Here is a 56,202-nt window from a genome sequence, read left to right as displayed (position 1 = left end):
CGGGTGAGCAGGCCGCCGACCTCAGAGGGAGGGGCCGCCTCGCAACGATGCCCCGGAAAGCGTTCCGCCAGGTCCCGGACGAGTCCGCTGGCCCGGTCCTGGTCGGTGTCCACCACCGACAGGTCCCGAACACCGGCGGTCATCAGGGCGTGGGCCACCGCCGCACCGGCCCCGCCCGCGCCCAGCAGGACCACCCTCTCCCTCGGCACGGTGGGCAGCCCCAGTTCCAGGGAGCGGGCGAAGGCCGACCAGTCCGTGTTGTGCCCGACCGCGCGTTCACCGTCGAACACCACGGTGTTCACCGCTCCCAGCGCGGCGGCGTCGGGGGTGAGTTCGTCCAGGTGGGGCAGGACCAGCTGCTTGCAGGGGTGGGTGATGTTCAGCCCGTCGAACCCGTAACGCGGGGCCGAGCGCACGAGTTCGCCGACCGACGACGCCGGCAGGTCCCAGGCGTCGAGGTCGATCCTGCGGTAGACCAGGCGGCGCCCGAGTTCGGCGGCCTCCGTCTCGTGCATGGCCGGGGTCAGGGAGGGGCCGATCCCCGAACCGATCAGCCCGACCAGGAAGGAGGGGACGTCCTGGGTGGGGGAGAGCGCTCGAACGCTCCCGCCGTCGCTCGTCCGGCCCGTCACGTCCACTGCTCCGAACGCTGCGCGGCCCGGTGCGCGGCCATCCGCACCGCTGTGTTCGCCGCCCCGTACCCCTCGTACCCGTTCACTCGCTGCACGACCTCGAAGAACAACCGGCCGCCCAGCAGGGGTGTGTAGAGGTGCCAGAACTCCCCCGCGCCGTCGGTGTCGTGGAGGATGCCCAGGCCGCGCATGAGCGCGAGCCGGGCCGGTGACAGGTCCGACCTGGCCGCGAGGTCGTCGTAGTGGTTGTCGGGGACCCGGATCGGAGGCTCCCCGGCGGCCACCATCGCACGGGCGACCGCGACGATGTCGTCACAGGCCAGGGCGATGTGCTGCGATCCGCCGGTGGCGTCGGCCTGCGGTCCGCGTCCCAGTACGGACACGTTCAGCGCGATGCGCGGTCCCGACCCCGGGTCCGGCCTGGTCAGGACGCGGCTCCGGACCAGCCCGTCGGGAGAGGACAGGTCGGTGTTCTCCGACGGGGAGAGCCCGAACAGGGTCCGGTAGAACAGCGAGGCCTCGTCGAAGTGGTCGAACGGCTGGTACAGGCCGATGTGGTCGATGCCGGTGAGCGGGGTCGGCGCACCCTCGTTTCGGTCGCCGACCGCGGGCGCGGAGAAGTCCTCCGTCCAGTCCGCCCCGCCGGACGCCTCGGGCGGGCACAGGAAGACGGCGGTCCCGTCGGGCGCGGCGACGGCACGTATCCGCGCCTCCGAGGGGTCACGGCGGCGGGACAGGGCGGGAGCCGAGAGGGCCTCGGCCCTGGCCGCCGCCCGGGCCGGATCGGGGACCTCGACGCCGAGCGCCGTCACGGCGGCGTCGCCGGTCCAGGTGTGTCCGAGCCGGGGGTCGGCGGAGTTGAGCAGGATCCGCGTGTGCCCGTGCTCCCACAGCTCGACGGGTTTGGACCGGTGGTCGCGGGTGTGCGCGAACCCCAGCGCCGACAGCACGGAGCGGGTACGCCCTGCGGCCGGATCAGCGGCCGCGATCTCGACGAACGCCAGGTCCTCGGGTGGCACGAGGTCCGGGAGCCGGGTCAGGTGAACGGCGCCGTCGCGGTGCCGGTCCGTGAGCTGCCCGGGGTCGACGGGCTGCCTTGTCCGGGCCACCGTGTCCTCCAGGGCGGACAGCGAACGCAGGGCGTCCGCTGCCGTCCGGTCCGGGTCGGAAGCGCGGAAGACGTCGTTGAACACCTCCAGGGACAGCGGTCCCCGGTAGCCCGCGGCGATCACGTGGCCGGTGAACGCCGCCAGGTCGAAGCCGCCCTGCCCGGGGAAACAGCGGTGGTGGCGGCTCCACTGGAGCACGTCCATGTCCATGGGCGGAGCGTCGGCCAGCTGGAGGAAGAGGATCTTCTCCGAGGGGATGTCCCGGATGCCCGAGGGGTCGTCACCCCTGGAGAGGATGTGGAAGCTGTCCAGGCACAGGCCGAGTGAGGGGTGGTCGGCCGCCTCGACGATCCGCCACGAGTGCCCGTAGGTCGAGACGCGCCGCCCCCAGGCGAGCGCCTCGTAGGCGACGCGCACCCCGTAGGGCTCGGCGGTCTCGGCCAGGGCACGCAGCTGGGCGGCGGCCAGAGCGTCGTCGTCGATCGCCGAGGCGGTCGCGTTGGAGCAGACCAGCAGGGTGTCCACCCCGAGTTCGACCATCAGCGCGAACTTGGCCTCCGCGCGCCTCAGGTTGGCCGTCAGCTGGGTGTCATCCACGCCCTCGAAGTCGCGGAAGGGCTGGTAGAGGTCGATGGTCAGGCCGAGTTCCCCGGCCAGGGCGCGGATCTCACGGGGGGCCAGGGGGGAGGCGAGGAGGTCGTTCTCGAAGATCTCCACGCCGTCGAAGCCGACCTTGGCGGCCGCGCTCAGTTTCTCTTCCAGGGTTCCGCTGAGGGAGACCGTGGCGATGGATCGCCGCATGTCCTTCAGACTCCGTTTCCGTTCGCGGGGCGGGGTGTGCTCACGCCGCACCGGTGTCGGGCCGGTGCGGAGGTGGAGTGGAACGGGCCGGCGGCGTCGCGCGCCCACCGGCCCGTGCGGTCAGGCGGACTCCCGGAAGGCCTCGTAGAGCTCCAGTGCCTCGCCCTCGAGCGTGGACAGGAAGTGCTCGTGGACCTGGGTGCGGAAGGCCTCCACGTCCACGTCGTCGACGACCTCCATCGCGCCGCTGGCCTCCCACTCGGCGAGGACCTCGGCCTCCGCCTCCTCGATGCAGGCGCGGTTCTCCTCCCGGACCTCGCTGACCGCCTCCTGGAGCACCTCCTGCTGCCCCTCGGAGAGCCGGTCCCAGGTCTGACCGGAGACCACGATCATCTGGGATCCGATCTGGTGCCCGGTGAGGCTGACATGGGACTGCACCTCGGAGTAGTTGTCGGCGGCGACGGTCGCGATCGGGTTCTCCTGGCCGTCCACGGTTCCCTGCTGGAGGGCCATGTAGACCTCCTCGAAGGCGACCGTCGTGGGGCTGGCGCCCATCGCCTCGGCGTTGGCGAGGTAGATGGGGGAGTCGGGGAACCGCATACGCAGCCCGGAGAGGTCGGCGGGGGTGCGGATCGGCTGGTTGGCGGTGAAGTGCCGGTCCCCGAAGTACCAGACGTCGAGGATCTTCGCCCCGGTCGCCTCCTCGAACCCCTGCTTCGTGGCCTCGGCGGCCTCCGAGTCGAAGAAGGAGAACATGTGGTCGGCGTCGTCGAAGGCGTACGCCGCGTCGAAGACCCCGATCGGCTGGTGGGCGGAACCCAGCGCCGCCGAGCCCTGGACGTCCATGTCGATGTCGCCGGACATCACCGACGCGAAGGTCTCGGTGTTGTCGCCGAGCTGGCTCCCCGGGAAGGTGTCCACGCGGAAGCCCGCGTCGGCGTCGGCCACGTGCTCGGCCACCAGGTCGATGCCGCAGCGGGTGTGCGGGTGGTCCTCCGTGTAGCTGTTGGAGAAGGTCAGGACGGGGCCGTCGGTGTCGTCGCCCGCACCGCAGGCGGTGAGGACGAGGGCGGCCGCTGGCAGGAGCGCGGCGAAGCGGAGACCGGTGTTCATGGTGGGACCTTTCGGTGGCACGCGGGGAGTGGGTGGGGTCGGGGAGTCGTGGGCGGCGAGGTCCGGTGGACGGTCGCTACAGGCCGAGCTGGCCGGGGAGGAAGAGGACGAGTTCGGGGGCCACGGTGAGCAGTCCCAGCACCGCCAGAAGCGGGATCAGGAACGGCGCGGTACCGCGGAACACCTCGTGCATGGGGGTTCGGGTTGCCGAACCCAGGACGAAGAGGACGCCGCCGAGTGGTGGCGTGAGCAGGCCGATCATCAGGTTCACGATGGCGATCACACCGAAGTGGACCGGGTCGACGCCGAACTGCACGGCGATCGGCAGGAGGACCGGCACCGTGATGACCAGAGCCGCGATGGGTTCCAGGATGGTGCCGATCAGGATGAGCGCCACGTTCACCAGCAGGAGGAACACGACGGGGCTGTCCGTGAAGCCGAGCAGGAACGAGGCGATGTCCTGCGGCACCCGCTCGCGGGCCAGCACCCAGCCCAGGAGCCCCGACGCGGCGAGGATCAGGGTGATCGACGCCGCCGTGGTGGCGGTCTCGACGGCGATGCTCCACAGGGAGCGCAGGGTCAGGCGCCGGTAGCAGAACCCGAGCACGAGGACGTAGGCGACGCCGACGGCGGCTGCCTCGGTCGGTGTGAACAGGCCGCTGAGGATGCCCCCGAGCAGCAGCACCGGTGCTCCCAGGGGGCCGACGACGCGCAGGGCGGCGGACCGGAACTCGCCGGGTGCCGAGCGCCGTCCGGCGAGCTGGGGCTGCTTGCGGCTCCACACGAAGACGTACAGCGCGAGGCCGCCCGCGATCAGCAGGGCCGGGACCACGGCGGCGGCGAACAGCGCGGCCGTGGAGACCGCCGCCACCGAGGCGTAGACGATCGCGGGGATGCTCGGCGGCATCACCGGGCTGATCAGGCTGGAGGAGGCGGTCAGTCCGAGGGCGAAACGCCGGGGGTACCCCCGGCTGGTCATGGCCGGGACGAGCATCTTGCCCATACCCGCGACGTCGGCCAGGGCGGTGCCGCTGATCCACGAGAAACCGACGCTGACGCCGATGTTCACGTAGCCCAGACTGGCGCGCACCCGGCCGAACAGCACCTGGGCGAAGGCGAAGATGCGGTCTGCGATCCCCGTGTGGTTGGCGACCACTCCCAGCAGGATGAACAACGGGACCGCGAGCAGGGGGAAGCTGTTGACCTCCTGGGCGGCGGTGCGCAGGCTCAGACCCGTCGACTGGTCCGTGACGACCATGTACAGCAGGGTCGGGCCGAGGATCGCGAAGGCCACGGGGACCCGCAGCAGCAGGAGTACGAGAATGCCGGTGACGACCAGCGCGGCGCTCATTCGGCACGCTCCTCGGGGGTGGTCTCCAGGGCCGGGGGCGCGGGAAGCAGGGTGTTGGCCAGGGCGCGCAGCGCGGCCAGGGACAGCCCGACCATGGGGATGACGTAGGTCCAGGACAGGGGGACGTTGAGGGCGGGTGTGGTCTGCGGGGAACCGCCGAAGACGAGTTCGGCGGCCTCGAACACGAACCCGACGGCGACCGCCGCGACGACGAGGTTAGCCAGGACCCACACTCCGCGCAGGACCCGGCCGCGGGCCACGTGGTCGACGAGCTTCAGAGTGATGTGCTCGTCCCGGCCCACCAGGTATCCGACCAGGGAGAAGGTCAGCCACACGAGACCGAACCGGGCCAGTTCGCCGGTCCAGACCCAGCCGGAGACCGGCAGGTGGCGCTGGGTCGCCTGGACGAGCATCAGCGTGAAGATCAGGGTGAGCAGGAGGGCGCCGACGACGAGTTCGGCCCTCTCCAGGCAGCGGACCACCGTCCGCGCGGGACTCGGGGGCCCGGTGTCGTTCGGTTCGGGGGGTTGGGTCATCCCAGTCGGCTCCAGTCGGGAGTACACGGCTTTGCGCTGATCAGCGGCCGTGGACGTGGTGGGTGTCACACTTTTGTGAACTCTAGGTTTCCGTTCACATCAGTGGCAAGCGATTGCCAAAAGTTGTCACAACCCGGTAGGAAGGGGGCGAGATGAAGACTCCCAGGCGCACGACCATCTACGACGTCGCGGCCGAGGCCGGTGTGGCCGCCTCCACGGTCTCCCGGACCTTCGGCAACCCCCGCCGGGTGAACGCGACCACGCGCGACCACGTGCTGCGGGTAGCCGAACGGCTCGGCTACCGGCCCAACCCCCTGGCCACGGCCCTGCAGTCCGGGCACAAGGCGACCATCGCGATGCTGGTCCCCGACATCACCAACCCGCACTTCTTCGGCACGATCCGGGGCGCGGAACGGCGTGCCAGCGAGGCGGGCGTCACCTTCATCCTCGGCAACACCGAGGAGTCGGCGGCCAACGAACGCAACCAGATCGAACGGCTGGACCACTCGGTGGACGGCTTCGTGCTGGCGGCCAGCCGTATGAGCGACGAGACGACCGTGGGGATCTCGCAGAGCCACAACCTGGCACTGGTCAACCGCGAGGTCGACGGCCTTCCCGGCGTGGTGGTCGACAGCGGACCGGGGAGCTGGCAGATCGTCGAGCACCTGGCCTCGCTGGGGCACCGGTCGATCGTCTACCTCTCCGGCCCGCACCAGTCCTGGCTCGCCAACGAACGGTGGAAGGCGCTGAGGGCGGCAGCGGAGCGGCGCGGGCTCGCCGTCGCCCGCCTGGGTCCGTTCCCACCCAGGGTCAGCGGCGGCGGAGCCGCCGCCGACGCCGCCCTGGTGTCCGGGGCGACCGCTCTGGTGGCCCACAACGACCTGCTCGCCATCGGTGTCCTGCGTCGCCTCTCCGAACGCGGGGTCGCGGTTCCCGGAGAGGCCAGCGTGGTCGGCTACGACGACATCTTCGGCGCCGACCTGTGTGTTCCCGCCCTGACCACCCTCGCCGGTCCCGAGGACGAGGCGGGCCGGGTGGCGGTGGAGCTCCTGCTGAGGAAGGGGTCGCTCTCCACCGCGCACCCCGCCCCGCAGCGGGTGGTCCTGCCCACCCATCTCGTGATCCGCGACTCCACGGGCCCCGCCGCCCGCTGAGGCCCCTGGCGGGAAGCCGTCGCCACCACCAACGGACCCCGATCCGAACGTGGAGCCGGGAGACGGGTCGGCCCGGGGGCCCGCGCCGTCACGCGCGGGCCCCCGGGCCTCGGGGGGCTGCCCCCGCCGTGCGACGGGGTGGAGCAACGACCCAGAGCGTGTTCGGCGGACACACGCCCCGCGTCGCCCCAGCGGCACCGGCACGGCGTTCTGGTCAGCCGACAGCCACACCCGGGCCGACCCCCCGCTGTGCGACACCGCGGAGCTCGCGGAGCGGCGCACAGGAGGGGCGCTCCCGCTTCGGGCATGTGCCAGCAGCACCGGATGCACCGCTCGCCACGGCAGCATCCACCGAACAACGCCCTAGTGGGCGACGCCGCTCAGTTCGTTGGGGGCCTCGTCCAGGGTCACCGAGCCGGTGACCTCACCGAAGGCCAGGTCCACCGCGTGCACCTGGTTGGTGGACGGGTCGCTCACGTAGGCGGTGCCACCGCGCACGAACAGCGCGGGCCGGGGGTCCTGCCACTCCAGCGGCTCCTCCCAGGAGTCCATCAGCTCGATGCTCCGGGTGAGCTCGCCCGAGTCGGGGTCGATCTCGTGCAGGGAGCCGTCGGTTCCCAGCACCAATGCCTCACCGGCCGGGCCCCGGCCCAGGGACCGGAAGGTGTAGCTGGAGGGCAGGTCGACCAGCTCCAGGTCGCCCTCGGCGGTGTCGACCAGGGCGATCGACTCGGGGCGCTCCAGTTCGGCGTCCGGGTCGGTCTTGTAGTCGCCCAGGATGACGGGCGACTCCTCGGAACCGGCCTGGTTGCCGATCCGCCCGTAGTCGTCGGGGCTCTCGACCTTGGTGAACGCGCCGTCCTGGTAGATCAGCACGCCGTCCTGGCACCCGATGGCCACGGCCCCGCCCTGGGCCGCGCTCTCCCCGTGCACGCCCGGGCACTCCTCGCTGCGGGCGATCTCCTCCCCGTCGGCGTCCAGGACCAGGGCGCCCACGCGCTCCTCCTCGTTGCCGAGGGTGAGCAGGAGTTCACCCTCGTCCAGCTCGACCGCCACGCCGTGGTGGGCCTCCTCGGCGGTGTGGACGTCGGTCTCCTCGGGCAGACCCGAGCCCAGCGCGTCGGTGTCGAAGGCCGTGACCTCGCCGGTGCCGTCGGCGAACAGGACGGTCCGGCCGCCGTGGCGCACCACGTGACCGGGGGTGTCGGCCGGGAAGAGGGTGTCGGTGAGCTCCGCGCCGGCCGCGTCGAGGACCTGGAAGCCCTCGGAGGTGGAGACGAACACGTGGCGGTCGTCCCCTGCGGGGTTGACGCGGTTGAAGCCCTCCATCTCGATGTCGGCGACCACTTCGAGGGACTCGCCGTCCAGGACGTACAGGCCGCCGTCGTAGGTGGTGACGAGGGGCTCCGTCGCCACGGCCTCGGCCGGGGTCGCCTCCTCGTCGGCGCTCGCGGCGCCGTCGTCGGAGCCGGTTCCGCAGGCGGTCAGGAGGAGACCGGCGGACAGCAGAGCGGGCAGGGCCGCCGCTCGGGTGGTTCGGTTGGGGCGCATGCTTCTTCTCTCTCAGGGATGGGTGTTGGTGCGGGGGGTGACTGGGGGGTGGTCGGAAGGCGGGCTCAGTCGTCGCGGAGCCCGGCGGTGATGGCCTCGGTGTTGGCGCGCATCATCTCCAGGTAGGTTTCGGCGCCCCCGCCCTCGCGGCTCAGGGACTCGGAGTGGAGCGGGATCACCTCGATCTCCACCCCGGCCTCCTCGGCCATGACGGTGGCCAGCCGGTCGGGCTGGGAGGAATCGGCGAAGACGGCGGAGACACCGGCCTCGGCCACGGCGTCGGAGAGGTCCTTGAGGTCGGAGGTGCTGGGCGAGGCCAGGGTGGTCCCACTGGGGATCACGGCTCCGATGACCTCGAAGCCGTAGCGGTCGGCGAGGTAGCCGAAGACGTGGTGGTTGGTCACGAGCCTGCGGCTCTCGGCGGGCAGGGCGGCGAACTCCTCGCCCATCCACGCGTCGAGCTCGTCCACCTCGGCCGCGTAGGCCTCGGCGTTGGCGCGCACAGTGTCGGCGTCGACCCCGTCGACCTCCTCGATCACTCGCTCGGCGATGAGGTCCACGGCCAGGCCGACCCGAGCCGGGTCGGTCCAGAAGTGCGGGTCGGGCTCGCCCTCGCTCTCGTCAGACGTGTACGGCAGCGGATCGACTTCCGCGCCGACCTCCAGGGCGGGTACCCCGGCCTCCTCGGCGGCGGCCACGTTGCGGGCGACCCCCTCCTCCAGGCCGAGGCCGTTGTGCACGACGAGGTCGGCGTTCTCCAGGGTCGCGGCCTCGCGTGCGGAGATCGCGAAGGAGTGCGGGTCGGTGTCGGGCGGCATCAGCACGGTGACCGGTGCCTCGTCGCCGACGATCCGTGCCGTGACGTCGCCGAGGATGTTGGTGGTCACCACGATCCCCGTGCCCTCCTCCTCCGAGGAACAGGAGGCCAGGGTCAGGGTGAGCGTGGCGGCCGCGAGGGCGGCGAGGGGACGTCGGGGGAGCATGGCGTTCACCGTCCGGTCTGGATCATCAGGTGCGGCGCGATCCCCGGTTCGAGGGTGCGGGCCACACGCAGGTCGTCGGCGTAGTCGATCTCGTGCACGACCCCGGCTGCGGGGTCGCTGACGTAGGCGCGGGAGGTGTCCGCCAGGAGGGCTGGCGGCAGCTCGGGATCCACGGTGTCCAGCAGGGCGGTGGACGCCTCCTCCTCCCCGGTCTCCGGGTCGAGGGAGTGCAGGGTCCCGTCATCGGTCAGGACCAGGAGCGGCCCCTCCTCGCCGACCGCCGTCGCCGCCACGGCTCCGGGCCGGTCGTGGGAACGCCACTCGCCCTCGGCCAGATCCAGGACCCACACGGTGTCGTCGGCGGGAAGCGCGGCCAGGACGGCGGAGCCGGAACGGTGGAGGAAGGGGCCGCCGCGTTCCTCACCCGGGTGGGAGAGGGGCGAGGCGGTCAGTTCGCCGTCCTCCTCGGTGACGTGGAGCGTGCCCTCGGCACAGTCGATCACCAGACCTCGGCGGGTGACGGCCGCGCCGTCCGGTTCGGTGCAGGTCGCATCCGGGGTCGCCTGCGGGGCTCCGTCGCGGTCGAGCACGCGGACCGTCCCGTCGTCGTCCACGGTGACCAGTGCCCCCTGGTAGGGGAGGACGATGGCCCCCTCGTCGAGCGCGATGTCGGCGGTGGCGACCGTCCCGTCCTCCAGTTCCGCCCTGTCCAGCAGCAGCGACGCCCCCGGGCCAGCGGTGACCGACGTCAGCGCGGTGTCGGTGACGACCTGAGCGGGGCCGGGGAGGTTCAGGGAACCGACGTGTCCGGAGCCGGTCCGGTAGTAGTGGTTGTGGTCGCCGTGGTCCACGGTCCACACACCGCTGTCGAAGACCTCGGTGGTCCCGTCATCGGACGAACTCAGGTAGGCGAAGCGGCCGTCGCCCACGACGCCGTCCACCTCGGGGACCTCGCCCAACTCCGAGACCTCTTCGGTGAGCAGGTCCAGGAGCCGCACCTGGCCGGTGTCGGTGTCGGCGAGGACCAGCCGGAGCTGTGGCTCGGCGGTCTCCTCGGCCCCCTCGACGTACCCGTGGGGTGTCTCCTCATCGGAGGGCTCGGGTTCGGCGGCGCCGCCGGAGCAGCCACCTGCGAGCAGGGTGACCAGGGCCGCCGCTCCCAGGGCGGCGGTGCGGCGTCGACGGTTCACGGTGTCACCGTTCCTTCCAGGGTGGTGGGCAGGGGCGCGGGGTCGGCGGAGCGCTCCTCGGTCGGGGGGTGTCGCCTGGCGAAGCCGCGTGACCGCAGGGCGGAGGCCAGGGCCGAGACGAAGAAGAAGGCCACCGCCGTGGCCGCGATGCTCGCCCCGGCCGCCGTCTCCCAGTGCCAGGAGACGAGCAGTCCGACGTAGGTGGCGATGCCGCCCAACAGTGCGGCGGTGAGCATGATCCCCGGGATGCTCCTGGCCCAGAGCAGCGCGGTGGCGGGCGGGGCGATGAGCAGCCCGAACACCAGCAGCGTGCCGACCACGTGGAACGAGGCGACCACGGCGAGGGTGACCAGGCCCAACAGGGCGGCGTGCGCGAAGCGCGGCGCCAGACCCAGGGTGTGCGCCTTGCGGTGGTCGAAGGCCAGCGCGACGAACGCCCGGTGGCCGACGACCGCGACCACCAGTGCTGCGGCGAGGGAGAGCCCCAGGTGGAGCAGGTCCCGTTCCCGCACGCCCAGGACGTCGCCGAAGAGGAATGCGGTGAGGTCGACCGCGAACGACGCCGAGTGCGAGACCAGGATCACGCCCACCGAGAGCATCCCCACGAACAACAGGCCGATGCTCGTGTCCTGGGACAACCGGGGAGAGCGGCTCAGCGCGGTGACCCCGGCGGCCATGGCCCCCGCCGCCAGCGCTGCGCCCACGAACAGGCTCTGCCCGAACAGGGCAGCCAGGGCGACCCCGGGCAGCATGCCGTGCGACATCGCGTCCCCGAGGAAGGCCATGCCCCGCAGGACCACCCAGGTGCCGGCGATCGCGCAGACGGCCGAGACCAGGAGGCCCGCCCAGAGCGCACGCTGGACGAAGGTGACCCCGAAGGGTTCGATCAGTGCTTCCATGATGGGACACTCTACAGCGATAACCATTATCGTTTTCACATCGGGTCGGGTCGGGCGAACCCGGACACACGAGAAGCGGGGGTCACCAGCGATGAGGATCGACAACCTGTACGCGGGCTACGGGGGGACGGACGTCCTCCGGGGGGTCACCGCCGAGATCCCCGAAGGGGCGGTCACCGCCCTGGTGGGGGCCAACGGCGCGGGCAAGTCCACCCTGCTCGGGGTGCTGGCGGGCACGGTCCCGCCCCGGAGCGGAACGGTGGTCCCGGCGGACACCCGCCGCCCCGCCTTCGTCGTCCAGCGCAGCGCGGTACCGGACGCCCTGCCGCTCACCGTGCGCGCCACGGTGGCCATGGGGCGCTGGGCGCACCGGGGCTGGTGGCGTCCGCTCACCCGCCACGACCGGGCGGTGGTCGACAGCTGCCTGGAGCGCACCGGGGTCGCGGACCTGGCCCACCGGAGGCTGGGGGAGCTCTCCGGAGGGCAGCGCCAACGCGCCCTGATCGCCCAGGGGCTGGCGCAGGAGGCGGGGCTGTTGTTGCTGGACGAACCCTCGGCCGGGCTGGACCACCGATCCATGGGCCGGGTCCGGGAACTGGTCTCCGAGGTCGCGTCCGAGGGGGTCACCGTGGTGCACGCCACCCACTTCGCCGAGGAGGCGCGGGACGCCGACCACGTCCTCACCCTGGAGGCGGGCCGCGTGGCCCCGACCGGAACCGCGGTGTGACGCGTCCGACAGGGGGCTGAGGCCGGGCAGCCCCTGGTTTGGTCCTCGCGGGGTGGCCCCGCATAACCTGTGTGACGTGGTCAGACAAGACAGGGCGTCGCACCGTGGGGCGGTGCGCGAGCGTGCGGACGCGGTGGAGAACCGCAGCCTTCCCTCCTACGGTGCGGGGGAGATCGACGTCCCCTACGTGGTTCACGGCACCGACGAGGTGATCGCGCGCGACACCTACTGGGAGGAGCACTCGCACCCCACGCACGAGCTGCTCTGGAACCTGCGCGGCGCCTCCACCGCCACCACCGGGACGCGTGTGTGGACCATCACACCGTCGGTCGGCCTGTGGATCCCGGCCGGAACCCCCCACTCCGGGTGGACCCCGGCGGGGACCTGGCACCACGCGGCCCAGTTCAGCGTGCACGCGGTCCCGGCCATCGCGGACACCACCGTCGCGGTGGAGGTCACCCCGCTCCTGCGGCTCCTGCTCGAACGGCTCAACACCGACGGGCTGGGCCCTGGGTCACGTGCCAGGACCGAGGCCGTGGTGCTCGACCTGCTGGCCCCGGCCCCGGTCGAGCTGCTGCTGAAGATCCCCGAGTCCCCGCTGCTGGAGCCCATCGTCGCGGCCGTGCGCGACGACCCCGCCGACGACACGACCCTGGCCTCGTGGGCCGCGCGGCTCGGCGTGAGCACCCGAACCATCACGCGGGCGTTCCGAGCCCAGACCGGGCTCGGGTTCAGCCAGTGGTCGGCAGCCGCGCGCGTGCAGCACGCGATCACCCTGCTCTCCCTGGGGGAGGAGATCGAGGAGGTGGCGGAGAGGGTCGGCTACCACTCGGCGAGCGCGTTCGGCACGGTTTTTCGGAGGGTGACGGGCATGAGTCCCGGGCGGTTCCGCGTCCAGTGACAATGACCCCATGTCCGTTTCGCGAGGTTCCTTGTCCCTTTCGAGCGATTGCGAACCAACTGAGTGCACCCTAAATTCGGTTAGGCAAACCTAACTCCCGGTTTCCGGGGTTGGTCACCACCGGAAGGACACCATGACCCGCGCCCCACGGCTGGCCGCGATCGCCACCGCCGCACTCATCCCCCTCACCATCGCCGCGTGCTCCTCCTCGCCCTCCGGGGAGAGCGACGCCGCCTCCGGCGACTGGACCCCCGTCACCGTCGAGCACGCCCTCGGAACGACCACCATCGACTCCGAGCCGGAACGGGTCGCCACGGTCAATTGGGCCAACCACGAGGTCCCGCTCGCCCTGGGCGTCGTCCCGGTCGGCATGGCCGCCGCCACCTTCGGTGACGACGACGACAACGGCGTGCTCCCGTGGGTCGAGGAGAAGCTCGAGGAACTGGACGCCGAGACCCCCGTCCTCTTCGACGAGACTGACGGCATCGACTTCGAGGCCGTCGCCGACACCCAGCCCGACGTCATCCTCGCCGCGTACTCCGGGCTGACCCAGGAGGACTACGACACCCTCAGCGAGATCGCCCCCGTCGTCGCCTACCCGGAGACCGCCTGGGGCACCTCCTGGCGCGACACCATCGAGCTCAACAGCGCCGCCATCGGCAGGGCCGACGAGGGCACCGAGCTCATCGCCGACCTGGAGGCCGAGATCGACGCCGCGGTCGCGGAGTACCCGCAGATCGAGGGCGCGGCGGCGATGTTCATGACGCACGTCGACACCACCGACCTCAGCGAGGTCAGCTTCTACACCACCCACGACACCCGCGCGCTGTTCTTCGAGGACATCGGGATGGTCACCCCCGAGAGCGTCGCCACCGCCTCCGCCGAGACCGACCAGTTCTCCCTCACGCACAGCGCCGAGCAGGCCGACGCCTTCGACGACGTCGAGGTCATCGTCACCTACGGCGGCGAGGAGCTGGTGGAGGCCCTGGAGGGCGACCCGCTGCTGTCCCAGATGCCCGCCGTCGAGAACTCCGCCGTGGTGAACCTGCCCGGCGACAGCCCGCTCGGCACCGCCGCGAACCCGACCCCGCTGTCGATCTCGTGGATCCTCGACGACTACCTGTCGCTCCTGGCCGAGGCCGCTGACGGGGCGCAGTGATCACCCAACAGTCACCCACCGACGTGGGGACCGCGGTCGCGCGGTCCCCGCGCCGGGGCCGGCCCCTCTGGCTCCTCGTGGTCCTCGCCGTCCTGTTGGGCCTGATGTTCCTCTCGGTCTCGGTCGGCTCCCGCGACGTCCAGTGGGCCGACATCGTGGCGGCCTTCGGCGGATCGGCCGAGGGCTTCAACGAGGCCGCCGTGGCCAAGCGCATCCCGCGAACCCTGCTCGCCGTGCTCGTCGGCGCGGCGCTCGGGGTCTCCGGCGCGGTCATGCAGGGCGTGACCCGCAACCCGCTGGCCGACCCCGGCATCCTCGGCGTGAACATGGGCGCCTCGCTGGCCGTCGTCATCGGCATGGCCTACTTCGGCCTGGCCACGGCCACCGGTTTCATCTGGGCCGGAATCGTCGGCGCCGCCGTCACGGCCCTGTTCGTGCACGTCATCGGCTCCTTGGGCCGGGGAGGCGCGAGCCCGCTGAAGCTGGCGCTGGCCGGTGCGGCCACCTCCGCCGCGCTGTCCTCGTTCATCAGCGCCGTCGTACTGCCCCGCAACGACATCGCCGACGGGGTCCGCTCCTGGCAGATCGGCGGTGTGGGCGGCGGCACGTTCGCGGCCATCTCCCACGTGCTGCCCTTCCTGGTGGTCGGGTTCGTCGTCTGCCTCCTCTCCGCTCGGGGCCTCAACCTCCTGGCACTGGGCGACGACCTCGCCGCGGGCCTGGGCGAACGCGTCGCGATCTCGCGGGTCACCGCTTCGGTCGGCTCCGTCGTGCTGTGCGGCGCCAGCACCGCCGTCACCGGCCCGATCGGGTTCGTCGGCCTCGTGATCCCCCACGTGTGCCGCCTGCTCGTGGGGGTCGACCACCGCTGGCTGCTGCCGTTCTCGGCCCTGACCGGCGCCGCGCTGCTGACCGCCGCCGACGTGGTCGGGCGCGTCGTGGCCCGCCCGGGACAGATCGATGTGGGGATCGTGACCGCGCTGGTCGGTGCCCCCTTCTTCATCTACATCGTCCGACGTCAGAAGGTTCGTTCCCTGTGACCACCTCCACCGTCGAGACCGTCACGCGCGGTCGTGCGCGCCGGGCGCGCCGACGGCACACCGTGATCGTCATCCTCGCCGCCCTGCTCGTGGTCGGCTTCGCCGTCACCCTGATGGTGGGACAGACCTTCTACCCGCCCGGCGACGTCGCCCGAGTGGTCCTCGGACAGGACGTCCCCGGCGCCTCGTTCACGGTCGGGCGGCTTCGCCTGCCACGAGCCGTGCTCGCGATCACCGCCGGGGCGTGCTTCGGGCTCGCCGGAGTCACCTTCCAGACCATGCTGCGCAACCCCCTGGCCAGCCCGGACATCATCGGTATCAGCGCCGGGGCGAGCGCGGCGGCGACCTTCGCGATCGTGGTGCTCTCCCTGGACGGGGCCGGGGTGTCCGTCTTCGCGATCGTCGCCGGACTCGGCGTGGCCATGGTCATCTACCTGCTGTCGTACAAGGACGGGGTCTCGGGCACCCGGCTCATCCTCATCGGCATCGGCGTCGCGGCCATGCTCCACAGCATCACCTCCTACATCCTGGACCGCGCGGCCACCTGGGACCACCAGGAGGCGATGCGCTGGCTCACCGGCAGCCTCAACGGCGCCGGATGGGGAGCGACCGTGCCGGTCGTCATCGCGCTGGTGCTCATCGCCCCGGTGCTCCTGGGACAGGCCGGGAACCTGTCCGCGCTCCAGTTGGGCGACGACACCGCCTCGGCCCTGGGTGTCCGGGTGGACCGGACCCGCCTCCTGGCGGTGGTCGGAGCGGTCGGGCTCATCGCCTTCGCCACCGCCGCGGCCGGACCGATCGCCTTCGTGGCCTTCCTGTCCGGGCCGATCGCCGCCCGGCTGGTGGGCTCGGACGGCTCTCTGCTCGTGCCCTCCGCCCTGGTCGGCGCACTCCTGGTCCTGGTCGCCGACTTCTGCGGCCAGTTCGCCTTCGGGACCCGGTTCCCGGTCGGGGTCGTCACCGGCGTGCTCGGCGCCCCCTACCTCGTCTACCTCATCATTCGCAGCAACCGCGTGGGAGGCTCCCTGTGACCACGGACCACTCGCTCCTCGTCGAGGAACTGACGCTCGGGTACAAGGACCGCGACGTCATCGACTCCCTGGACCTGGCCGTGCCGCCCGGCCGGATCACCGCCATCGTCGGCGCCAACGCGTGTGGCAAGTCCACCCTGCTGCGTTCCATGTCGCGGTTGCTGGCTCCACGTTCGGGCCGTGTCCTGCTCGACGGCCGGGAGGTCCACCGCACGCCGCCCAAGGAGGTCGCGCGGACGCTGGGTCTGCTCCCGCAGTCGCCGGTCGCCCCGGAGGGCATCACCGTGAGCGACCTGGTGGGCCGGGGCCGCCACCCCCACCAGCGCATGTTCACGCGCTGGAGCGGGAAGGACGACGAGGCGGTGGCCGAGGCGCTGGAGGCCACGGGGACCGTGGAACTCGCCGACCGGCCCGTGGACGAGCTCTCCGGCGGGCAGCGCCAGCGGGTGTGGATCGCCATGGCGCTGGCCCAGCGCACGGACCTGCTCCTGTTGGACGAGCCGACCACGTTCCTGGACGTCAGCCACCAGGTGGAGGTCCTGGACCTGCTCACCGACCTCAACGCCTCGCGCGGGACCACCATCGTGCTGGTCCTGCACGACCTCAACCTGGCGGCTCGCTACGCCGACCACCTCATCGCGCTCGCCGAGGGCGGGCTCCACGCGGCGGGCCAGCCGGAGCGAGTGCTCACCCCGGAGACGGTGCGGGCTGTGTTCGGGATGGAGAGCCAGATCATCACCGACCCCACCTCGGGGAAGCCGCTGATGCTCCCCATCGGCAGGCACCACCGGGCGGCCGGGGGAGTGACGGGTGCTGGACGGGTTGACAGAACCGCGATGTGAGTGTGTACTCACACCCATGAGTCCGAAAGAGGGCGGCGGCCGTTCCACGGCGGAGGCGCGCCGGTCCCTGATCCTGGGGCACGCGGTGACCGCCTTCGCCAAGGGCGGCTACCGCGCGACGCCGGTGACCGACATCGCCGACGCCGCCGGGATCTCCCAGGCCTACGTCTTCCGCCTGTTCGGCAGCAAACTGGGGCTGTTCACGGCGACGCTGGAGCTGTGCTTCGAGCGCATCGAGCAGGCCCTGCGCGAAGGGGCGGAGGGTTCCCTCGGGGGTTCGGCCGCCCAGGTCCTGGAGGGGATGGGCGACGCGTATGCCGCGCTGATCGCCGACCGCGACCTGATCATGCTCCAGGTGCACGCCCAGAGCGCCACCGACGTCCCCGAGATCCGCGAGGCCGTCAGGAAGGGGTACGCCTCGGCGGTGACCCTCGCGCACTCGCTTTCCGGGGGGACCCGGGACCAGGTCCAGCACTTCTTCGCCATGGGCCTGATGTGCCACCTGATCACCGCCCTCGACCTGGACGCGGTGGACGCCCCGTGGGCGCGCACCCTGGCCAACGGCATGACCCATCCCCCCCGCCCCGCGGGGTGACGTGGGCCAGAACGGCCCGTCCCCCGGCGCCCTCCTGAACCGTCCCCTCCTCGCTCGTGTCCGCTGTGGGAGCGGGCACTCTTGCGATCCGAGCTTGTGAGTGAGTGCTCACACGGCACCGAGTGAGGCCGTCCCGATAACGGTGCCGGGACGGCCCCGGGGCCGTCGTCCTCAGCCCCCGACGAATTCCGCAAGGTGCTGGCCGGTGAGCGTGGAGCGGTCGGCGACGATCTCCGCCGGGGTGCCCTCGAAGACCACCCGCCCACCGTCCTGGCCCGCACCCGGGCCGAGGTCGATGATCCAGTCGGCGTGCGCCATCACCGACTGGTGGTGCTCGATCACGACCACCGACTTCCCGGACTCCACCAGCCGGTCCAGCAGGGCCAGCAGGTGCTCGACGTCGGCCAGGTGCAGGCCGGTGGTCGGCTCGTCCAGGACGTACACTCCGCCCCGGTCCGCCATGTGGACGGCAAGCTTGAGCCGCTGGCGCTCGCCGCCGGACAGCGTGGTGAGCGGCTGGCCCAGACTCAGGTAGCCCAGCCCCACGTCCGTCAGCCGCTCCAGGATCCGGTGCGCCGCGGGGGTCCGCGCCTCGCCCTCGGCGAAGAACGCCGTCGCCTCCGACACCGACATCGAGAGCACCTCGCTGATGTCGCGCCCGCCCAGGCGGTACTCCAGCACGGAGGTGTCGAACCGTCTGCCGTCGCACTCCTCGCAGGTGGAGGCGATGCTGGCCATGAACCCGAGATCGGTGTAGACCACCCCGATCCCCTTGCAGACCGGGCAGGCGCCCTCGGAGTTGGCGCTGAACAGCGCGGGCTTGACCCCGTTGGCCTTGGCGAACGCCTTGCGCACCGGTTCGAGCAGCCCGGTGTAGGTCGCCGGGTTGCTGCGCCGCGAACCACGGATGGGGCTCTGGTCGACGGCCACCACGCCCGCCTCCACGGCGGAGGCCCCCTCGACCAGCGACCCCTGGACGAGTGAGCTCTTGCCCGAACCGGCCACCCCGGTGACGACGGTGAGCACCCCCAAGGGGACGTCCACGTCCACGTCGCGCAGGTTGTGCGTGGCGGCGCCCCTGATCTCGAAGCGGCCGGTGGGGACGCGCACCCTCTCCTTGAGGGCGGCCCGGTCGTCGAGGTGGCGGCCGGTGGTGGTGTCGCTGGTGCGCAGTCCTCCCACGGTCCCCTCGAAGCACACGGTGCCGCCCGCCGAGCCGGCGCCGGGCCCGAGGTCCACGACGTGGTCGGCGATCGCGATGGTGTCCGGCTCGTGCTCCACGACCAGCACCGTGTTGCCCTTGTCGCGCAGCCGGAGCAGCAGCCGGTTCATCCGCTCGACGTCGTGCGGGTGCAGACCGGCCGTGGGTTCGTCGAAGACGTACGTGGTGTCGGTCAGCGAGGACCCCAGGTGACGGATCATCTTGGTGCGCTGGGCCTCGCCGCCCGACAGCGTTCCGGCCGCGCGGTCCAGGGACAGGTAGCCCAGACCGATCTCCACGAACGAGTCCAGCGTCCGTCGCAGGGCCGACAGCAGGGGAGCGGCGGACGGCTCGTCCAGGTCACGCACCCACTCCGCGAGGTCGCTGATCTGCATCGCGCAGACCTCGGCGATGTTCACGCCCCCGATCCTCGACGACCGGGCCGCCTCACTGAGTCGGGTCCCGCCGCACACGGGGCAGTCGGTGAAGGTCACCGCGCGCTCCACGAACTCCCGGATGTGCGGCTGCATCGCCTCCTTGTCCTTGGACAGGAACGACTTGCGGAGCTTGGGGATCAGACCCTCGAAGGTCAGGTTCGACTTCTCGACCTTCACCTTGACCGGCTCGTGGTACAGGAAGTCCCGCTTCTCCTGCTCCGTGTAGTCGCGGATCGGCTTGTCCGGGTCGAAGAACCCCGACGCCTTGTAGGTCCGTACCGTCCACCAGTCGTCCGACTTCCACCCGGGGATGGTGAACGCCCCCTCCGACAGCGACTTGGAGTCGTCGTAGAGCTCGCGCAGGTCGAAGTCGGTGACCTTGCCCCGGCCCTCGCAGTTGACGCACATACCGCCGGTGCGGGTGAAGGTCTGCTTCACCGTCTTGCGATCGCCGCGCTCCACCGTGATGGCGCCGCTGGCCCTGACCGAGGCGACGTTGAAGGAGAACGCGTGCGGGGAGCCGATGTGCGGCTGCCCCAGGCGGCTGAACAGGATGCGCAGCATCGCGTTGGCGTCGGTGGCCGTGCCCACCGTGGAGCGGGGGTCGGCGCCCAGGCGCTCCTGGTCCACGATGATGGCGGTGGTCAACCCGTCGAGGACGTCCACGTCGGGCCGGGGCATCGACGGCATGAAGCCCTGCGCGAAGCTGCTGTAGGTCTCGTTGATCATCCGCTGTGACTCGGCGGCGATCGTGCTGAAGACCAGAGAGGTCTTGCCCGAACCGGAGACCCCGGTGAACACCGTCAGGCGGCGTTTGGGGATCTCGACGCTGACGTCCCGGAGGTTGTTCTCCCGGGCGCCGTGCACCCGGATCAGTTCGTGTCCGTCGGCCGGGTGCGGGGCGTCCGGGCGCTGCCCGGTCAACGGTCCTCCTTGATCCGCACCAGGTTTCCGGCCGGGTCGCGGAAGGCGCAGTCGCGGACGCCGTACGGCTGGTCGGTGGGCTCCTGGACGACTTCGGCGCCCCGGGCCACCATCTGTTCGAAGGCGGAGTCCAGGTCCGGGGTGGCCAGGTTCAGGAAGGCGTAGGTCCCCTTGGCCATCATCTCGGTGATGACCCGGCGCTCCTCGTCGGTGACGCCGGGATCGGACACCGGCGGCTCCAGGACCACCGAGGTGTCGGGTTGCCCCGCCGGTCCCACGGTGATCCAGCGCATCCCCTCGTACCCGACGTCGAGGCGGACCTCGAAACCGAGGACGTCCCGGTAGAAGGCCAGGGAGGCCTCCGGGTCGGTGTGCGGCAGGAAACTGGCGTTGATCTTGATGTCCATGCTGGTCAGACTACGTCTGGCCGGGGCGCCGCGCTTCTTGATTCCTGATCGGTCTGGTGACCTGCCGGACCACGCACGAGGGCATGCCCTCCGCCTCGCCCACGGCCTGCTTCCGGTAGGCGCTGGGCGGCATACCGACCAGTTCGGTGAAGCGGGTGCTGAAGGTGCCCAGGGACGAACAACCGACCTCGAAGCACACGTCGGTGACGCTGAGGTCGCCGCGCCTCAGCAGAGCCATGGCGCGCTCGATGCGCCGGGTCATGAGGTACGAGTACGGCGAGTCGCCGTAGGCGCGCCTGAACTCGCGGCTGAGGTGTCCCGCGGACATGTGCGCGTCCCTGGCCAGCTGCTCGACGTTCAGCGGGCGCGCGTACTCCCGGTCGATCCGGTCCCGGACGCGGCGCAGGCGGGCGAGATCACTCAGGTGCTGCTCGGAGGTGGATCTACTGGTCACCCGACTCATCGTGCCACGACGGACCGACGGACTCCAGCGACCCGACGGCGACGGCGTTCGGAGCCGCCGAACCCGCCCCGGGAGGCGGCCGAACACGCTATCTTGCGAGTCGTCATCAAAACATCACTCAAAGTCACAGTGGTCGGGCGGGTCCGACCGAAGGAGGCAACCGATGCGAGCGGCCCTGATGTACGGCGCCGGTGACGTACGGGTGGAGGACGTTCCCGACCCGGAGCTCGTCGATCCCACCGACGCCCTCGTGCGCGTGGTGCGCACGTGCGTGTGCGGCAGCGACCTGCACGCCTACCGGGGTATGCCCGCCTCCCATGAGGGTGTCCGGGCCGGGCACGAGTTCGTCGGGGTGGTGGAGGAGACCGGATCAGAGGTGACCTGGGTCAGTCCCGGCGATCTCGTGGTGTCGCCGTTCTCCTACGCCGACCACACGTGCGGGCTGTGCCGGGAGGGCCTGCACACCTCGTGCGTGAACGGGGGGCTGATCAGCGGGGCGCAGGCGGAGGTGGTCCGCGTGCCCCAGGCACAGGGCACGCTCGTCCGGCTGCCGGTACGCGAGGAGTCCGCCCTGCTGCCCTCGCTGCTGACCCTGGCCGACGTCTACCCCACCGGACACCACGCCGCCCTGACCGCCGGGGTCGGTCCCGGCACCTCGGTCACCGTCGTCGGCGACGGCGCGGTGGGCCTGATGTCCGTGCTGGCCGCGCGGGGAAGGGGAGCCGAGAAGATCATCCTCATGGGCCGGCACAAGGACCGCACCGACCTCGGCCGCGAGTTCGGCGCCGTCGAGGTGGTCGCCGAGCGCGGCGCCGAGGGGGTGGAACTGGTCCGGGACCTGACCCGGGGCCAGGGCACCCACGTGGTGATCGAGGCTGTCGGCCACCTGGACGCCTACGAGACGGCGCTGGGCGTGGCCCGCCCCGGAGGAACCGTCAGCCGTGTGGGCCTGCCCCAGTACGAGCAGGGACCGATCGGGATGTCGGCGATGTTCGCCGCCAACGTCACCCTCACCGGAGGACCCGCCCCCGTGCGCTCCTACATCGAGGAACTGCTCCCCGACATCCTGGAGGGCAACGTCCACCCGGGCCTGGTCTTCGATCACCCCACCGATCTCGACGGCGTCCCCGAGGGCTACCGGCTGATGGACCGGCGGGAGGTCCTCAAGGTGCTGGTCCAGCCCTGACGGCGCCCCGGCCCCGGGGAGCGTGTCGAGTCCCCGCGGGCCGCCGACGGGTGTCCGCCCCGGTGGCACACCTCCGGGGCGGACAGCGGAATCCGGGGTCAGGCGTCGACGGAACGCCGACCGCCGATCCGCACCGCCAGGTCGAACGCGTTCTGCATGGACCCGGTGTTGGCCACGCCCTGCCCGACCACGTCGAAGGCGGTGCCGTGGGCGGGCGTGCAGATCGGGACCGGGAGTCCGCCCGCGATGGTGACGCCTCCGTCGAACCCCATCAGCTTCATGGCGATCTGCCCCTGGTCGTGGTACATGGTCAGGATGCCGTCGAACTCGCCGCTCCTGGCGCGCAGGAAGATGGTGTCCGAGGGGAACGGGCCCTTGACGTCCAGACCCTGGTCCGCGAGATCGCCGACGGCCGGACTGATGACGTCGATCTCGTGGCGGCCGAACCTGCCGCTCTCCCCGGCGTGCGGGTTGAGCGCGCACACGCCGATCCTGGGGGAGGCCAGCCCGGAGCCGCGCAGTACCTGGTCGAGGAGGAGACCGGCCTCCACCACGTTGTCGCGTGTGATGCCCGAGTGCACGTCCGCGATGGACACGTGCGAGGTCACGCGCGCGGTCCACAGGCCCGGGAGCACGTTCAGCTCGGAGGTGAAGGAGTCGACCCCCAGCACCTCCTCGAACCAGCGCAGCTCGTCGTTCTCCGCCATCCCGGCCAGGTGCAGGGACGACTTGTTGAGCGGAGCGAACAGGATGGCGTCCACCCGCCCGTCCTTGACCATGTCGAGGGCGACGGCGAGGTTGGCCAGCGCCCATCTGCCACCCGCCTCGGTCGCCTTGCGGCGCTCGAAGCCGGTCTCGCTTCCGACGGGGCGGGCCGCGCTGTTGTCGTGGAGGACCGGGAGCCCGCTTCCGGCGTCGCCGTACTCGATGGGGACCCCCGCGTCCTCGCCCGCGGACCGCAGCTCGTCCGGGTCGGAGATGAGAACGATGTCGGCGGCCTCGGTGTTCTCGGGGCGGGACAGCAGTTTCGCGATCAGTTCGGGTCCGACCCCTGCCGGGTCTCCCAGGGTGATCGCGACGCGGGGGCGGGGCTGGGAAGAGGTGGTCATGACTGCCTTTCTGGCGGTTGGGGCTTGTGACCGGTGTCGGTGCCGTCGTTCGCGGTGTGGCCCTCGGCGGAGCTGGCGGCCTTCGGCTCGGTGGTCCCGGTGGGGTCAGTGGTCGTGGTGTGGGTGGTGTCCTCGTGGCCGTCGGCGTCGCCGTTCCCCCGGAGCTTGGACCGGAGCGCCTTCACGGCGGCGGGGCCGACGATCAGCAGCAGGGCCACCCCGAGGATGGCGAGCGCGGTGCCGCTGGAGGCGAGCAGGGGCAGGACCGAACCCTCGCCCAGTGCCGACGTCTGCACCAGGGCGGTCTCGAAGAGCGGGCCGATGACCAGGCCGAGCACGAGCGGTGCCACGGGCAGGTTGAGTCGCTTCATGGCGTAGCCCACGAAACCGAACACGATGACGATCCACACGCTCAGCATGCTGTTCTTGATCGAGTAGGCGCCGACCAGGCTCGTGACGATGATCAACGGGTAGAGGATCGAGTACCTGATCCGCAGGAGCTGGGCGAAGACCGGCGCCAGCGGCAGGTTCAGCAGGAGCAGGATGGCGTTGCCGACGAAGAACGAGGCCAGGAGGCCCCAGACCAGGGTGGGCTGGTTCTCGAAGAGCAGCGGCCCCGGCTGGATGCCGTACACCAGGAAGGCACCAAGGAGGACGGCGGTGGTGGCGCCGCCGGGGACCCCCAGGACCAGCGTCGGGATGAAGTTGGCGTTGGACCCCGAGCTGGTGGCGGCGTCGGGTGCGACGACGCCCTCGATCGCGCCCGTGCCGAGCTGGGCGCGGTTCCGGGAGAACCGCTTCTCGACCCCGTAGGCCATGAAGGAGGCGAGCGTGGTCCCCGCCCCGGGCAGACAGCCGAGGACGAAGCCGACCAGAGTGCCGCGCGCGGTGGCCGGGGCCGAGCGGCGAAGGTCCTCGCGCGTGAGGAGGAGGTCGCGGAAACGCGCGCGGATGGGGGTGGCCATCCCGCGGTGGAGCTGGTTGAGGAGCTCCCCGATGGCGAAGAGCCCGATCATCACCTCGACGTAGGGCAGGCCGCCGAACAGGCCCACCTGGTCGAAGGTGTAGCGGGGCGTCCCCGATCCGACGTCCACCCCCACGCTGGAGATCAGGACGCCGACCAGGCCGAGGGCGGCGCCCATCAGCAGGTTGCCTCCGGAGAACACCACGATCGTGCAGAGGCCGAGGGCCATGACGGCGAGGATCTCGGGCGGGCCGAAGCCGAGGGCGATGTTGGCGAAGATCGGTGCCAGCGTGGTCAGGGCGATCAGCGCGACGAAGGCCGCCGTGAACGAACCGATCGCGGAGATGGCCAGGGCGGGTCCCGCCCGTCCGGCGCGCGCCATGCGGTAGCCGTCGAAGGTCGAGACCACGGAGGAGGCCTCACCGGGTGTGGCCACCAGGATGGCGGTGGTCGTGGCTCCGAACTGTGAGCCGTGGTAGATGCCCGCGAGCATGATGAGCGCGGTGAGCGGGTCGAAGGTGAGGGTGACCGGGATCAGGATGGCCACGCCCGTGGCTGACCCGAGTCCGGGCAGGATGCCGATGACGGTGCCGAGCAGGACGCCCACGAAGCACCAGAACAGGTTCTCCGGAGTGAGCGCGGCGCTGAAACCCACGACGAGGTTGTCGATCACGGGGCGCTCCACAGGGTCGGATCGAACACGCCGAGGGGAAGCGGAACCCTCAGGAGCACGACGAAGAGCAGGTAGCACACGACCAGGACGCCCACGGAGGCGGTGAGCGCGACAGGCCAGCGCAGGCGTTCGACGCCGATGGTCAGGAACAGGGTCAGGACGGCCAGCGCGGGCAGCATGCCCAGGAAGGGAATGAGCGCGCCGGTGCAGACCAGGGCCGCCGAGACGACGACCAGCTTGCGGCGGATCGCCCGGTGCTCCTCGGCGGAGCGCTCGGAGTCGTCCTCCACGTGGCCGTCGCCCTGGAGGACCGTCCCGGTGCGCGTCTCCCGGTACAGGAGCACGACGCCGATGACGGCCAGGGCCAGTCCGGCCACGCGGGGCAGTGCCCCGGGTCCGACGGTCCCGTCCTCGGCCGTGGTCCAGGGGTAGGCGAACGAGCCCAGGAAGAAGAGCGCGCCGAGGACCGAAAGCGCGGCGTGCGCGGCGAGGACCGAGGGCCGGGCCCGGGGCGCGCCGCCGGTGTCCGCGCCGGTGGGGTGGGGAGTGGAGTCACCGGTCACCGGAACGCCTCCGCCATCTCCTCGTCGTGTTCCGCCAGGTACTCCTCGAACTCCTCGCCCGAGAGGACCGCCGGGATGAGGAGGTCGTCCTTGATGTAGTCGTGGTAGGTGTCGGAGTCCATGGCTTCCAGGATCGAGTCGATCCAGTAGTCCCGCTGTACCGGGGCGATCCCGTCGGGGGCCAGGACACCGCGCCAGATGGTGACCTCGGCGTCCAGACCCTGTTCGACGGCGGTGGGCACGTCGCCCAGCACGGGGTCGTCGTACCGCTCCTCGCTGAGCGTGCACAGGGCCTTGAAGTCGCCGCTCTCCACGTAGGGCTTGGCGGAGGCGGCGCTGGCCGGGGCCACCTCGATCTGGCCGCCGAGCAGTCCGGTGAGGACTTCGCCGGTGGAGCCGTAGGGCACGACGGAGAACTGCCCGCCGTTCCTCTCGAACTCCGCCGTGACCAGGGAGTCGGCGCCGGTCCGGCCGCTCGATCCGGTCTTGACTCTCTGGTCCTGGCTGGCCTCGATCAGTTCGGTGCAGGTCTCGTAGGGGGCGTCGTGGGAGGCGACGACCATCCGCGAGTCCTGGGCGAACATGACCAGGGGGGTGAAGTCGCGGTAGGTGAAGGGCACGTCGTAGACGAGGGGCAGGGTGTTGAGGGCGCTCTCGGCCACGAGCAGGGCGTTGCCGTTACCCTGCTCGGACATGAAGGTGGCCCAGCCGACCGCGCCGGAGCCCCCCTCCCTGTTCTCCACGTTGACGTTGAACCCGGCGTCGAGGTCGTTGAGCGCCTCGGCCATGACGCGGGCGGAGCGGTCACTGCCGCCGCCGGGGGCGAAGGCGACGAGTGCGGAGACCGAACCTCGGGGGGTCCAGTCGTCGGGGGGAGCGGGGCTCGCGTTCAACACCGTGCATCCCGCGAGCAGGATGCAGGCGCTTGGCGCTGCCAGTGCCATGCGCGGTGATGGCTTCATGTCAGGCCCTCTTGCGTCCAGGGGGTGGAGGAGTTCTCTGACGCGCAACCTGAGCGACATCAAAGATCCTATTGGATATCGGACCAAGCTAGGTGTCTGACACAGGATTGACAAGAGGGCGAAACAAAATCGAACGAACAAGAGACGGCGGTGGGCCCTCTCCCGTGCCGGAGAGGGCCCACCGCCGCGCTGACCTGTGAGGGGTCAGCCCTCCACCGAGGCCCGGCGGGCCACCGCCTCCAGATGGGAGCGCATGGTGGCGCGGAGAGCCTCGGGATCGCCGGACTCGAAGGCGGCGAGGATCGCGGTGTGCTCCGCGATCGCCTGGTCCATGTCCATCGTCCCGTGCTGGACGGTCTGTCGGAGCCGGTGGACGTGCGCGCTCAGGGACTCGGCCGACTGCGTCAGGAAACGGTTTCCCGCCGCCCTGATGATCGTCAGGTGGAACTCCCAGTCGGCGGCGAAGTACTCGCGCAGGTCGGCGAAGTCGGGAGGTGTCTCGCCGGCTCCGCGAACCTCCCGCACCTTGTGAGCGGCGAGGACGTGCTGGGCGTGGGCCACGCGCAGCTCCGGCAGCAGGTCGTCGGAGCGCCCCGCCGCGCGCTCGACCGCGGCGACCTCGAGGATCGTGCGCATGTCGAAGAGCTCCTCCAGCTGTTCGGGCGTCATGGGCGGAGCGACCCGGTACCCCTTGAGCGCCACACGCGACACCAGGCCGGTGTGTTCCAGCTGGACCAGGGCCTCGCGTACCGGCGTGGGGGACACGGCCAGTTCGCGGGCGAGCGAGTCGATGCCCAGGGAGCTCCCCGGGGGTGCGGAGCCGTCGAGCAGCTTCTCCAGGATCGCGTCGTACACGCCGTCGCGAAGGGCCCGGCGGGCGACCACGGTGCCCTTCGTGGTTGAACCCCCGGTGGAGGTGGTCTCTCTTTTGTTCATCTCCACCCGATCCTAGCCCGACGGTGGTGTGACTCGTCGGTCAACTCTGTTCGGCATCGGAAAGATCCTATAGGGTCTATGATTCCAAGCCCGCTGGGGCTCCGTCCGTGCTCGGACCGGTGTCCCACGCCGGCTCGCGCAGCCCCCTCAGGACCGACCCCCGGAGACGACTGATGCCCCATACCGCGCAGGACTGGCCGATCGGTGCCGCGCTCCTCCAGTTCCCCGACACCGCACCTGACGGCACACCGGTTCAGGACGCACCGGCCGCGGCGTGGTCCGCGGTACTGAACGAGGTGGCCGCCGAGGGGTTCGCCCACGTGGACCTCACCGACTCCTGGCTGCGGCCGGGGGACCTCTCCCGTGAGCGCCTGCGGGAACTGGCCCGAGTCCTCGGGACCCACGAGCTCGGCGTCTCCGCGATCTCCGTGACCCGCCGCAGCGTGATCGACCCCGAACCGGCCGTCGCCGAGGACAACTTCGACTACCTGCTGCGCACCGTCGACGCCGCCGCCGAGCTGGGCACCACCGTCGTCTGCGCCGGACTGCACCGGCCCCTGACCGAGGCACAGCGGCGGGCCCTCTGGTTCTGGCACGAACCCGGCGGCTCGGACCCGGTGGACGACGAGCGCTCCTGGTCGCTGGCGGTGGAACGCCTGCGCGCCGCGGGTGAACGCGCGGCGCGGCACGGGCTGCGCCTGTCCTTGGAGATGTACGAGGACACCTACCTCGGCATCCCGGAGAGCGCGGTCCGGATGGTCCGCGACATCGGGCTCCCCAACGTGGGGATCAACCCCGACATCGGCAACCTGGTCCGTCTGCACCGCCCGGTGCCGCACTGGGAGGAACTGCTGGTCCCGGTCCTGCCCTACGTCAACTACTGGCACGTGAAGAACTACCACCGCGACTTCGACCCCGCGACCGGCGCCTACTTCACCGTGCCCGCCCCTCTGGAGGGCGGCGTCATCGACTACCGGAGGGCGTTCGAGCTCGCGTTGGGCGCCGGGTTCGACGGCCCGGTCTGCACCGAGCACTACGGGGGCGACGGGCTGGGGGTGTCGGCGCGCAACCGCGACTACGTGCGCCGCGTCCTCGCCGTCAAACTCCCCGTGGCGGCCCGGGCCAGAGGGGAGAAGCAGGCATGACACTCCTGGTCAACGACCCAGCCGACTTCGCCGCCGAGGCGCTCGCCGGATTCGGCGCCGCGCACCCGGACGCGATCCGTGTCGTGCACGGGGGAGTGGTGCGGGCCTCCGCCACCCCGCACGGGCAGGTCGCCACGGTCCTCGGGGGAGGCACCGGCCACTATCCGGCGTTCGCGGGCTGGGTCGGCCCCGGGTTCGCGCACGGGGCCGCCTGCGGCAACATCTTCTCCTCACCCTCCGCCTCCCAGATCTGTTCCGTGGCGCGCGCGGCCGAGAACGGCGGCGGTGTCGTCCTCGGTTTCGGGAACTACGCGGGTGACGTGCTCCACTTCGGGCAGGCGGCCGAACAGCTCAGGGCCGAGGGGCTGGACGTGCGCGTCCTCGCGGTCACCGACGACGTCGCCTCCGGGCCCGCGGACGAGACCGCCCTGCGCAGGGGGATCGCTGGTGACCTGACGGTCCTGAAGATCCTGGGCGCGGCAGCGGAGGCGGGGCTCGGTATCGCGGCGGTCCACCGTGCCGGGACCAGGGCCAACGCCGCCACCCGGTCCCTGGGGCTGGCCTTCGACGGCTGCACGCTCCCGGGCGCGGACCGGCCCCTGTTCACGGTCGGCGCCGGCCGGATGGGCGTGGGGCTGGGCATCCACGGTGAGCCCGGTATCGAGCAGCGCCCCCTGCCGACCGCGGACGAGGTCGCCGACCTGCTGGTGGACGGTGTGCTCGCCGAACGCGGCGCGGCCGCCGGGGCCGTCGGTGGTTCCGAGCGCGTGGCGCTGGTCCTCAACGGCCTCGGCGCCACCAAGTACGAGGAGCTGTACGTCGTCCACCGCCGGGTGAGTGAGCGGCTCGCCGCCGAGGGCCTCACCGTCGTGGCGCCGGTCGTGGACGAACAGATCACCAGTCTGGGCATGGCGGGGCTCTCCCTGACCCTCACCTTCCTCGACTCCGAACTGGAGCGGCTCTGGGCGGCCCCCGCCGTGACACCCGCCTTCCGGCGCGGACACCTCACGCCCCGCCCCCCACGCACCGACGACCTCGCGGCGGCCCGGCGGACGCCGCCGGTGACCCCCGGAGACGAACCCTCAAGGGCTCTTGGCGCACTGATCGCCGAGGCGCTGGGAACCGTGCGCGACACCGTCGCGACCCACGAGCGCAGACTCGGCGAGATCGACGCCGTCGCGGGAGACGGCGACCACGGCATCGGCATGCGGCGCGGGGCCGAGGCCGCGGCCGAGGCGGCGGATCGGGCCGTCGTGCTCGGCGCCGGAGCACGCGCCGTCCTGACGCGCGCCGGGTCCGCGTGGTCGGAGAGCGCAGGCGGCACGTCCGGCGCTCTCTGGGGAGCGGCGCTGACCGCGTTGGGCTCCGTGCTCGGAGACAGCGGGAGGGTGGGACCCGAACGCGCCGTGACGGGTGCCCGAGCCGCGGTCGACGCCGTGGTGCGCCTCGGCGGGGCCAGCCCCGGCGACAAGACACTCGTCGACGCGGCCGTGCCCTTCGTGGACCGGCTGGCGTCGGACCTCGGTGACCTGGGCCCGCATGCGGCCTGGGCGGAGGGCGCCGCGGCCGCGCGCCGCGCGGCCGACGCCACCGCCTCGATCCCGGCCCGACGGGGACGGGCCCGGGCACACGGCGACAACAGCCTCGGCACCCCCGACGCGGGAGCGGTCTCCTTCTCCCTGATCGTCACCGCGCTGACCCCCCGCTTCCAGCAGGAAACACACTCCCGACACGCACCCGACCTCCAAGAGGAGAACCACTGATGCTGATGCGCGTCGCAGTCGGCTCCGACATCGCGGGCTTCGACTACAAGGAGGTCTTCAAGGAGGACCTCGCCGCCCACACCGGCGTGGCGGAGGTGATCGACGTCGGGGTCGCCTCCGACCAGGACACCGACTACCCGCACGTGGCGGTCGAGGCGGCACGCCTGGTCGCCGAGGGCCGGGTCGACCGGGCTGTGCTCGTGTGCGGTACCGGCCTCGGCGTGGCCATCGCCGCCAACAAGGTGCCGGGCGTGCGCGCCGTCACCGCCCACGACTCGTTCTCGGTCGAACGGTCGGTCCTGTCCAACGACGCCCAGGTGCTCTGCCTCGGCCAGCGGGTCGTCGGGATCGAACTGGGCCGCAGGCTCGTCCGCGAGTGGCTGACCTACAGCTTCGACACCTCCTCGCCCTCCGCCGAGAAGGTGGCGGCTCTGTGTGCCTACGAACCGGGCACCGGCTCCCCAGGGACCGGGACACCGGGCCGGTGAGGCGGCCGCAGCTCTGGATCGGCACCAGTTTCAAGATGACGAAGACCCGGGCCCTGGCCGTCGCCTACGCGCGACGCCTGCTCGCGGAGGTCGGCGCGGGCGTGCCGGGGGTCACCGCCTTCGTCATCCCCCCGGCGACCGCCCTGGCGGAGGTGTCGGACGTCCTCGGGGGCGGGCCCGTCCTGACCGGCGTGCAGAACGCCCACTGGGAGGACGCGGGCGCCTGGACCGGAGAGCTGTCGGTACCGCAGGCGGCCGACGCGGGGGCCCGGATCGTCGAGATCGGCCATTCCGAGCGCCGAGCGCACTTCGGCGAGACCGACGAGACCGTGCGCCTCAAGGTCCGCGCCGCCCTACGCCACGGGCTGACCCCGCTGGTGTGCTGCGGCGAGAGCGCGGAGGTCCTCGCCCGGGGAGGCTCCGTCGACCACGTGCTCGGGCAGGTGGAGGCCGCTCTCGGCGGCCTCCCCGCCGGTCCCGACGGCCTCGGACGCGTCCTGGTCGCCTACGAGCCGATCTGGGCCATCGGGGAGCACGGCCGGGCGCCGCGTCCGGAGGAGGTCGCCGCCGTGCACGGGGCCCTCTCCGCGGAGTGGGGCGACCGCGTCGGGGCCTTCCTGTACGGCGGATCGGTCACCACCGACAACGCGGCCGACCTGCTGAGCGTCCCCGGTGTGGGCGGCCTCTTCGTCGGCCGCTCGGCCTGGGAGGTTGAGGGCTACCTCGAACTCCTGAGGATCGGTCGGCGCCATGCCGGCGCGCTGAGCTGAGCCGCACGGCCCGAACCGTCGGCGGGGCCGGGACTGCCCCGCTCCCCGCCGACGGCTGTCCGCCCCTCCTCCCGAGGGACGCCGGCGGGGAGCGGAGGTTCACACGTCCCAGGTGGTCCCGTAGCGGTCGGTCAGCTCACGTACCTCCTCGGGGGAGAGCACCGAGAACGTGCTTCCCCTGAGGGCGACGACGACGCGCGAGGCCTCCTCCAGCTCGACCGCCCCCTCCAGGGCCGCCCCCGGGGACGAGGCCGCGACCAGGGAGCCGTGGTTGGCGAGCAGCGCCGCGTCGAAGCGCCCCGGAAGCTTCGCGAGGTTCTCGGCCAGCTGATGGCTCCCGGGCGCCGCGTAGGGAACCAGGGGAGCCTGGCCCACACGCATGACCAGGTACGGCGTGACGGGCGGCAGCGCCGACGTGGTCGACCACGCGGGCAGGCAGGACGCCGCCGTGGAGTGCGGCGAGTGCAGGTGCACGACGGCGCGCGCCCCAACGGACCTGCGGTACATCTCCAGGTGGAGCGGGAACTCCTTCGACGGGGCGGGACCGGAGAGGTGCGTCCCCTCGTCGTCCAGCACCGCCAGCCCCTCGGGATCCAGATCCCCCAGGGAGACCCCGGTGGGGCTCATCAGGACGGTGCCGCCGACACGCACCGAGACGTTGCCCGAGGACCCCGGGCTCAACCCCAGGTCCACGGCGCGCCGTCCCGCCGCGCACAACTCCTCCGCGGCGCGGAGCGTCTGCTCGTTCACGCGCCCTCCTCCCACGCACGCACGAACAGGTCCTCGGCGCCGAAGTTCCCGGACTTCAGCATGAGGTGGATGTCCTCGCCGTCGCGGAGACCGCGCATCCACGCCACCCCCGGGTCGACCTCGGGTCCCAGGGCGAGGGAGCCGACACCGAGCCGACGCACCACCGCTCCGCTGGTCTCACCACCCGCCACCAGGAGCGCACGGGTTCCGGCGGCCACGAGGCGTTCCGCGATCTCGGCCAGGGCCTGCTCGATGACCGGCGCGTCCGCAGTGTCGACAACGTCCTCCGGCGAGGCGGTCGCGTACACGACGAACGGGACGTCCTCGCTGTCCAGCGCGGCGGTGACGGCGGCGGACACCACGGACTCGAAGTCCGACCGCAGCTCCGCGGCGCGGATCCGGCGTCCGGCGCCCAGGGAGAGGGCGTGCCGCACCTGTCCCTGGGTGGCCCGGGAGGCGCTGCCGGACAGCACCACGCGCGGACCTCCCGGCAGCGTGAACTCCGCGAGGTCGTCGGCCCGGGGGCCGGTGAGGCCCTGGGCGAGGGCGCTGCCACCGGTGAGCAGACGCAGGTCGTCGGTCGCGGCGGCGAGCGTCCTGAGGTCGGCGTCGCGCAGGGCGTCGACGACCACGAACCGGGCACCGGACTCACGGGCCGCGCCGATGGCGGCGCGCACCGCGTCGGCGCCCTCGGCCACCACCGGCCACGGCACTAGGGCCACGTCGTCCGCGCCACGGCTGACCTGGGGTTCGAGTAGGCGGAGCAGGTTCGAGTCGGTCATGGGCGTCAGCGGGTGGTGCCGCATTGGTGACTCGTCCAGCGGCTGGTCGCCGACGAACAGGTGGCCCCGGTAGACGGTGCGCCGGTTCGCGGGGAAGGCCGGGGCGATGACCGTGACCTCCTCGCCCAGGGCCTCCAGGACCGCCTCGGAGACGGGACCGATGTTGCCATCCGAGGTGGAGTCGAAGGTGGAGCAGTACTTGACGTAGAACCGTTCACACCCGGCGCCGCGCAGCCAGGCCAGCGCGTCCAACGACACCTTGACGGCCTCGTCGACGGGCATCGTGCGCGACTTCAGGGCCACGACCACGGCGTCGGCCCCGTCGGTGACGGCGTCGAGCGTGCGCCGCTCGCCGTCCGCGTCCGCTCCCAGGACGACAGTGGTGCGAAAGCCCGCGGACGTGAGTGTGATGGCGAGGTCTGTGGCTCCGGTGAGATCGTCGGCGATCGCGCCGAGAGTCGCCATGGGTTCTCCTGTGGATCGGTGGTGGTGGACGGAACGGGTGAGGCGTTCCGTGGAGGAGGCCCCCACGGAACGCCTTCTGCTAGACGAGACCGGTCGCGATCATGACGTTCAGGACGGCGAACCCGGTGACACCGGAGATGATCGAGGCCACCCCGATGGAGCGGATGCCCTGCCCCACGGTCATGTTCGACAGTGTCGTCGTGACCCAGAAACCGGAGGAGTTCGCGTGCTTCATGATCTGCGCGCCGGTCGCACAGGCCAGGTACACCACCAGCGGTGAGAGGTCGAGGGCGGGCAGGAGCGGCTGCATGATCGCGGCCGAGGTCATGACGCCCAGGATGTTGGAGCCGGTGATGGTGCACACGGCGGCGGCGATGAGGAACGGGATGATGACCGCGGACATCCCCGTGCTCTCGATGGCCGTCGCGACGTTCTCGGCCACCCCGGTCTCCCGGACGATGGTGGCCAGGGCGCCCCCGACACCGGTCAGCGCGAGGGGCATCGCGGCAATGCGCAGCCCGGACTCGAAGAGGTCGTTGAGAGTGGCCTTGTCCCGCCAGCGCCCGCGGAACAGCGGGAGAGCCAGGACGCAGGCGAGGAACAGCGCCACCGTCGGCTCACCGACGAACAGCACGATCGCGGTGAACCAGTTCCCCTCCGTGAGGGCCGGGGCGGTCAGGGAGGCGACCACGATGAGGACGATGGGCGCCAGGATCGGGAGCAGCGAGCCGAAGAGGCCGACCTGGGGCGCTTCGGTGTCGCCGGTGGCGGCGTCGGAGGACGTCCCGGCGGACCCGGTCGACCCCGATTCCCCGCCCCCGGGGCCGTCGGCCAGGTGCGCGACGAACTCGGGCTTGGGCGGAACGTACGTCTTGATCCGCGAGAGGTAGAGGGTGGCCGCCAGGACACCGGGGACGCCCACGGCCAGACCGTAGATGATCGCCTCGCCCATGCTGACGTCCAGCAGGGATGCCGACGCGAGCGGGCCGGGGCCGGGCGGGATGACCGAGGTCATGACGTAGGCGCCGATGTAGAGGATCGGGCCGAGCTTCATCATCGAGATGCCCGTGCGGTAGGCCAGGGCGGAGACGATGGGGATGAGCATGACGACGGCGGTGTCCGCGATGAGCGGGATGCCGAGGACGGTGGAGGCCAGGGCGATAGCCCAGGGCACCTTGTTCTCCGAGAACAGCCGTAGGGCCGTCTCGGTGATCTTCATGGCCGCGCCGCTCAGTTCGAGCATCTTGCCCAGGACGCAGCCGAAGATGACCAGGAGGCCGACGTTGGCCAGGGTGTTCCCGAACCCGTCCTTGACGAGTTCGATGGTTCCGGTGCCGCCCATGCCCAGGACGAGTCCCAGCGCCACGACGACGATGAACAGCGTGGCCACGGGGTGGACCTTGAAGCGTGCGATGAACAGCACGAGCACGGCGATGGCGCCCAGGAACGCCAGCAGTGTGAGGACGTCCGACATGTCACTGCTCTCCGGTGTTCAGAGGCGAGCGCGAGCGCGCCAGGTTCCAGGTGTCGAGGAGGGTGTCCTCGGGGTCGGCGAGGTCGCCGAGGCGCAGCAGCTCTCCGGCCGCCACGTCGCGCTTCAGGGTGGTGTGCGCCGCAAGGTAGAGCGGAGCGACGTCGGCGGGGGCGTCGGCGGAGTCCAGCAGGACGGGAGCCACACCGGTCACGTCGTGGTGGTGTCCGCCCATGTCGAGCCGTGTTCCGGCGGCGAGCGCGGTGCGGGCCCGTCCGGAGAGCACCGCGTGCGGGGCCGGGGGACGGGTGCCCGCGGCCCGGTGCTGGTCGGCGGCGGCCAGGATGCTCAGCGGGGTCTCGACGCCCATGAGGTGGTAGGGCAGGTAGAGGCAGGCGTAGCGTCCCGAACGCGAGACGATGTGGCCCTTCTGTTCCAAGAGTGACCAGGAGACGTCGTCCCCGGTACGCACCACGGCGAAGACGCCGCCCGCGAAGGAGGCCTCCTCCGGCAGGCGCAGGACGCTGAAGACGTCCACGACGCCGGAGCGGGTGAGGACTCCGCCGTCCTCGGCGAGCGAGTAGACGTCGGCGAGCTCGGCCGTGCGGGCGACGGGGTAGTGCAGGGTCTCCACGTCGGGCACCAGGCCCGTGAAGTTGGCGACCACGCCCATCTCGCAGTAGTCGGCGGCGGCCGACCGCTTGATGTCGGACACGGCCCGGGCCCGGGCGGCGAGTGTGGCGGGCACGTCCTCGCCGAGGGTGAGCAGGGAGGCCAGCTCGGGTGCGTCGATCTCCTGGTCGAGCTGGCGTACGCGCCCGGTGGCGGGGTCGAAGACGAGGTCGTACTCGCCGGACTTGCCGATGGCGACGACGTCGAGCCCGAGCAGTCGGGTGCGCTCGTACCACTCGATGAGGTTGGCGGGCTGGTCGCCGATGCCGGGCGTGTAGACGACGCCGTGCTCCTCGGCCAGTTCGGCCAGGGCGACGCCGGAGACGGAGTCGACCTCCTTGGAGACCATCACCACGTGGCGTCCGGTCCCGATGGCCAGTCGTGCGGCGTCGGTGCCCGCCGCAGGGCTGCCGGTGGCCTCGACGAGGACGTCGTAGGCGGCGTGTTCGAGCAGGGCGGCGTCGTCGATCACGGCGATCTCGTCACCGGTGAGCGCGGCCAGCTCGCCCGGGGTCGAACACGCCCTCAGCGCGTCGACCGGGTAACCGAGCTCGGCGCACAGGGCGACGGTTCCCTCGGTGTCCAGGTCGCACAGGACCGAGGGGCGCAGCCGGTCCATGCGCGGCGTCTGGGCGAGCAGTGTGCGGGCGAACCCGCCCCGTGCCCCGGTGATCGCGTAGCGCACGGTCGGCGGGGGCGTGCCCGTGGTGCTGGTGGCTTGCATGGTTCTCCTTCTCTCACGTCACGGTGGACACGTTGTCCTCACCCGTAACGGCAACACGCCCTGTTTAACAGGAGAGGAACATGCGCGTCAACAATTATCACGCCTCGTATCATCTGGTAACACTCGCTAGCATGTATCTGTGAACGCACTCGAAGGAGGACGATGATCCCGGCGCAACGGCGCGAACTGCTCCTGAGAGAACTGCGCGGCACGGGTGTGCTGAGCGTGAAGGAGCTCTGCGACATCCTCGGTGTCTCGCACATGACGGTCCGCCGCGACATCATGACCCTGGAGGAAGAGGGGCGGGTCCGGTCGGTCCCCGGCGGCGTGGAACTCGCCTCACAGGTCCGCTCCGAGCCCTCCTACCTGGACAAGTCCCGTGTGGACCTGGACGAGAAGCGCGCGATGGCCCAGGCCGCCGCCGCCCTGGTCGAGGACGGCCACACAATCTACCTGGACGCCGGAACGACCCTGGGACACCTCGTGCCGTCCCTGTGGGGAGTGACCGGCCTCACCGTCATCACGAACGACCTCACCACGGCGGCCTCCCTGTCCGACCACCCCGACCTGTCCCTGTACTTCGTCGGCGGGCAGATCGACCGTGAGAACCGCTCCGCGGTGGGCGACATGGCCGCCGAGACCGTCGCGGAGTTCAACATCGACGTGGCCTTCATGTCGACCAGCTCGTGGGACATCGGACGCGGTTCGACCACGCCCTCACGGTCCAAAGTGGCCGTCAAGCGCGCGGCCATGGCGGCCGCGTCCTCGTCGGTGCTGGTCGCCGGGGCCGACAAGTACGGCGCGTTCGGAACCTTCAAGGTCGCCGCGTTGGAGAGCTTCTCCATGGTGATCACCGACGACCGCCTGGCCGAGTCGTCCGCGCGCGCCATACAGGAGGTCGGCGTCAGCCTGGAGATCGTGATCCCCCAGAGCGCCTCCGACGAGGCGGCGCGACTCGACCCCACCGTCTGAGCCGTGTGACCGGGGGGCGGCCCCCGGTCACACGGAGTGTTCCACGGGTCGAGGGGCGCACGCCAGGGGTCGCGGTCGGTCCGGTGCTGACACCGGCCCGTGCCCGGCCCGGTGAGCGCGGCCCCCGCGCGCCCCTGGGCCACGCGCCTCGAGGGCCGGGTGGAACCGCTGCGCCGGGCTGGGTCCGGCTCAGTCGCGGGGTGTGCGGAAGTCGCGGGCGCCCGGGGCCAGGGCGGCCAGCGCCGGGGCCAGGACGCACAGGGCGGCGCAGGCGAGCAGCACGTTCTGCGCCCCGAAGGCCTGGGCGGCAGGGGCGATCAGGGCCAGGCCGACCGGGGCCAGACCGTAGGCGAACAGGAAGTCCAGCGACGACACCCGGGCCAGTTTGTCCGGGGCGACCTCGCGCTGGGCGGCGGTGAACCACGGGACGTTGAACAGCTCCACACCCAGGCCCACCACGGCGTAGGCGGCGAACACCCAGAGCCCGCCGACGGGGAACACCAGGCTCAGCGGGGCGAGGGCGTACAGGCCGAGGCCGAACAGGGCCCACCAGCCCTGCGCGCGCGGCTTCCAGCGGGCCACCAGCAGCGCTCCGACCAGCGCCCCGGCCGTGTAGGCCGTCAGCGCCCCGGCCAGGACGGCCTCGGTTCCGTAGTGGTCACGGCTGGCCAGGGGGAGCAGGACGTTGGTCGCCGAGTAGCCCAGGGCGATGACCACCGTCAGCGCGCCCAGACCGGCGAGGAACCAGCTGTGGCGGCGCGCCTCGGTGAGCCCCTCGATGAACTCCGCGTGGAAGGGCGCCCGCGCGGGGCGCTCGACGGGCGCGGTGTCGCCGCCACGGGGCAGCAGCGCGGCGGCCAGCCACAGAGCGGCCGTGACCAGCAGCAGCACCTGGGGGCTGGTGACCGTGGCCAGCAGGGCGGTCAGCCCGGGGGCCAGGAAGGTGACCCCGCGGACGGAGAAGGTCAGGGCCGCGTTGGCCTGCTGGCGGTCCTCCACCGGCACCACCTCGGCGGTCAGGGCCTGGAAGGCGGGTCGGCAGGCCCCCTGGCCGACGCCGACGACCGCGGCGGCCACGGTCATCAGCGCGATCGAACCGCCCAGCCCCGCCGCGAGGACGGGGCTGGCGACGGCTGCGGCGAGCCCGGACCAGAGGACCACCGCCCGGCGTGAGTGGCGGTCGGCGAACAGGCCGCCCAGGGGGACCGCGACCAGGAAGCCGGCGGTGCGGGCGGCCAGGACCAGTCCGAGCCCCACCGCGCTGAGCGAACCGTGCAGGACCGCCAGGCCCAGGATGAACGGCATGGCCCAGGTGGCCAGGCCGGACGCGGTGGTCGCGCACCACAGGCGGACGAAGGTCGGCCGGAGCAGCGGTGCGCCGCGGCGCTCCTGTGGGCGGGTCGTGTTCGGCGTCGTGGACACGAGGAGTACTCATCTCGGTTCGGGGTGGGTAGGGTCTCACTCTACTGAAAACGATTATCAGTTGCGTCGCTCTTCGTGAAACTGGAGTGGTGTGCCGGGGTGGTTTGCCTGCGGCGCGGCGGATGTCCGCTTCTGTGGGGATTGGCGCTCGCGGTAACGGGGCAGCGACCCCGTGGAGTGAAGAGCTTCTGGTGACAACGATTATCGTTTTCGCTATGGTCGTCGGAACCGGTACCCCCCAGGACGTACCGACCGGTGCCCCCTGCCCGCAGACAGCCCCGAAAGGCCCCGCGTGGACCCCCATCAGATCGCCCAGCTGCCCCCGCCACTGCCGCCCGAGCAGATCATCGGCCTCAACCGGCCCAAGGTCGACCTGCACACCCTCCGCTCCTACACCTGGAACGGGTGGGAGTTCGACGTCCCGCCCGAGGTGTTCCTCCCCGGCGCGACCAGCCGCATGATCCACCAGCGCATCCTCGACGACGACATCGACGTGCGCGGACGCGTCTACGCCGCCATGGGCGCCGGGCTCGGCGTGGAGGCCGCCGTGGCCGGACTGCGCGGCGCCGCCCGGATCCTGGCCGCGGACGTCCACCCGGCCAGTGTGCGGGCCACCGAGCACAATTACCGGCGCGTCGTCGGCGCGGGGGAGTCCCGCCAAGGGACCGAGTTCGTCCCGCTGGTCTCCGACCTGTTCGCCGAGTTCCCGCCCGAACCCCGGTTGGACGTCGTCACCTTCAACCCGCCAGCGGTCAGCCAGCCCGTCAGCGACGATCCCGACGTCGTCCGCAACGTCTGCGCCGGGCGCCCCGTCACAGACGCCTTCTTCACCCAGCTCGCCGAACGCGACCTCCTGGCCCCCGGCGGCCAGGTCTACTTCGTCGCCTCCAACACCGCCGACCTGCGCGGGATCATCGGGCACGCCGTCGACAGCGGGTTCACCGCACACGTCCACCACCTGCACGACTGGAACGACGGAGTCCTGACCTACCTGTTCCGCCTCACCCGGGAGAACGCCAAGTGAGCCACCCCCAGCGCACCCTCGACCTCCGGGCCCTCCAGCAGTCGGTGCTCGACACCCCCGACCTCCCCGTCGCCACCAGCGTGTTCTGGGTCCACCACGGAACCCGCCTGGCCGGAGGCGACGTCACCTACCTCAACCAGTACGTCCTGGTGCGAATCGGACGGGCCTTCGGCGCGTGCTCCTTCGAACCGGGCCAGCTGGACCCCGAGATCTGCGCTGACCTGTCCGGCAGACCCCTGGCCGACCTCCTGAGAGCCCCGGCCCCGGTACGGCTGGCCGCTCTGGACGCCTACCTGGGCCATGCCCGACCCCACTCCGAGGACCCCCGTGCCGAGCGGGTCACCCTCCCGTACGGCACCCCCGAGGAGCGCGCCGTCGCCCGCGACCGCGCCATCGCCGGACTCCTCCCCGAACCCGACGGGAGGCGGATCGCCCTGATCGGCGTGGTCAACCCCCTCGTGGCCGCCATCCGGGAGCGGGGCGGCCTGTGCCTGCCCTGCGACCTCAACCTGCGCCGCACCCAGTGGGGCGACCCCGTCAACCCGGACATGGAGGAGGTCCTGGCCGAGGCCGACGCGGTCGTGGCCACCGGCATGACCCTGGGCAACGGCACCTTCGACCGCATCCTGGAGCGCTGCCGCGAACGGGACCTGCCGCTGGTCCTGTACGCCCAGAGCGGGAGCGCGGTCGCACGGGCCTTCCTCGGCTCCGGCGTCACCGCGGTCTCCGCCGAACCCTTCCCGTTCTCACAGTTCAGCGCCGAACCGACCCACCTCTACCGCTACCGAGAAGGAACCCGAGAGTGACCGTAGGAACTGGACAGGCGACCTGCCACCACGGCGAGATCCTCCAGGGCGTATTCCTGGACGAGCGGGGACGTCCCACCCGTGGTCTGGTCACCCTGCCGATGGCCGAGCCCCGCACCCGGGCGGTGTTCACCCCGTTCTCCGTGAGTGCGCCCCGCCACGTCGTCGTCGACCCGCCCGACCGGGCCAAGGCGGCTCGCGCCGCCGAGCTCGCCGTGCAGGAGTGCGCGCGTGTGGCCGGGACCCCGCGGGCGGGCGGCTTCCTCAGTGTCCGGGGCGGGGCCCGGCCGGGCCTCGGCATGGGGTCGTCCACCAGTGACGTGACGGCGGCGGTGCGCGCGGTCGCGGCGGGGCTCGGCGTGGAGTTGACGCCGGAGTCCGTGGCCGGGGTGGCGGTCGCGGCGGAGGGCGCCAGCGACCCGGTCATGTTCGGCGACCGCCCCCTGCTGTTCGCCCAGCGTGAGGGCCGGGTCCTGGAGGAGCTGGGCCCCGCGCTGCCGGAGATGGCGGTCGTGGGCTGCCTGACCGGAAGTGGCCAACCGGTCGACACCCTCTCCCTGGCGGGGAACGCACGACGGGGGGACATCGCCGTCTACGAGAGGTTGCGTGCCGCGCTGCGTACCGCGATCACCGAGGCAGACGTGGCCGGGGTCGGGCACGTCAGCACCGAGAGCGCCATCCTCAACCAGCGTGTGCTGCCCAAGGACGAGCTGGGCACGCTGCGGGAGGTCGCCCGCGAGTGCGGGGCGGCGGGCATCCAGGTGGCGCACAGCGGCAACGTGGCCGGTGTGCTCTTCGACGCGGCCGCTCCCGGTCTCGTGGAAGGCCTCGAGGCGGCCATCGACCGTCTCCAGGCCGCTGGGCTCACTCCTCACCGCGTGTTCTCCACGGCCACGAGGTCCGGCGCCCTGCCCGCCGTGGCGGACCCCTCCGCGCGGCCGGTCCTCACCGGGGTCACCTCGACCCCGACCCCCTCCACACCGGCCCCTCCACCCTCGATCACCTCGGAGCCACCTTGGACGACCACGTTTCCGAAGCCATCGCCAGACCCGACCTGATCGATCTCGGCGGGGGCCTGCTGTGCCTGCGCTTCGAGTCAATGAAGGTGGCCTCCGCGCTCGCGGCCGTGCGCCACCTGCTGGACACCGGGGTGGTCCGCCCCGGTGACACCCTGATGGACAGTTCCAGCGGCATCTACGCCTACGGACTGGCCCTGGCCGCGCACCGGTTCGGCCTGCACTGCCACATCATCGGTTCCACCACCGTCGACCGCCCCCTGCGTCTCCAGCTCGCGGTCCTGGGCGCCACCCTGGAGCAGATGCCGCCCTCGGACGACCTCCGGCTGGACCAGGACCGCCGGGTCCGACGGGTCAGACAGGTGCTCCGCGAGAACCCCGACTACCACTGGATGCGCCAGTACCACGACGTCGTCCACGGCCTCGGCTACCGCTCGGTGGCCGACCAGATCCGCAAGGAGGCCGGAGACGGCCCGCTCACCCTGGTGGGCGGGGTCGGATCCGGGGCCTCCACCGGGGCGCTCGCCCGCTACCTGCGGGAGAGCGCCCCGGACACCCCGCTCGTGGGGGTCCAGCCGTTCGGCAGCGTCACCTTCGGCAGCGACCACGTCACCGACCCGCAGATCATCATCGCGGGGATCGGCAGCTCCATCCCCTTCGGCAACGTCGACCACACCCTGTACGACACGGTGCACTGGACCGGTTTCGACGCGGCCCTGGCCGGAAGCACGGACCTGCTCCGCCGCCACGCGGTCTTCGCGGGGCTCTCCACGGGCGCCGCCTACCTGGTGGCGCGCTGGGAGGCGGCGGCCGCCCCGGACCGGCGGGTGGTGTTCGTGGCCCCCGACACCGGGCACCGGTACGTGGACACCGTCTTCGCCCGTCACGAGGAGGCCGCCGACGTCGCCGACCTCTCCCCCCGGGAGATCGGTGACCTCAAGGAGCTGTCGCCGCCCTGGTGCCGGATGGACTGGGGGCGTCAGCCCGCACCGGATCAGGCCGTCCACCGGGACGACTGAGCTCGGGGCTGCGGAAGGCAGGGGCCGCGCTCACAGCAGGGGAGGGGCCACTGCCTTCCGTGCTCCGTCATCCCCGGGGTTCGTCCCACACCGGGAACATCTCGTCAGTCGTCGACCGCGGGAGGGAGCCGCTCGCAGCGGTGAACACTACCTGTCGGGGCCCGCTCCGGCTTCCCCCGGACCGGAACGGGGACGTCGGTGCTGATGGTCGGCGTCGCCCTGGCGGACGAGGTCGAGGACCGGGCGCAGACTGGCCGGACGGGCATGCACGGGGAGGTGGTCGACCAGGTGGACGGGGCAGCCGAGGGCCAGCGCGCCGGTGTCGGCGTGGCGGTCGTCGCCGACCATCAGCACCACCTCGGGCGCGAGCTCCAGGGCATCGCAGGCGATACGAAACAGCTCGGGGTCGGGCTTGCGCAGGCCGTGCTCGTAGCTGAGGACGAACTCCTGCACAGGCTCCGCGATGCCGTGGGCCTTCAGCACCGGGCGCAGGTCCCAGCCGATGTTGCTGACCACCGCCACCGGGATGCCGCGTCCACGTAGTTCGTCCAGGACCTCGGAGGTGTCCGGGTAGGGGCGCCAGGCGTCCGGTGTCATGTGGCGGGTGTACAGGGCGTCGTACACGGCCTGGCCCCACGGAAGGTTCGCTTCACGGGCCAGAGCGGTGTACGTGGCGCGGTGAGCTGTCGCGGACAGGTCGCGTTCGTCCCACAAGCGGTTCAGGCGGGACGGTAGAGCCGTTGGGTCGGAACCCCCGGGCTGCGCCCCGCAACGATCCAGCCGGGCTGCGTACTCCTCGATCTCCGTGTCGGTGGCAGCGATTCCGACCTCGCTCAGGACCGCGCGCAACCAGTCGGTGACGGGCTCGATCCGCATGAGTGTGCCGGAGAAGTCGAACATGCACCCTTCGACGGTCACCGGCGCACCGTCCCTTCGGGAGCTTCGGCAGCTCCGGGAGCTTCGGGGGCGATGGCGCCCTCGTCCACCTCCACCTCCACCTCCACCTTGTCACCGGGGACCTTGGGCAGGTGGTGGACGATGATCCGGACCGGGTGGGGAACCGGCAACGCGCCGTGAACATCGTTCGGCTCCAGGACGAGTACGTCGCCGGGGGCCAACCGGACCACAGCGCCGTTGACCCAGTAGTCGGCGCTGTCCAGGAAGTAGAACACCTCGTGGAGGTGCCGGTGGTAGTGCCTGCGTTCGGTGAAGTCGGCGGGGTGCACAACGTGGAGGATCGCCGCGCGGTCCACTGACGGACCAAGGGGAAGGTCGAGCAGGGGCAGCACGGTCCGACCATCGGGGCGTCGGTCCGGAACCAGTTCGGATCTGCGAATGACCTGCATCTTGCGGGTTCCTCTCTGTCGGGTCTGTTGCCTTGGACGGTGGGTCAGCCGGAGGAGCGGTCCACGAGTGCCGCTCGCCGGGGCTCGGCCCGGATCCTGGCCCGGATGGGTCGGGGGCGGGCGGCGACCAGGTCACGGTGGAGCGCGTTGAACAGCTCCACCCCGCGCGCGTAGCAAGCGAGCGCGACGGACTCGCGCTGGTCGTGGGCGATGTGGAAGGGCATCACACTGCACATGTGGGCGGCCTCGGCCAGGCGGACCTTCAGCATCCAGTGCGGGTCGTCCTGATGCCAGCCGGACGCGGTGAGCCATGCGTGAACGCGGTCGCGGACCCGCTGGTAGAACGCCACGAGACGGGGGGAGGTGAACGCGTAGTCGATGCCGTCCCTGCCTGCCGAGGCCTCCACGTGGCCCCCGTGGATCAGGTCGTACAGGGAGTTGACGGAGTGCCAGACCTTTCCCAGGTCATAGGCCGGATCGTAGCCCGCGTTGCCCCTGGGGTCGATGAGCACGAACCGGTGGCCCGGTCGGTCGATGAGGACGTTGTCGAAGTGCGGGTCGCCGTGCGTACGAACCAGCCGGTTCGGGGTGAGCATGCCCAGCGCCTGCCCGTCGCGGGCGAGCTCGGTGACGAGGGCACCCGGGTTGCGCAGGCGGACACCGTTGATCAGGAGGGTGTCCGAGTTCCACAGCGTGCGCCGGTCCGGCAGCGCGGCGGCGGTCTCGGCCAGTCTGGTCTCGACGCGGTTCAGGTGGGTGCGGCGCACGTAGTCGGTGGGGGTCGGCCTGGAACCGCCGGGGTAGACGTCGCGGCGGAGGGAGGCGAGGACTCGGCGCGTCCACAGGGCCGCCTCATCGGCGTCGATCTCCTCGCTGAGGATGAGCCCTCGCAGGGTGGGTAGGCGGTGGAACTTCAGGTCCATGGAGGCGCGGCCGGGCTCGACCCGGTGCGCGACGACGTCGGCGAAGTGCCGGCCGGCGTCGGGTTCCAGGCCGCGCAGCCACTCGATCTCGTCGTTGAGTTTGCCGAGGCCGACGCCGGTGGCCTCTTTGCGGACCGTTCTGTTGCCGTGGTCGTTGGGCAGACGGAGGTAGGTGCGGGCGTGGGAACCCCCGGCCAGCCGCTCCCCGATCACCGCCTCATCCCCGTGGACGTCGCGGGCCACCTCCGCGCACAGGACTCGGGTACGTCGGGCCAGGGAGTCGAGCGCGTCGTGCCAGGGAGAAAGGGAGGCGGCATCGCGGTGGTGCCCGGAACGGGCTTCGAGTATGTCGGCGAGGAGCACGCGGTCCGCCGCACCGCCGACCAGCAGGGCGCCGAGGTAGTCCATGGGTCTTCGGGTGTCTTCTGTGGGCCACTGCCCATCCGACCGGAACAAGCTCTCCAGTCGCAGGTGCCGACCTTCGCGACGGGTCGCGGCCGTGGCGGCGGCTGGGCGGCCGGGGTCGTCGGGGCGCCCGGTCACCAGTGCTGTCGTGTCGGCCAGCTCGGCGAACCCTTCGACGGTACCGCGCCGGATGTCGCAGGCGCAGTCGAGCACGAGTATGCTTCCGGCTCCGCGGCGCAGGATGGCCGCGAGCAGCCAGCCGCGCTGCCGTTCGAGTGCCGGGACCGTCCATTCCACGACACCGGACCACCGGGTCGGCGCTTCGTTGTCTGTTGCGGCGGCCTCGGAGGCCAGGACGCTGACACGGCTGAGAGTGCCGTTCAGGACAGCGCCGCGGACGCGGTCGACCACCCCGACGGGTGCCTTGGAGTGTCGTCGGCACGTGGTGCTGCACACGATGGCTTCCACGAGAGATCTCCTTCTGCGAGTGGTTCCGCCGGACGTCCGGGACGCCTGCGCCCTCAGTGGGAAGACCGCAGTCGGGACCCCGTCGAGCGCAGGTAGTCGACGGCTCGTCGGCGGATCCCGGGGGGCGGCAGCAGGCCGAGGGATTCCAGTCGTTCGGTGCGCAGCCAGGGACGTTCGGGCCGGAGGACCCCGCCGGGGGCAGGCTGGGTGGGGCGCAGCAGGTCCGGGGACAGTCCGGCGGCCTCGGCGACGATCCGCCCCCACTCGTATTTGGTGGCGCCCTCCTGCGCGGCCACGTGCAGGACCCCCGTGAGGTCGTCAGCGATGGCGCGCGCCAGGATCGCGGCCACGTCGTGGCTCCAGGTGGGTTGGCGCTCGTAGTGGTCGTCGAGGTCGACGGAGTGGCCCTGGCCCAACGCCTCCAGCATGGCTTCGAGCCAGGTGGGGGCGCGGTGTGGGACCGGATCGCCGTACAGCACGGGCAGGCGGACCGTGAGCGCACCGGGAGCCAGGGCGGCGCGCTGCTCTCCGAGGAGTTTTGTCTCGCCGTAGGTCTGGAGCGGAGCGGGGGTGTCGTCCTCGCGGTACCCGTCGCTGGCCGATCCGTCGAAGACGTACTCCGTGGAGATGTGGACGAGCTTGGCGCCGTACCGTTCGCATGCCAGTGCCACGTTCTCGGTGCTCTTGGCGTTCAGCAGGTGGGCCGTGTGCGGGGCGCGCTCGCACACCTGGACATCGGGGGCGGCGACACAGTGCACACACACCTGTGGAGTGTGGTCGGCGAAGTAACGGTTGACCTGTTCCGGGGACGTCGCGTCGACTCTGTGCAGCCCTGGGGCGTCGTTGCGGTACGACCAACCCGTGACAGTGTTCACAGTTTCCGGGAACTGCGTATCTTTCGGAACTCCTGTGCGGAGCGCCCGCATCACCCGACTGCCCAACATTCCACTGGCACCGGTTACGAGAATGTTGCGTGACATGTGATGACCCGTTTCAAAAAGGCTTGGGTTGTCCGGAAAAGACACCACGTCTGCCTCGATTGGCGAGCGGTAGGTGCAAGAGTGGTTGGCTCACCTTGTGGGTAATGGGGGATTTGCTTCGGAGGTGAGACCGTAGGGGTGTTCGCGCATGGGTCGCCGGGGCCTCTGCCTGTGCCGATAGCGCACCTCGTGACTCTGTCGCCGTCGGCTGTATAAATTCAGATCAGAGGCGTGGCGGCGTGCCTGCGGGGGTGGATGCTGCGGCCTGGGGGGTGAAGGGAAAGGATGCGGAGTGTGAATTTATCAGTTGAGGGGGTGTTGCGGCGGGGTAAACAATTCACGTGAGAATCGAATGGGAACTTGGGAGCGCTCCCAATGCTTTCTGGGGAAGATTAACTGTACGATCGAGGCGCTGTCAACCACTTCCCCGCGGGGCGGTCCTGTTGTATGGTCGACGACCAGTCACATCTTCCCTGGTTGCAAGAAGTCATCACGATGTGGGAAATGGTCGGTGGCCAAAGCGCGAACACTGGTGGTGGCAACAACCGTTGGCGGTAAAACGCCCTACTCCCGACGACCGGTTGTGTCGTCGGCTGACTGCTCGACCCACTCCCCGCGACCACACTCGTCGGTTCAGGAACCACGTCCTGACGGGGCCTACGTGTCCATCCGCGTGGACGCGATCCAGGGCCCACAGGTGGCGACCGGACGTGCTTGGCCGCTTCCTGCGGGCCCTGGGCGTACCGCTGGAACGAATTCCGCCGGGGAGGAACCACGTGCGGAACCGTTCCGACCGGTGCGGGCCGACCGCGCCTCAACGGTTCCCGTGACTTTCGCCAGAGCCACCGCTCCCTCGCGGTCAGGGAACCTGCTCTCCTGCGGTCAGAGACCGACCAGCAGGTAGGCCAGGGGACCGGCGATGAGCACGCTGAGGATGACCCGCTGGAACCAGATCACCACGAGCTGCCCCACCGTCAGCGGGATGCGCGTGGCCAGGACGCAGGGGACCAGAGCGGAGAAGAAGACGATCGAGGACACCGACACGACACCGACCACCAGGCGGAGCACGAGGTCTTCGGACCCGGCGGCCACGGTCGCGGGCAGGAACACCTCGGCGATCCCCACCGAGAGCGCCTTGGCGGCCAGCATGGGGTCGGAGAGCCCCACAAGCCACGTGAACGGGACGAACACGTAGGCCAGCAGGTCGAAGACCGGGGTGGAGTGCGCCACCACCAGGCCGATGGTGCCCACGGACATGATCGACGGAAGGATGGACATGCTCATCCGGACCCCGTCGGCGAAGTTCACCCACAGGTTGCGCGGCAGCGACGGCGCCGCGAGCAGGGCCCCTCGGGCCTCCTTCCAGGCGTGGCCGAGGCGGTTCCCGGTGACCTCCTCCTCCGGCTGCGGCGTCGCCCCCGGGAAGTGGTCGTCCGGGATACGGCTCAGCGGGGGGACGCGCACGAGGATCGCGGTGACCGCGTAGGTGACGAAGAACGTCAGGAAGAAGTAGGTCAGCCAGATCCCCATCAGGTCCAGGGTGTTGGCGATGACCACCATGAACGTGACCGAGACCGTGGAGAACCCGATCGCGATGATCGCCGCCTCCCGGCCCGTGTACCGCCCGGACTGGTAGACGCGGTCGGTGATGAGCAGGCCCAGCGAGTAGCTGCCCACGAAGGAGGCGGCGGCGTCCACGGCCGAGCGCCCGGGGACGCGCCACACGGGTCGCATCACGCGTTGCAGCAGGACGCCGACGAACTCCATGAGCCCGTAGCCGACCAGCATGGCCAGGAAGACCGCGCCGACCGGGACCAGGAGTCCGACGTTGACGGCGACGGCGTTGAACAGGAAGGGGGCGAGGTCGTCGCCCATGAACCATGCGGGGCCGATGTCCAGGACGACCATGGAGGCCACGGCCAGGCCCACGATGTTCAGGAGGGCGAACACCAGCTTCACCCTGCTGTGCCGCCACGCTCCGGTGGCGAAGGGGACCACCGTCCCGGCCGCGATGACCAGCCAGATCACGTAGGGCAGGGCGGGCCCGAGTGCGGTCTGGAGGAGGGCGACCAGATGGTCCAGGGGGATGGCGTTCCGGTCCCCGACGGTCACGGGAACGAAGAACATGAAGATGCCGATACCGCTGTAGACGACCAGGCGCCACGTCCCGGCCGCCTTCGAAGCGGTCGCGTTGTCGCTCACGGGGGGCTCCTCCTGCCTCTGAAATGGGAGTATTCCCGGAATCGAAGCAGAAAGTGACGCGGGACACCCGGGCTTGAGAGGAGAAAGCGTCCGAGATCTCGGACATCCGGTTTCGTTCAGGGGTCCGAGTGTTTCCCCCGGGTGTCCAGCTCAGCTCTCCTCTTCCACCAGCGCCAGGAGGCCGGGCGGCTCGGAGCCGCCCGAAGGGATCATCGATCTCGGCTGGAAGGGGAGGTGTCGTCACGTACGCACCACCCAGATTCACGTGTGCCAGGCGATGCGGCCCGTGGCAATCTCTGAGGCCTGCTAGCTTCACCACCATCGAGCCCGTATGTCGAAAGCGAGCCCTCCCGTGTCCGACGCCCCCTATACACCGCGCACGTTCCCCGTCTCAGTCAAAGGCGTCGTCGTCCGTGACGGGCGGGTACTGCTGTTGCGCAACGAGCGTGACGAGTGGGAGCTCCCCGGCGGAAAGATCGAACTGGGGGAGACCCCGGAGGAGTGCTTGGCTCGGGAGATCGAGGAGGAGACGGGCTGGCCGGTCACGGTGGCGCAGATCCTCGATTCGTGGATGTACCACATCACCCAGGTCGACAAGCACGTCTTCATCGTCACCTACGGCTGTCATGTGGACTCGGACGCCCCGGTCGTGGTCTCCAGCGAGCACAAGGAAGCCGGGCTGTTCACCGAAGACGAGGTACCCCGTCTGACGATGCCGGAGGGGTACAAGAGGTCGGTCCTCTCCTGGTTCGCCCAGCCGGACGTGTGACCGCCACACCCCTCATCTGCCGTTCCCGGGAGGGATGTATGGCTCTCCCGGGAACGGGATCGCGCGTGTTCGGCATGTGGGGACGAGGAGCGCGGAGCAGCTCCCGGGCTGACGTGGGGGAAGACTCTGACCGTGGTCAGAGCCCGGAACAGGGCTCAGGACGAGGAGACGCGCAGCAGCGCGGACCACTCGGGGGAGGGGAAGGAGAGGTAACCCAGGTCGCGCTGGGTGGAGTCGCGTACCGCGAACCGCTGGGGTTCGTCCAGGAAGGGGCCCGCCTCGACGCAGCTGCGTCCCCCGTCAGGGCTGTGGCTGCTGATGTGCCAGCCCACCTCGACGCACTGCCCACCAGTGTCAGAGCTGTAGCTGCTTGTGCGCCAACTAATAACGGTCGACGTGTCCCGATTCATCGCAACTCCCGTTCCAGCATGTGTAGGAAGTCCATTGATGCTTCCGCGTCAAGACTCCCCTGGTGCAGGCGATCGTATCGGTCAACCAGTTCCTCAGCGCCTTCTGATTCAGCGAAGAGAACACCGGCAGGGGTCTCGATGTGAGCAACCGTGGGAAATGGTTCAGCCATACGAATGACCCTGAAGGACCCCGCACCACCACAGTGCGCTCCAGCAGCGAAAGGCAGGACTCTGATGTCGATGTTGTCCCGCTGGGCTTGGTTGGCGAGGTGGGCCACCTGGCTCACCATGGCCTGGGGTCCACCGACTGGACGTCTCAACACGGCCTCGTCAATGACAACGGAAATCGTCAGGCTCTCACGATCGAGCACTTGCTGACGCTGAATTCGGAGATCCACCCAGCGCTTCACCTGCTGCTTCGCAGCCTTGGGATCATCCGCCTTGATCAACGCTTCCGCATAGCCAGATGTCTGAAGTAGCCCAGGCACCGCGGCGACGCCGAACAATTGCATGTGTTCGGCACGCTCCTCAAGCCAGAGGAGGTCGACGAACCAGCCGCCGCCGATATCCTTGGCATGCTTCTCCCACCAGCCTGTCTTGGAGACCTCACCCACCATGTGGAGGGTGGCCTGGCGCTGGGATTCCTCATCCACTCCAAACAGGTCCATGAGCGCGACCACATCGTCCTTGCGCGGTGGATGTATGCCTGCCTCGAACCTGCTCAGCGACGATTGATCGCGTCCCAGGTACTCGGCGACCTCCTGCATGGTCATGCCGTTGCGCTGACGCAGCTCCTTGAAGGTCTTACCGATCCATTGGGCTCGGAGGGTGACCTGTCTCTTCGCTGCCACGGGTTCCTCACAAAAGTTCGCGCATATATGCCTCAACTTCTTGCGTAGCTTACGTGAGCCGTGTCACTGTTGACAACATGTCCAGGGTAGATCGCAGAGAGCTACCGACTGGGCCGTTCAAAAGAGACAGCCGCCCGGGGTGGGGTACTGAGATTGCAGCCTCTTCGCCCCACCTCGGGCGGCCTTCGAGGAGGGAACGCCGATGAACGACGTCCACATCCCCACCCCCATTGTTGCCCAGGAGTGGGACAAGATCGACACCTCCGTCGACAACGAGGACCCTCAGGTCCTGTCCTCGGAGCAGTTCGCGCGCTACTGCGCCACCATCCGGGACCTGTTGCGTGCCGCTGGCCTGCCGGTTCAGGACTTCGACCGGGAGACCCCCGAATTCCTGGTGATCGACGACGAGGAACTGGGAATGCGGGTCCGCTTGAGCCCCGATCGTCTGGCGAACGTTGAGATCACCCTCAGCGAGGACATGGCGGAGGCGTTCAACACCGTGCGGTTCGCCAGCCACCTCATCCGTCTCTTCGAGCTGGGGCGGAGGTTCCGCGACGAGAGCACCGCAAGCCTCTGACCTCGGAGCGCCGCGTAACCCCGCCGTCTCCTCCTCCGGAACCTGACTGAGGGGGCCGCTCCGGACTCCTCCGGGCGGCCCCGTCGGGTCCTCAGTCCAGTTCGCGCAGGTACTCCGCGAACTTCTCCAGGCCGTCGATGTTCCTCGGCCCCGAGATGCCCTCGTTGTAGTCCAGCACGAAGAAGTTCTCCTCGGTCACGGCCGGGACCCCGGCCATGGCGGGGGAGGAGGTGAGGAAGTCGATCTTCTCCTGGGCGGGCTGGTCACCGTAGTCCAGGATGATGATCACCTCCGGCTCCTCCTCCACCACCGACTCCCAGCCCACCTGGGTCCAGCGCTGCTCCAGGTCACCGAAGATGTTGGCGCCCCCGGCGTGCTCGATGATGTCGTGCGGCGGGACCTGGTTGCCCGCGGTGAAGGGCTGGTCGGTGCCCGAGTCGTAGAGGAAGACCTTGGCCGGGTCACCCTCGGGCACCTGCTCCTCCACCGCCGCGACCCGTTCCCGGTAGCCCTCGACCAGCTCGGTGGCGCGCTCCTCCACGCCGAAGATCCGCCCCATGCGCTCCAGGTCCGTGTACAGCCCCTCGAACGGCGTCACCCGCTCGGGGTGCCCCGGGTAGTTGAAGCAGGACTCGGCGTGCATGAAGCTCTGGACGCCGATGCCGTCGAGGATCTCCGGGGTGATGCCCCGCTGGTCGCTGAAGCCCGAGTTCCAGCCCGCGACCACCAGGTCCGCCTCCGCGTCCACCACCAGCTCCCGGTTGAGCAGGTCGTCGCTGAGGAACTCGACCGCCGCGTAGTCCTCGGCCCACGGCGACTCCTCGACCGGCGGGTTGGCCGGGGGCATGACGTAGCCGTGCACGTGGTCGACCAGCCCGAGCGCGAACAGCTTGTCCGCGCTGCCGCCCTCGTAGGCGACCACCCGCTGCGGCGTGGTGTACTCCACCTCCTCACCGCAGCGCTGGACGGTGACTGGTCCGGCACCGGCCTCGGAGACGCCCTCGACCTGGGCGCCGCAACCGGCGAGCAGGACCGAGACGGTCACGAGGGGGACCAGGGCGAGCGGACGGAGCGGGATTCGGGGATTCATCGGGAGTTCTTCCTTGAGGGTGGGAGCCGGTACAGCAGCTGGGGGCCGCCGGTGAGGGGGTGGGGGACCACGGTGGCCTCCACGCCGAAGACCTCCCGGAGCAGGGCGGGGGTGAGCACCTTCTCGGGCGTGCCCGCGTCCACCAGCGCGCCCTCGGAGAGCACACCGACCACGTCGCAGGCCGAGGCGGCCAGGTTGAGGTCGTGCAGGACCACCAGCACCGTCACGCCCACGTCCCGCAGCAGCGAGAGCAGGTCCAGCTGGTGGCGCACGTCCAGGTGGTTGGTGGGCTCGTCCAGCACCAGCACGCGCGGCTCCTGCACCAGGGCGCGGGCCACGAGGACCCGCTGGCGCTCACCGCCGGAGAGTTCGAGCACGCCGCGCCCGGCCAGGTGCGCCACGTCCAGCAGCTCCATCGAACTCCGGCACAGAGCGCGCTCCCTGGCGCTCAGCGGCTGGTTCCCGCGCAGGTGGGGTGTGCGCCCCAGCGCGACCAGCTCCTCGACCGTGAAGTCGAGGTCGCTCCCGTTCTCCTGCGTGAGGGCCGCGACGCGCTGGGCGCTCGAACGCGGGCTCATCGAGGTCAGGTCCTCGCCGTCGAGCAGGACGCGCCCCGCGCTGGGGCCCAGGGCCCGGTACACGCAGCGCAGGGCCGTGGACTTGCCGGAGCCGTTCGGCCCGACGAGCCCGACCACCTGCCCGTCGGGGACGTCCAGGGTGAGCCGCCGGACGATTCGGGCTCCGCCCAGGTCCACGGAAAGATCGTCGATGCGCAGGTCCATCATCGTCCTCCGAACAGGTAGCCGCGACGGCGCATCAGCGCGATGAACACCGGCACGCCGACCAGCGCCGTGATCACGCCGAGGGGGAGCTCACGTGGGGCCACCACCACCCGGGAGACCAGGTCCACCCAGACCATGAGCGCCGCGCCCGCCAAGGGCGCCACAGTGAGCACCCTGCGGTGGTCGGCGCCCACGAGGATGCGCACGATGTGCGGCACCACCAGGCCGACGAACCCGATCGCGCCGCTCACCGCCACCATCGCGCCGGTCATGACGGCGGTCAGGACGAACAACCACCGGCGCAGACGGTCCGCGTCCACCCCGAGGCTGGCGGCGGTCTCGTCGCCCAGCGCCGTCACGTCCAGGGAGCGGGCCCGGGAGCGCAGCAGGAGCACGCCCAGCACCACGGCGGCCGCGACCACGGGCAACGAACCCCAGGTGGCAGCGCCGAAGCTGCCCATGGTCCAGTACAGGACGGTGCTGGTGGCCTCGTTGCTGGGGGCGAGGTAGACGATCACGCTCATGACGGCCTGGAACCCGAAGGACAGCGCCACTCCCGTCAGGACCAGACGCAGCGGGGTGACGCCCATGCGCGAGTAGGAGACGGCGTAGACGAGCAGGGTCGCCGCGAGGGCCCCGGCGAAGGCCCCGGCCGAGACCGCGTGCACACCCAGGGCGGAGACGCCCAGGACTCCGACCAGGACCGCTCCCACGGAGGCCCCGGAGGAGACCCCGAGGATGTAGGGGTCGGCGAGGGGGTTGCGCACCATCGCCTGGACGGCCACGCCGACCGCGCCGAGCCCGGCGCCCACGATGGCGGCGAGCAGGACCCGGGGGGTGCGGATCTGCCAGATGACCTGGTAGCGCGTGAGCTCGTCGGCCTGGATGGTGCCGCCGCTCAGAGCGGCCCAGAGGTAGCGGACGGTCTCCTGCGGGGGGATGACCGCCGAGCCGAGGCCGATCGCCAGGACGGCGGAGACGACCAGTGCGAGGGTGAGGACCAGGGCGGCGGTCGTGGTGCCCGCCGGTGTGGCCAGCCAGCGGACCCGGGGGGCGGGTTCGGGACCGGGGTCGACGGGGGCGGTGAGGGGAGCGGGGGGAGCGGGGGCGTGCCGCATCCGATCTCCCTTCCTGTGAGGGCGGAGAACGAGTGGATATGAAAACGGTTTTCATTCTAAGCGCAGACTTGGGCACTCGCGTCCACTTTCGGAGAAGGGGAGCCGACCGGACACACGAAAGGCCCGCCAGTGGTCCGTGCCCACGGGTTCTTTCGAACTCGTGGGCACGGGACCACCGACGGGCGGATCGGCCCCGGTGAAAGGGTCAGACGGCGTTGAGCTGGATCGCCAGCTCGTCCAGGCTCCTCGCGGTCAGGTCGAAGGAGTCGGTCTCGACGGGCGGGTCCCCGCCCGGGCGTTCGACGTAGGCGGTCCGCAGCCCGAGCTCACGCGCGCCGCGCAGGTCCCACGCGTGGGCGGCGACCATCAGCAGGCGCTCCGGAGCACACCCCGCGTTCGCCACCGCCAGCCGGTAGACGTCCGGGTGGGGCTTGTAGGAGCGAGCGTCCTCGGCGGTGAGCGCCCGGTGCCAGCGCAGCCCGGCGTGCGCGCTGATGCGGGTGAGTGCGGCACCGCTGGCGTTGGACAGGCCGACCACCGAGTAGCGCGAGGCGATCCGCTCCAGCGCCCGCACGGAGTCGGGCCACGGGTCCGGGCGCAGCGCGGCGTTCGCCAGATCGAGGACCGCCTCATCGTCGTCGATGCCCGCCGCGGCCGCCACGTGCGCGGCAGCCTCCAGGTCGAGCCCGGCGCCGTTGACGTAGGGGACTCCACCCGCGACGATCTCGCGCTGGCGCCCCTCGACGTGCTCGGACCACACCTTGAGGAGCCGCTCCACCTCCTCGCCGTCGGTGTTCGGCAGTGCCGTGCGGATGCCGCGCCTGATCCCGTCGGGCTCGTCGACCATGGTTCCGAGGACGTCGAAGACGATCGTGTCGAGGTCGGGGAGTGAGGTCACGGGAGGACTCCTGTGGGTCTTCGGCCGCGCCACCCGGGACGCGCGGGCTCGGTCGTCGGACACGGACGGGGCGGATCTCCTGCCCGCCCCACATCCGCCGGGCCCAGCGAGCATAGCTCGCCGGGCCCGCTCCGGTCCGTCCCGGTCCGCCGTGTCCGCCCCCGTCGTCAGGCGGCGCCGGTGGCCGGGGCGAAGGGGCCGCCGGTGCCGAAGGCGAGCTCCGCGAACCGGGTGCCGATGCGGTGGTGCGCGGCGGTGTCCGGGTGGAGGCGGTCGGGCAGTGGCAGCTCCGCGTGGTCCGCCTCGCCGTAGAGGTCGCGCCCGTCAAGGTAGGACAGGTGCGGGTCCTCGGCCGAACGCTCGCGCACGATCCGGGACAGCTCCTCCCGGATCGAAGAGAGTGTGAGTTTCCCCGAGGCGCCTTCCTTGGGGTCGCCGGTGGCCCGGAACAGCTTCCGACCGGCCCGCAGTGCCTCGGTGTCGAAGGCGGCGGGGCCCGGGGTGTCCTCCTGGATGGGGCACAGGATCGGGGAGACGACCAGCAGTGGTGTGTCGGGATGTCCCTCGCGGACGGTGTCCAGGAAACCGTGCACCGCAGGACCCAGGGCACGCATCCGCATGAGGTCCCCGTTGGCCAGGTTGATGCCGATCTTCA

54 protein-coding genes (2 of these 54 cut by a window edge) are annotated in these 56,202 nt (G+C 70.9%); 20 read left to right on the top strand and 34 right to left on the bottom strand.

Annotated features, from left to right (window positions below):
- From BDW27_RS20685 to BDW27_RS20665, 5 genes are all read right to left on the bottom strand, one after another.
- Nucleotides 1-638, bottom strand: the 5' portion of a protein-coding gene (locus tag BDW27_RS20685) for a shikimate dehydrogenase (protein WP_017547086.1). It extends 280 nt beyond the left edge of the window; only the first 638 of its 918 coding nucleotides appear in the window; it begins with the start codon at nt 636-638; its stop codon lies off the left edge, out of view.
- A complete protein-coding gene (locus BDW27_RS20680; protein ID WP_110051160.1) occupies nt 629-2,542 on the bottom strand; it encodes a sugar phosphate isomerase/epimerase and 4-hydroxyphenylpyruvate domain-containing protein in 1,914 nt (637 codons plus the stop codon). The genes BDW27_RS20685 and BDW27_RS20680 overlap by 10 nt, the downstream gene beginning before the upstream one ends.
- Nucleotides 2,543-2,662: 120 nt before the next feature.
- Entirely contained in the window at nt 2,663-3,655 is a 993-nt protein-coding gene (locus BDW27_RS20675) for a DctP family TRAP transporter solute-binding subunit (protein WP_110051158.1), read from the bottom strand.
- 76 nt (nt 3,656-3,731) lie between these two features.
- Nucleotides 3,732-5,006, bottom strand: coding sequence for a TRAP transporter large permease (locus tag BDW27_RS20670; RefSeq protein WP_110051156.1), 1,275 nt, complete (start codon nt 5,004-5,006; stop codon nt 3,732-3,734).
- The gene (locus BDW27_RS20665) at nt 5,003-5,542 is read right to left on the bottom strand and encodes a TRAP transporter small permease (protein WP_199560720.1); all 540 of its coding nucleotides are present in this window, start codon (nt 5,540-5,542) and stop codon (nt 5,003-5,005) included. The genes BDW27_RS20670 and BDW27_RS20665 overlap by 4 nt, the downstream gene beginning before the upstream one ends.
- Nucleotides 5,543-5,694: 152 nt before the next feature.
- On the opposite strand from BDW27_RS20665, the gene BDW27_RS20660 reads away from it, so the two are divergent.
- The gene (locus tag BDW27_RS20660) at nt 5,695-6,696 is read left to right on the top strand and encodes a LacI family DNA-binding transcriptional regulator (RefSeq protein WP_017547091.1); all 1,002 of its coding nucleotides are present in this window, start codon (nt 5,695-5,697) and stop codon (nt 6,694-6,696) included.
- A 363-nt stretch (nt 6,697-7,059) separates the two neighbouring features.
- Here the strand turns inward: BDW27_RS20660 and aztD are convergent, their stop codons facing one another.
- The 4 genes from aztD to aztB all read right to left on the bottom strand — a co-directional run bounded on the left by aztD (nt 7,060) and on the right by aztB (nt 11,319).
- On the bottom strand, nt 7,060-8,247 hold the full coding sequence (aztD, locus tag BDW27_RS20655) for a zinc metallochaperone AztD (protein ID WP_110051154.1): 1,188 nt from the start codon (nt 8,245-8,247) through the stop codon (nt 7,060-7,062).
- A 65-nt stretch (nt 8,248-8,312) separates the two neighbouring features.
- Nucleotides 8,313-9,230: a zinc ABC transporter substrate-binding protein AztC gene (gene aztC / locus BDW27_RS20650; RefSeq protein ID WP_040694933.1), complete on the bottom strand. Its 918-nt coding sequence runs from the start codon at nt 9,228-9,230 to the stop codon at nt 8,313-8,315.
- A gap of 5 nt (nt 9,231-9,235) precedes the next feature.
- Nucleotides 9,236-10,420 carry an ABC transporter gene (locus BDW27_RS20645; RefSeq protein ID WP_110051153.1) on the bottom strand — a complete coding sequence of 395 codons (1,185 nt, stop codon included), beginning with the start codon at nt 10,418-10,420 and terminating at the stop codon, nt 9,236-9,238.
- Nucleotides 10,417-11,319 (bottom strand): zinc ABC transporter permease AztB, encoded by a 903-nt coding sequence (gene aztB, locus BDW27_RS20640; protein WP_110051151.1) that lies wholly within the window; start codon nt 11,317-11,319, stop codon nt 10,417-10,419. Before aztB ends, BDW27_RS20645 begins: the two co-directional genes overlap by 4 nt.
- Before the next feature lie 91 nt (nt 11,320-11,410).
- Here aztB and aztA point away from each other — a divergent pair, with 91 nt between their 5' ends.
- The 7 genes from aztA (at nt 11,411) to BDW27_RS20605 (ending at nt 17,614) form a co-directional block, all read left to right on the top strand.
- Nucleotides 11,411-12,046, top strand: a complete 636-nt coding sequence (gene aztA, locus BDW27_RS20635; protein WP_110051149.1) for a zinc ABC transporter ATP-binding protein AztA — start codon at nt 11,411-11,413, stop codon at nt 12,044-12,046.
- Between the two features lie 112 nt (nt 12,047-12,158).
- Entirely contained in the window at nt 12,159-12,947 is a 789-nt protein-coding gene (locus tag BDW27_RS20630; RefSeq protein ID WP_017547097.1) for an AraC family transcriptional regulator, read from the top strand.
- 133 nt (nt 12,948-13,080) lie between these two features.
- Nucleotides 13,081-14,106, top strand: coding sequence for an iron-siderophore ABC transporter substrate-binding protein (locus tag BDW27_RS20625; RefSeq protein WP_110051146.1), 1,026 nt, complete (start codon nt 13,081-13,083; stop codon nt 14,104-14,106).
- Nucleotides 14,103-15,146: an iron ABC transporter permease gene (locus tag BDW27_RS20620; protein ID WP_017547099.1), complete on the top strand. Its 1,044-nt coding sequence runs from the start codon at nt 14,103-14,105 to the stop codon at nt 15,144-15,146. Before BDW27_RS20625 ends, BDW27_RS20620 begins: the two co-directional genes overlap by 4 nt.
- Nucleotides 15,143-16,177, top strand: a complete 1,035-nt coding sequence (locus BDW27_RS20615; RefSeq protein ID WP_017547100.1) for an iron chelate uptake ABC transporter family permease subunit — start codon at nt 15,143-15,145, stop codon at nt 16,175-16,177. The genes BDW27_RS20620 and BDW27_RS20615 overlap by 4 nt, the downstream gene beginning before the upstream one ends.
- Complete coding sequence (locus BDW27_RS20610) at nt 16,174-17,019, top strand: ABC transporter ATP-binding protein (RefSeq protein WP_110051144.1); 846 nt, start codon at nt 16,174-16,176, stop codon at nt 17,017-17,019. The genes BDW27_RS20615 and BDW27_RS20610 overlap by 4 nt, the downstream gene beginning before the upstream one ends.
- Before the next feature lie 16 nt (nt 17,020-17,035).
- Nucleotides 17,036-17,614, top strand: coding sequence for a TetR/AcrR family transcriptional regulator (locus BDW27_RS20605; RefSeq protein WP_110051142.1), 579 nt, complete (start codon nt 17,036-17,038; stop codon nt 17,612-17,614).
- Between the two features lie 171 nt (nt 17,615-17,785).
- Here BDW27_RS20605 and BDW27_RS20600 read toward each other — a convergent pair whose 3' ends face one another.
- From BDW27_RS20600 to BDW27_RS20590, 3 genes are read right to left on the bottom strand one after another with little or no spacing between them, the layout of a single operon-like run.
- A complete protein-coding gene (locus BDW27_RS20600; RefSeq protein WP_110051141.1) occupies nt 17,786-20,176 on the bottom strand; it encodes an excinuclease ABC subunit UvrA in 2,391 nt (796 codons plus the stop codon).
- Nucleotides 20,173-20,583 (bottom strand): VOC family protein, encoded by a 411-nt coding sequence (locus tag BDW27_RS20595; protein WP_017547104.1) that lies wholly within the window; start codon nt 20,581-20,583, stop codon nt 20,173-20,175. Before BDW27_RS20595 ends, BDW27_RS20600 begins: the two co-directional genes overlap by 4 nt.
- A 10-nt stretch (nt 20,584-20,593) precedes the next feature.
- On the bottom strand, nt 20,594-21,046 hold the full coding sequence (locus tag BDW27_RS20590; RefSeq protein ID WP_193374286.1) for a helix-turn-helix transcriptional regulator: 453 nt from the start codon (nt 21,044-21,046) through the stop codon (nt 20,594-20,596).
- 163 nt (nt 21,047-21,209) lie between these two features.
- Between BDW27_RS20590 and BDW27_RS20585 the strand changes: the two genes are divergently transcribed.
- Nucleotides 21,210-22,232: a zinc-binding dehydrogenase gene (locus tag BDW27_RS20585; protein WP_199560719.1), complete on the top strand. Its 1,023-nt coding sequence runs from the start codon at nt 21,210-21,212 to the stop codon at nt 22,230-22,232.
- 98 nt (nt 22,233-22,330) lie between these two features.
- Here the strand turns inward: BDW27_RS20585 and BDW27_RS20580 are convergent, their stop codons facing one another.
- The 5 genes from BDW27_RS20580 to BDW27_RS20560 all read right to left on the bottom strand — a co-directional run bounded on the left by BDW27_RS20580 (nt 22,331) and on the right by BDW27_RS20560 (nt 27,439).
- Nucleotides 22,331-23,341 carry a 4-hydroxythreonine-4-phosphate dehydrogenase PdxA gene (locus tag BDW27_RS20580; RefSeq protein WP_110051138.1) on the bottom strand — a complete coding sequence of 337 codons (1,011 nt, stop codon included), beginning with the start codon at nt 23,339-23,341 and terminating at the stop codon, nt 22,331-22,333.
- The gene (locus BDW27_RS20575; protein WP_233515858.1) at nt 23,338-24,978 is read right to left on the bottom strand and encodes a tripartite tricarboxylate transporter permease; all 1,641 of its coding nucleotides are present in this window, start codon (nt 24,976-24,978) and stop codon (nt 23,338-23,340) included. The genes BDW27_RS20580 and BDW27_RS20575 overlap by 4 nt, the downstream gene beginning before the upstream one ends.
- Nucleotides 24,975-25,541 (bottom strand): tripartite tricarboxylate transporter TctB family protein, encoded by a 567-nt coding sequence (locus tag BDW27_RS20570; protein ID WP_017547109.1) that lies wholly within the window; start codon nt 25,539-25,541, stop codon nt 24,975-24,977. Before BDW27_RS20570 ends, BDW27_RS20575 begins: the two co-directional genes overlap by 4 nt.
- Complete coding sequence (locus tag BDW27_RS20565) at nt 25,538-26,503, bottom strand: tripartite tricarboxylate transporter substrate binding protein (protein ID WP_233515857.1); 966 nt, start codon at nt 26,501-26,503, stop codon at nt 25,538-25,540. Before BDW27_RS20565 ends, BDW27_RS20570 begins: the two co-directional genes overlap by 4 nt.
- Before the next feature lie 204 nt (nt 26,504-26,707).
- Nucleotides 26,708-27,439 carry a GntR family transcriptional regulator gene (locus BDW27_RS20560; RefSeq protein ID WP_110051224.1) on the bottom strand — a complete coding sequence of 244 codons (732 nt, stop codon included), beginning with the start codon at nt 27,437-27,439 and terminating at the stop codon, nt 26,708-26,710.
- A gap of 173 nt (nt 27,440-27,612) precedes the next feature.
- Here BDW27_RS20560 and BDW27_RS20555 point away from each other — a divergent pair, with 173 nt between their 5' ends.
- Genes BDW27_RS20555 through BDW27_RS20540 form a run of 4 tightly spaced genes read left to right on the top strand, consistent with a single transcriptional unit; the run spans nt 27,613 to nt 31,605 of the window.
- Nucleotides 27,613-28,584, top strand: coding sequence for a sugar phosphate isomerase/epimerase (locus BDW27_RS20555; protein WP_110051133.1), 972 nt, complete (start codon nt 27,613-27,615; stop codon nt 28,582-28,584).
- Nucleotides 28,581-30,347, top strand: a complete 1,767-nt coding sequence (locus BDW27_RS20550) for a dihydroxyacetone kinase family protein (protein ID WP_110051132.1) — start codon at nt 28,581-28,583, stop codon at nt 30,345-30,347. Before BDW27_RS20555 ends, BDW27_RS20550 begins: the two co-directional genes overlap by 4 nt.
- Nucleotides 30,347-30,835 (top strand): ribose-5-phosphate isomerase, encoded by a 489-nt coding sequence (locus BDW27_RS20545; RefSeq protein WP_110051130.1) that lies wholly within the window; start codon nt 30,347-30,349, stop codon nt 30,833-30,835. The genes BDW27_RS20550 and BDW27_RS20545 overlap by 1 nt, the downstream gene beginning before the upstream one ends.
- The gene (locus tag BDW27_RS20540) at nt 30,781-31,605 is read left to right on the top strand and encodes a triose-phosphate isomerase (RefSeq protein ID WP_370446538.1); all 825 of its coding nucleotides are present in this window, start codon (nt 30,781-30,783) and stop codon (nt 31,603-31,605) included. Before BDW27_RS20545 ends, BDW27_RS20540 begins: the two co-directional genes overlap by 55 nt.
- A 99-nt stretch (nt 31,606-31,704) precedes the next feature.
- On the opposite strand, the gene BDW27_RS20535 is transcribed toward BDW27_RS20540, so the two are convergent.
- From BDW27_RS20535 to BDW27_RS20520, 4 genes are all read right to left on the bottom strand, one after another.
- Entirely contained in the window at nt 31,705-32,355 is a 651-nt protein-coding gene (locus BDW27_RS20535; RefSeq protein ID WP_110051128.1) for a class II aldolase/adducin family protein, read from the bottom strand.
- Entirely contained in the window at nt 32,352-33,602 is a 1,251-nt protein-coding gene (gene otnK, locus BDW27_RS20530) for a 3-oxo-tetronate kinase (RefSeq protein ID WP_110051126.1), read from the bottom strand. The genes BDW27_RS20535 and otnK overlap by 4 nt, the downstream gene beginning before the upstream one ends.
- Before the next feature lie 79 nt (nt 33,603-33,681).
- A complete protein-coding gene (locus tag BDW27_RS20525) occupies nt 33,682-35,076 on the bottom strand; it encodes a GntP family permease (RefSeq protein ID WP_110051124.1) in 1,395 nt (464 codons plus the stop codon).
- A 1-nt stretch (nt 35,077) separates the two neighbouring features.
- Nucleotides 35,078-36,469: a homoserine dehydrogenase gene (locus BDW27_RS20520; RefSeq protein WP_110051122.1), complete on the bottom strand. Its 1,392-nt coding sequence runs from the start codon at nt 36,467-36,469 to the stop codon at nt 35,078-35,080.
- A 162-nt stretch (nt 36,470-36,631) separates the two neighbouring features.
- On the opposite strand from BDW27_RS20520, the gene BDW27_RS20515 reads away from it, so the two are divergent.
- Nucleotides 36,632-37,441 carry a DeoR/GlpR family DNA-binding transcription regulator gene (locus BDW27_RS20515; protein ID WP_017547121.1) on the top strand — a complete coding sequence of 270 codons (810 nt, stop codon included), beginning with the start codon at nt 36,632-36,634 and terminating at the stop codon, nt 37,439-37,441.
- Nucleotides 37,442-37,630: 189 nt separating this feature from the next.
- On the opposite strand, the gene BDW27_RS20510 is transcribed toward BDW27_RS20515, so the two are convergent.
- Nucleotides 37,631-38,863 carry an MFS transporter gene (locus BDW27_RS20510; RefSeq protein WP_110051121.1) on the bottom strand — a complete coding sequence of 411 codons (1,233 nt, stop codon included), beginning with the start codon at nt 38,861-38,863 and terminating at the stop codon, nt 37,631-37,633.
- Between the two features lie 292 nt (nt 38,864-39,155).
- On the opposite strand from BDW27_RS20510, the gene BDW27_RS20505 reads away from it, so the two are divergent.
- The 4 genes from BDW27_RS20505 to BDW27_RS20490 are packed head-to-tail and all read left to right on the top strand — an operon-like array spanning nt 39,156 to nt 42,728.
- Nucleotides 39,156-39,887, top strand: a complete 732-nt coding sequence (locus tag BDW27_RS20505) for a methyltransferase (RefSeq protein ID WP_110051119.1) — start codon at nt 39,156-39,158, stop codon at nt 39,885-39,887.
- Nucleotides 39,884-40,693 carry a Rossmann-like domain-containing protein gene (locus tag BDW27_RS20500; protein WP_017547124.1) on the top strand — a complete coding sequence of 270 codons (810 nt, stop codon included), beginning with the start codon at nt 39,884-39,886 and terminating at the stop codon, nt 40,691-40,693. The genes BDW27_RS20505 and BDW27_RS20500 overlap by 4 nt, the downstream gene beginning before the upstream one ends.
- Nucleotides 40,690-41,751, top strand: a complete 1,062-nt coding sequence (locus tag BDW27_RS20495) for a GHMP kinase (protein ID WP_110051117.1) — start codon at nt 40,690-40,692, stop codon at nt 41,749-41,751. Before BDW27_RS20500 ends, BDW27_RS20495 begins: the two co-directional genes overlap by 4 nt.
- A complete protein-coding gene (locus BDW27_RS20490; protein WP_110051115.1) occupies nt 41,709-42,728 on the top strand; it encodes a pyridoxal-phosphate dependent enzyme in 1,020 nt (339 codons plus the stop codon). Before BDW27_RS20495 ends, BDW27_RS20490 begins: the two co-directional genes overlap by 43 nt.
- A 147-nt stretch (nt 42,729-42,875) precedes the next feature.
- On the opposite strand, the gene BDW27_RS20485 is transcribed toward BDW27_RS20490, so the two are convergent.
- The 5 genes from BDW27_RS20485 to BDW27_RS20465 all read right to left on the bottom strand — a co-directional run bounded on the left by BDW27_RS20485 (nt 42,876) and on the right by BDW27_RS20465 (nt 49,052).
- Nucleotides 42,876-43,646, bottom strand: coding sequence for an HAD family hydrolase (locus BDW27_RS20485; RefSeq protein ID WP_233515855.1), 771 nt, complete (start codon nt 43,644-43,646; stop codon nt 42,876-42,878).
- Entirely contained in the window at nt 43,643-44,074 is a 432-nt protein-coding gene (locus tag BDW27_RS20480; RefSeq protein WP_110051112.1) for a hypothetical protein, read from the bottom strand. The genes BDW27_RS20485 and BDW27_RS20480 overlap by 4 nt, the downstream gene beginning before the upstream one ends.
- A gap of 44 nt (nt 44,075-44,118) precedes the next feature.
- Nucleotides 44,119-45,870: a phosphotransferase gene (locus BDW27_RS20475; RefSeq protein ID WP_110051110.1), complete on the bottom strand. Its 1,752-nt coding sequence runs from the start codon at nt 45,868-45,870 to the stop codon at nt 44,119-44,121.
- 53 nt (nt 45,871-45,923) lie between these two features.
- Nucleotides 45,924-46,850, bottom strand: coding sequence for an SDR family oxidoreductase (locus BDW27_RS20470; RefSeq protein ID WP_110051108.1), 927 nt, complete (start codon nt 46,848-46,850; stop codon nt 45,924-45,926).
- Nucleotides 46,851-47,732: 882 nt separating this feature from the next.
- Entirely contained in the window at nt 47,733-49,052 is a 1,320-nt protein-coding gene (locus BDW27_RS20465) for a YjiH family protein (RefSeq protein WP_110051106.1), read from the bottom strand.
- Nucleotides 49,053-49,383: 331 nt separating this feature from the next.
- Between BDW27_RS20465 and BDW27_RS20460 the strand changes: the two genes are divergently transcribed.
- Nucleotides 49,384-49,821, top strand: coding sequence for an NUDIX domain-containing protein (locus BDW27_RS20460; RefSeq protein ID WP_370446537.1), 438 nt, complete (start codon nt 49,384-49,386; stop codon nt 49,819-49,821).
- Between the two features lie 155 nt (nt 49,822-49,976).
- On the opposite strand, the gene BDW27_RS20455 is transcribed toward BDW27_RS20460, so the two are convergent.
- Nucleotides 49,977-50,231, bottom strand: coding sequence for a DUF397 domain-containing protein (locus tag BDW27_RS20455; RefSeq protein WP_110051102.1), 255 nt, complete (start codon nt 50,229-50,231; stop codon nt 49,977-49,979).
- The gene (locus tag BDW27_RS20450) at nt 50,228-51,082 is read right to left on the bottom strand and encodes a helix-turn-helix transcriptional regulator (protein ID WP_017547134.1); all 855 of its coding nucleotides are present in this window, start codon (nt 51,080-51,082) and stop codon (nt 50,228-50,230) included. The genes BDW27_RS20455 and BDW27_RS20450 overlap by 4 nt, the downstream gene beginning before the upstream one ends.
- A 202-nt stretch (nt 51,083-51,284) precedes the next feature.
- Here BDW27_RS20450 and BDW27_RS20445 point away from each other — a divergent pair, with 202 nt between their 5' ends.
- Complete coding sequence (locus BDW27_RS20445) at nt 51,285-51,659, top strand: hypothetical protein (RefSeq protein ID WP_110051100.1); 375 nt, start codon at nt 51,285-51,287, stop codon at nt 51,657-51,659.
- 91 nt (nt 51,660-51,750) lie between these two features.
- Here the strand turns inward: BDW27_RS20445 and BDW27_RS20440 are convergent, their stop codons facing one another.
- From BDW27_RS20440 to BDW27_RS20420, 5 genes are all read right to left on the bottom strand, one after another.
- Nucleotides 51,751-52,749 carry an ABC transporter substrate-binding protein gene (locus tag BDW27_RS20440; RefSeq protein WP_017547136.1) on the bottom strand — a complete coding sequence of 333 codons (999 nt, stop codon included), beginning with the start codon at nt 52,747-52,749 and terminating at the stop codon, nt 51,751-51,753.
- Nucleotides 52,746-53,531, bottom strand: coding sequence for an ABC transporter ATP-binding protein (locus tag BDW27_RS20435; protein ID WP_110051098.1), 786 nt, complete (start codon nt 53,529-53,531; stop codon nt 52,746-52,748). Before BDW27_RS20435 ends, BDW27_RS20440 begins: the two co-directional genes overlap by 4 nt.
- The gene (locus BDW27_RS20430; RefSeq protein ID WP_110051097.1) at nt 53,531-54,649 is read right to left on the bottom strand and encodes an iron ABC transporter permease; all 1,119 of its coding nucleotides are present in this window, start codon (nt 54,647-54,649) and stop codon (nt 53,531-53,533) included. Before BDW27_RS20430 ends, BDW27_RS20435 begins: the two co-directional genes overlap by 1 nt.
- Nucleotides 54,650-54,854: 205 nt before the next feature.
- Nucleotides 54,855-55,547, bottom strand: a complete 693-nt coding sequence (locus BDW27_RS20425) for a haloacid dehalogenase type II (RefSeq protein ID WP_110051095.1) — start codon at nt 55,545-55,547, stop codon at nt 54,855-54,857.
- A 167-nt stretch (nt 55,548-55,714) separates the two neighbouring features.
- On the bottom strand, nt 55,715-56,202 hold the 3' portion of the coding sequence (locus tag BDW27_RS20420; RefSeq protein ID WP_110051093.1) for a GDSL-type esterase/lipase family protein. Its footprint extends 703 nt past the window's final position; only the last 488 of its 1,191 coding nucleotides appear in the window; the start codon falls outside the window, past its right edge; it ends in the stop codon at nt 55,715-55,717.

Origin of the sequence: Nocardiopsis sp. L17-MgMaSL7 (assembly GCF_003182025.1) — a bacterium.
Lineage (GTDB): Bacteria > Actinomycetota > Actinomycetes > Streptosporangiales > Streptosporangiaceae > Nocardiopsis > Nocardiopsis prasina.
Note: the sequence above shows the minus strand (reverse complement) of the source record. Positions and strands in the feature narration are given on the sequence as shown.

What these genes read in the sequence shown, in the direction of transcription:
- BDW27_RS20455 (WP_110051102.1), bottom strand. Translation starts at nt 50,231, where the DNA reads ATGAATCGGGACACGTCGACCGTTATTAGTTGGCGCACAAGCAGCTAC.
- BDW27_RS20585 (WP_199560719.1), top strand. Translation starts at nt 21,210, where the DNA reads ATGCGAGCGGCCCTGATGTACGGCGCCGGTGACGTACGGGTGGAGGAC.
- BDW27_RS20670 (WP_110051156.1), bottom strand. Translation starts at nt 5,006, where the DNA reads ATGAGCGCCGCGCTGGTCGTCACCGGCATTCTCGTACTCCTGCTGCTG.
- BDW27_RS20605 (WP_110051142.1), top strand. Translation starts at nt 17,036, where the DNA reads ATGAGTCCGAAAGAGGGCGGCGGCCGTTCCACGGCGGAGGCGCGCCGG.
- BDW27_RS20460 (WP_370446537.1), top strand. Translation starts at nt 49,384, where the DNA reads ATGTCGAAAGCGAGCCCTCCCGTGTCCGACGCCCCCTATACACCGCGC.
- BDW27_RS20625 (WP_110051146.1), top strand. Translation starts at nt 13,081, where the DNA reads ATGACCCGCGCCCCACGGCTGGCCGCGATCGCCACCGCCGCACTCATC.
- BDW27_RS20470 (WP_110051108.1), bottom strand. Translation starts at nt 46,850, where the DNA reads ATGTCACGCAACATTCTCGTAACCGGTGCCAGTGGAATGTTGGGCAGT.
- BDW27_RS20665 (WP_199560720.1), bottom strand. Translation starts at nt 5,542, where the DNA reads ATGACCCAACCCCCCGAACCGAACGACACCGGGCCCCCGAGTCCCGCG.
- BDW27_RS20480 (WP_110051112.1), bottom strand. Translation starts at nt 44,074, where the DNA reads ATGCAGGTCATTCGCAGATCCGAACTGGTTCCGGACCGACGCCCCGAT.
- BDW27_RS20555 (WP_110051133.1), top strand. Translation starts at nt 27,613, where the DNA reads ATGCCCCATACCGCGCAGGACTGGCCGATCGGTGCCGCGCTCCTCCAG.
- BDW27_RS20680 (WP_110051160.1), bottom strand. Translation starts at nt 2,542, where the DNA reads ATGCGGCGATCCATCGCCACGGTCTCCCTCAGCGGAACCCTGGAAGAG.
- BDW27_RS20515 (WP_017547121.1), top strand. Translation starts at nt 36,632, where the DNA reads ATGATCCCGGCGCAACGGCGCGAACTGCTCCTGAGAGAACTGCGCGGC.
- aztA (WP_110051149.1), top strand. Translation starts at nt 11,411, where the DNA reads ATGAGGATCGACAACCTGTACGCGGGCTACGGGGGGACGGACGTCCTC.
- BDW27_RS20580 (WP_110051138.1), bottom strand. Translation starts at nt 23,341, where the DNA reads ATGACCACCTCTTCCCAGCCCCGCCCCCGCGTCGCGATCACCCTGGGA.
- BDW27_RS20550 (WP_110051132.1), top strand. Translation starts at nt 28,581, where the DNA reads ATGACACTCCTGGTCAACGACCCAGCCGACTTCGCCGCCGAGGCGCTC.
- BDW27_RS20660 (WP_017547091.1), top strand. Translation starts at nt 5,695, where the DNA reads ATGAAGACTCCCAGGCGCACGACCATCTACGACGTCGCGGCCGAGGCC.
- BDW27_RS20525 (WP_110051124.1), bottom strand. Translation starts at nt 35,076, where the DNA reads ATGTCGGACGTCCTCACACTGCTGGCGTTCCTGGGCGCCATCGCCGTG.
- BDW27_RS20445 (WP_110051100.1), top strand. Translation starts at nt 51,285, where the DNA reads ATGAACGACGTCCACATCCCCACCCCCATTGTTGCCCAGGAGTGGGAC.
- BDW27_RS20595 (WP_017547104.1), bottom strand. Translation starts at nt 20,583, where the DNA reads ATGGACATCAAGATCAACGCCAGTTTCCTGCCGCACACCGACCCGGAG.
- BDW27_RS20435 (WP_110051098.1), bottom strand. Translation starts at nt 53,531, where the DNA reads ATGGACCTGCGCATCGACGATCTTTCCGTGGACCTGGGCGGAGCCCGA.
- BDW27_RS20590 (WP_193374286.1), bottom strand. Translation starts at nt 21,046, where the DNA reads ATGAGTCGGGTGACCAGTAGATCCACCTCCGAGCAGCACCTGAGTGAT.
- BDW27_RS20440 (WP_017547136.1), bottom strand. Translation starts at nt 52,749, where the DNA reads ATGAATCCCCGAATCCCGCTCCGTCCGCTCGCCCTGGTCCCCCTCGTG.
- aztC (WP_040694933.1), bottom strand. Translation starts at nt 9,230, where the DNA reads ATGCTCCCCCGACGTCCCCTCGCCGCCCTCGCGGCCGCCACGCTCACC.
- otnK (WP_110051126.1), bottom strand. Translation starts at nt 33,602, where the DNA reads ATGGCGACTCTCGGCGCGATCGCCGACGATCTCACCGGAGCCACAGAC.
- BDW27_RS20545 (WP_110051130.1), top strand. Translation starts at nt 30,347, where the DNA reads ATGCTGATGCGCGTCGCAGTCGGCTCCGACATCGCGGGCTTCGACTAC.
- aztB (WP_110051151.1), bottom strand. Translation starts at nt 11,319, where the DNA reads ATGGAAGCACTGATCGAACCCTTCGGGGTCACCTTCGTCCAGCGTGCG.
- BDW27_RS20430 (WP_110051097.1), bottom strand. Translation starts at nt 54,649, where the DNA reads ATGCGGCACGCCCCCGCTCCCCCCGCTCCCCTCACCGCCCCCGTCGAC.
- BDW27_RS20565 (WP_233515857.1), bottom strand. Translation starts at nt 26,503, where the DNA reads ATGAAGCCATCACCGCGCATGGCACTGGCAGCGCCAAGCGCCTGCATC.
- aztD (WP_110051154.1), bottom strand. Translation starts at nt 8,247, where the DNA reads ATGCGCCCCAACCGAACCACCCGAGCGGCGGCCCTGCCCGCTCTGCTG.
- BDW27_RS20520 (WP_110051122.1), bottom strand. Translation starts at nt 36,469, where the DNA reads ATGCAAGCCACCAGCACCACGGGCACGCCCCCGCCGACCGTGCGCTAC.
- BDW27_RS20560 (WP_110051224.1), bottom strand. Translation starts at nt 27,439, where the DNA reads ATGAACAAAAGAGAGACCACCTCCACCGGGGGTTCAACCACGAAGGGC.
- BDW27_RS20675 (WP_110051158.1), bottom strand. Translation starts at nt 3,655, where the DNA reads ATGAACACCGGTCTCCGCTTCGCCGCGCTCCTGCCAGCGGCCGCCCTC.